At 43.7% G+C, this 57,671-nt stretch carries 51 protein-coding genes and 4 pseudogenes (2 of these 55 cut by a window edge); 34 read left to right on the top strand and 21 right to left on the bottom strand.

The annotated features are described in order from the left end of the window. The 5 genes from M886_RS04815 to M886_RS04805 form a co-directional block, all read left to right on the top strand. Nucleotides 1-335, top strand: partial view of a helix-turn-helix transcriptional regulator gene (locus tag M886_RS04815; protein WP_011033430.1) — the final stretch only. 463 nt of this gene lie to the left of the window's left edge; 335 of the gene's 798 nt are visible here — the last part of the coding sequence; the start codon falls outside the window, past its left edge; its stop codon occupies nucleotides 333-335. Nucleotides 336-571: 236 nt separating this feature from the next. Next, complete coding sequence (locus M886_RS17675; RefSeq protein ID WP_080925801.1) at nucleotides 572-739, top strand: hypothetical protein; 168 nt, start codon at nucleotides 572-574, stop codon at nucleotides 737-739. Nucleotide 740: 1 nt separating this feature from the next. Further along, on the top strand, nucleotides 741-971 hold the full coding sequence (locus M886_RS17670) for a hypothetical protein (protein ID WP_084685044.1): 231 nt from the start codon (nucleotides 741-743) through the stop codon (nucleotides 969-971). 125 nt (nucleotides 972-1,096) lie between these two features. Next, nucleotides 1,097-1,261 (top strand): hypothetical protein, encoded by a 165-nt coding sequence (locus tag M886_RS18835; RefSeq protein ID WP_164477245.1) that lies wholly within the window; start codon nucleotides 1,097-1,099, stop codon nucleotides 1,259-1,261. Beyond that, nucleotides 1,258-1,518, top strand: coding sequence for a FeoA family protein (locus M886_RS04805; protein ID WP_048050753.1), 261 nt, complete (start codon nucleotides 1,258-1,260; stop codon nucleotides 1,516-1,518). The genes M886_RS18835 and M886_RS04805 overlap by 4 nt, the downstream gene beginning before the upstream one ends. A 60-nt stretch (nucleotides 1,519-1,578) precedes the next feature. Here M886_RS04805 and M886_RS04800 read toward each other — a convergent pair whose 3' ends face one another. Beyond that, complete coding sequence (locus tag M886_RS04800) at nucleotides 1,579-2,517, bottom strand: SWIM zinc finger family protein (protein WP_048050752.1); 939 nt, start codon at nucleotides 2,515-2,517, stop codon at nucleotides 1,579-1,581. Between the two features lies 1 nt (nucleotide 2,518). Further along, complete coding sequence (locus M886_RS04795; protein ID WP_048050751.1) at nucleotides 2,519-5,767, bottom strand: DEAD/DEAH box helicase; 3,249 nt, start codon at nucleotides 5,765-5,767, stop codon at nucleotides 2,519-2,521. Between the two features lie 230 nt (nucleotides 5,768-5,997). On the opposite strand from M886_RS04795, the gene M886_RS04790 reads away from it, so the two are divergent. Then, a complete protein-coding gene (locus M886_RS04790) occupies nucleotides 5,998-6,222 on the top strand; it encodes a tetratricopeptide repeat protein (RefSeq protein ID WP_048050750.1) in 225 nt (74 codons plus the stop codon). Between the two features lie 79 nt (nucleotides 6,223-6,301). Here the strand turns inward: M886_RS04790 and M886_RS04785 are convergent, their stop codons facing one another. Next, a complete protein-coding gene (locus tag M886_RS04785) occupies nucleotides 6,302-6,841 on the bottom strand; it encodes a MogA/MoaB family molybdenum cofactor biosynthesis protein (protein WP_048050749.1) in 540 nt (179 codons plus the stop codon). Nucleotides 6,842-7,083: 242 nt separating this feature from the next. On the opposite strand from M886_RS04785, the gene M886_RS04780 reads away from it, so the two are divergent. From M886_RS04780 to M886_RS04765, 4 genes are all read left to right on the top strand, one after another. Continuing rightward, nucleotides 7,084-8,205 (top strand): DUF1786 domain-containing protein, encoded by a 1,122-nt coding sequence (locus tag M886_RS04780; protein ID WP_048050748.1) that lies wholly within the window; start codon nucleotides 7,084-7,086, stop codon nucleotides 8,203-8,205. A gap of 316 nt (nucleotides 8,206-8,521) precedes the next feature. Next, a complete protein-coding gene (locus tag M886_RS04775) occupies nucleotides 8,522-9,043 on the top strand; it encodes a 50S ribosomal protein L16 (RefSeq protein ID WP_048050747.1) in 522 nt (173 codons plus the stop codon). Nucleotides 9,044-9,081: 38 nt separating this feature from the next. After that, nucleotides 9,082-9,693 carry a translation initiation factor IF-2 subunit beta gene (locus M886_RS04770; RefSeq protein WP_048050746.1) on the top strand — a complete coding sequence of 204 codons (612 nt, stop codon included), beginning with the start codon at nucleotides 9,082-9,084 and terminating at the stop codon, nucleotides 9,691-9,693. Nucleotides 9,694-10,073: 380 nt separating this feature from the next. Beyond that, nucleotides 10,074-11,288 (top strand): radical SAM protein, encoded by a 1,215-nt coding sequence (locus M886_RS04765; protein WP_048050745.1) that lies wholly within the window; start codon nucleotides 10,074-10,076, stop codon nucleotides 11,286-11,288. 45 nt (nucleotides 11,289-11,333) lie between these two features. Here the strand turns inward: M886_RS04765 and M886_RS04760 are convergent, their stop codons facing one another. Beyond that, nucleotides 11,334-11,690, bottom strand: a complete 357-nt coding sequence (locus M886_RS04760; RefSeq protein ID WP_235203870.1) for a nucleotidyltransferase domain-containing protein — start codon at nucleotides 11,688-11,690, stop codon at nucleotides 11,334-11,336. Between the two features lie 157 nt (nucleotides 11,691-11,847). Here M886_RS04760 and M886_RS04755 point away from each other — a divergent pair, with 157 nt between their 5' ends. The 3 genes from M886_RS04755 to M886_RS04745 all read left to right on the top strand — a co-directional run bounded on the left by M886_RS04755 (nucleotide 11,848) and on the right by M886_RS04745 (nucleotide 15,568). After that, nucleotides 11,848-13,335, top strand: a complete 1,488-nt coding sequence (locus M886_RS04755) for a tryptophan--tRNA ligase (protein ID WP_048050743.1) — start codon at nucleotides 11,848-11,850, stop codon at nucleotides 13,333-13,335. 218 nt (nucleotides 13,336-13,553) lie between these two features. Next, the gene (gene pheS / locus M886_RS04750; protein WP_048050742.1) at nucleotides 13,554-15,032 is read left to right on the top strand and encodes a phenylalanine--tRNA ligase subunit alpha; all 1,479 of its coding nucleotides are present in this window, start codon (nucleotides 13,554-13,556) and stop codon (nucleotides 15,030-15,032) included. Between the two features lie 203 nt (nucleotides 15,033-15,235). Continuing rightward, nucleotides 15,236-15,568, top strand: coding sequence for a hypothetical protein (locus M886_RS04745; protein ID WP_048050741.1), 333 nt, complete (start codon nucleotides 15,236-15,238; stop codon nucleotides 15,566-15,568). 49 nt (nucleotides 15,569-15,617) lie between these two features. Here M886_RS04745 and M886_RS04740 read toward each other — a convergent pair whose 3' ends face one another. From M886_RS04740 to M886_RS04715, 5 genes are all read right to left on the bottom strand, one after another. Next, nucleotides 15,618-16,199, bottom strand: coding sequence for a c-type cytochrome (locus tag M886_RS04740; RefSeq protein WP_235203869.1), 582 nt, complete (start codon nucleotides 16,197-16,199; stop codon nucleotides 15,618-15,620). Between the two features lie 242 nt (nucleotides 16,200-16,441). After that, nucleotides 16,442-18,604 carry a heavy metal translocating P-type ATPase gene (locus M886_RS04735; protein ID WP_048050739.1) on the bottom strand — a complete coding sequence of 721 codons (2,163 nt, stop codon included), beginning with the start codon at nucleotides 18,602-18,604 and terminating at the stop codon, nucleotides 16,442-16,444. Between the two features lie 894 nt (nucleotides 18,605-19,498). Further along, complete coding sequence (locus M886_RS04725) at nucleotides 19,499-22,318, bottom strand: cation-translocating P-type ATPase (protein WP_048050737.1); 2,820 nt, start codon at nucleotides 22,316-22,318, stop codon at nucleotides 19,499-19,501. 677 nt (nucleotides 22,319-22,995) lie between these two features. Beyond that, entirely contained in the window at nucleotides 22,996-23,232 is a 237-nt protein-coding gene (locus tag M886_RS04720) for a hypothetical protein (protein ID WP_011033406.1), read from the bottom strand. 318 nt (nucleotides 23,233-23,550) lie between these two features. After that, on the bottom strand, nucleotides 23,551-23,778 hold the full coding sequence (locus tag M886_RS04715; protein ID WP_011033405.1) for a YgaP family membrane protein: 228 nt from the start codon (nucleotides 23,776-23,778) through the stop codon (nucleotides 23,551-23,553). 204 nt (nucleotides 23,779-23,982) lie between these two features. Between M886_RS04715 and M886_RS04710 the strand changes: the two genes are divergently transcribed. The 6 genes from M886_RS04710 to M886_RS04680 all read left to right on the top strand — a co-directional run bounded on the left by M886_RS04710 (nucleotide 23,983) and on the right by M886_RS04680 (nucleotide 29,429). Continuing rightward, nucleotides 23,983-25,257, top strand: coding sequence for a YcaO-related McrA-glycine thioamidation protein (locus tag M886_RS04710; RefSeq protein WP_048050736.1), 1,275 nt, complete (start codon nucleotides 23,983-23,985; stop codon nucleotides 25,255-25,257). A 75-nt stretch (nucleotides 25,258-25,332) separates the two neighbouring features. Further along, nucleotides 25,333-25,998 (top strand): TfuA-related McrA-glycine thioamidation protein, encoded by a 666-nt coding sequence (locus M886_RS04705; RefSeq protein WP_235203868.1) that lies wholly within the window; start codon nucleotides 25,333-25,335, stop codon nucleotides 25,996-25,998. Between the two features lie 726 nt (nucleotides 25,999-26,724). Beyond that, nucleotides 26,725-27,219 (top strand): universal stress protein, encoded by a 495-nt coding sequence (locus M886_RS04700; RefSeq protein ID WP_015411836.1) that lies wholly within the window; start codon nucleotides 26,725-26,727, stop codon nucleotides 27,217-27,219. A gap of 118 nt (nucleotides 27,220-27,337) precedes the next feature. Further along, on the top strand, nucleotides 27,338-27,790 hold the full coding sequence (locus M886_RS04695) for a universal stress protein (RefSeq protein ID WP_048037167.1): 453 nt from the start codon (nucleotides 27,338-27,340) through the stop codon (nucleotides 27,788-27,790). A gap of 176 nt (nucleotides 27,791-27,966) precedes the next feature. After that, nucleotides 27,967-28,929 carry a universal stress protein gene (locus M886_RS19455; RefSeq protein WP_200880713.1) on the top strand — a complete coding sequence of 321 codons (963 nt, stop codon included), beginning with the start codon at nucleotides 27,967-27,969 and terminating at the stop codon, nucleotides 28,927-28,929. Nucleotides 28,930-28,991: 62 nt separating this feature from the next. After that, complete coding sequence (locus tag M886_RS04680; protein ID WP_048037168.1) at nucleotides 28,992-29,429, top strand: universal stress protein; 438 nt, start codon at nucleotides 28,992-28,994, stop codon at nucleotides 29,427-29,429. A gap of 55 nt (nucleotides 29,430-29,484) precedes the next feature. Here the strand turns inward: M886_RS04680 and M886_RS04675 are convergent, their stop codons facing one another. The 3 genes from M886_RS04675 to M886_RS04665 all read right to left on the bottom strand — a co-directional run bounded on the left by M886_RS04675 (nucleotide 29,485) and on the right by M886_RS04665 (nucleotide 31,707). Then, nucleotides 29,485-30,465, bottom strand: coding sequence for a radical SAM protein (locus M886_RS04675; RefSeq protein ID WP_015411833.1), 981 nt, complete (start codon nucleotides 30,463-30,465; stop codon nucleotides 29,485-29,487). Nucleotides 30,466-30,653: 188 nt separating this feature from the next. Further along, complete coding sequence (locus tag M886_RS04670; protein ID WP_048050735.1) at nucleotides 30,654-31,046, bottom strand: DUF5320 domain-containing protein; 393 nt, start codon at nucleotides 31,044-31,046, stop codon at nucleotides 30,654-30,656. 166 nt (nucleotides 31,047-31,212) lie between these two features. Continuing rightward, complete coding sequence (locus M886_RS04665; protein WP_048037188.1) at nucleotides 31,213-31,707, bottom strand: DUF134 domain-containing protein; 495 nt, start codon at nucleotides 31,705-31,707, stop codon at nucleotides 31,213-31,215. Between the two features lie 469 nt (nucleotides 31,708-32,176). Here M886_RS04665 and M886_RS04660 point away from each other — a divergent pair, with 469 nt between their 5' ends. Further along, nucleotides 32,177-32,917, top strand: a complete 741-nt coding sequence (locus tag M886_RS04660; protein ID WP_048050734.1) for a hypothetical protein — start codon at nucleotides 32,177-32,179, stop codon at nucleotides 32,915-32,917. Nucleotides 32,918-33,200: 283 nt separating this feature from the next. Here the strand turns inward: M886_RS04660 and M886_RS04655 are convergent, their stop codons facing one another. Further along, a complete protein-coding gene (locus M886_RS04655) occupies nucleotides 33,201-33,428 on the bottom strand; it encodes a hypothetical protein (RefSeq protein WP_011033392.1) in 228 nt (75 codons plus the stop codon). A gap of 78 nt (nucleotides 33,429-33,506) precedes the next feature. On the opposite strand from M886_RS04655, the gene pylS reads away from it, so the two are divergent. The 5 genes and pseudogenes from pylS to pylD all read left to right on the top strand — a co-directional run bounded on the left by pylS (nucleotide 33,507) and on the right by pylD (nucleotide 39,261). Then, complete coding sequence (gene pylS / locus M886_RS04650) at nucleotides 33,507-34,871, top strand: pyrrolysine--tRNA(Pyl) ligase (protein WP_048050733.1); 1,365 nt, start codon at nucleotides 33,507-33,509, stop codon at nucleotides 34,869-34,871. Between the two features lie 235 nt (nucleotides 34,872-35,106). Beyond that, nucleotides 35,107-36,156, top strand: coding sequence for a methylornithine synthase PylB (gene pylB / locus M886_RS04645; protein WP_048050732.1), 1,050 nt, complete (start codon nucleotides 35,107-35,109; stop codon nucleotides 36,154-36,156). Beyond that, nucleotides 36,134-37,213, top strand: a complete 1,080-nt coding sequence (pylC, locus tag M886_RS04640) for a 3-methylornithine--L-lysine ligase PylC (protein WP_048050731.1) — start codon at nucleotides 36,134-36,136, stop codon at nucleotides 37,211-37,213. Before pylB ends, pylC begins: the two co-directional genes overlap by 23 nt. Before the next feature lie 47 nt (nucleotides 37,214-37,260). After that, a pseudogene (locus tag M886_RS17665) lies at nucleotides 37,261-38,357 on the top strand (IS630-like element ISMma8 family transposase). A 109-nt stretch (nucleotides 38,358-38,466) separates the two neighbouring features. After that, on the top strand, nucleotides 38,467-39,261 hold the full coding sequence (gene pylD / locus M886_RS04625; protein WP_048050730.1) for a 3-methylornithyl-N6-L-lysine dehydrogenase PylD: 795 nt from the start codon (nucleotides 38,467-38,469) through the stop codon (nucleotides 39,259-39,261). 140 nt (nucleotides 39,262-39,401) lie between these two features. On the opposite strand, the gene M886_RS04620 is transcribed toward pylD, so the two are convergent. Both M886_RS04620 and M886_RS04615 read right to left on the bottom strand, forming a co-directional pair. Next, complete coding sequence (locus M886_RS04620) at nucleotides 39,402-39,911, bottom strand: inorganic diphosphatase (protein ID WP_015411829.1); 510 nt, start codon at nucleotides 39,909-39,911, stop codon at nucleotides 39,402-39,404. A 335-nt stretch (nucleotides 39,912-40,246) separates the two neighbouring features. After that, entirely contained in the window at nucleotides 40,247-41,869 is a 1,623-nt protein-coding gene (locus M886_RS04615) for a methylamine methyltransferase corrinoid protein reductive activase (RefSeq protein WP_048044826.1), read from the bottom strand. A 447-nt stretch (nucleotides 41,870-42,316) separates the two neighbouring features. Between M886_RS04615 and mtbA the strand changes: the two genes are divergently transcribed. From mtbA to M886_RS04570, 9 genes and pseudogenes are all read left to right on the top strand, one after another. Beyond that, nucleotides 42,317-43,336 carry a methylcobamide:CoM methyltransferase MtbA gene (gene mtbA / locus M886_RS04610; protein ID WP_048039091.1) on the top strand — a complete coding sequence of 340 codons (1,020 nt, stop codon included), beginning with the start codon at nucleotides 42,317-42,319 and terminating at the stop codon, nucleotides 43,334-43,336. A 951-nt stretch (nucleotides 43,337-44,287) separates the two neighbouring features. After that, on the top strand, nucleotides 44,288-44,944 hold the full coding sequence (locus tag M886_RS04605) for a methyltransferase cognate corrinoid protein (RefSeq protein WP_048037606.1): 657 nt from the start codon (nucleotides 44,288-44,290) through the stop codon (nucleotides 44,942-44,944). Nucleotides 44,945-44,963: 19 nt separating this feature from the next. Further along, a pseudogene (locus M886_RS17660) lies at nucleotides 44,964-46,340 on the top strand (monomethylamine:corrinoid methyltransferase). A 291-nt stretch (nucleotides 46,341-46,631) separates the two neighbouring features. After that, nucleotides 46,632-48,038 (top strand): APC family permease, encoded by a 1,407-nt coding sequence (locus M886_RS04590; protein ID WP_011033381.1) that lies wholly within the window; start codon nucleotides 46,632-46,634, stop codon nucleotides 48,036-48,038. Continuing rightward, nucleotides 48,025-48,294, top strand: coding sequence for a hypothetical protein (locus tag M886_RS04585; protein WP_011033380.1), 270 nt, complete (start codon nucleotides 48,025-48,027; stop codon nucleotides 48,292-48,294). Before M886_RS04590 ends, M886_RS04585 begins: the two co-directional genes overlap by 14 nt. Before the next feature lie 12 nt (nucleotides 48,295-48,306). Beyond that, nucleotides 48,307-48,543, top strand: a complete 237-nt coding sequence (locus M886_RS04580; protein WP_011033379.1) for an efflux RND transporter permease subunit — start codon at nucleotides 48,307-48,309, stop codon at nucleotides 48,541-48,543. 751 nt (nucleotides 48,544-49,294) lie between these two features. Further along, nucleotides 49,295-49,743 (top strand): annotated as a pseudogene (locus M886_RS19055) (IS5/IS1182 family transposase); the annotation flags it as partial. 250 nt (nucleotides 49,744-49,993) lie between these two features. After that, a pseudogene (locus M886_RS04575) lies at nucleotides 49,994-51,240 on the top strand (IS110-like element ISMma5 family transposase). Beyond that, nucleotides 51,194-51,703, top strand: coding sequence for a transposase (locus M886_RS04570; protein ID WP_080929445.1), 510 nt, complete (start codon nucleotides 51,194-51,196; stop codon nucleotides 51,701-51,703). The pseudogene M886_RS04575 and the gene M886_RS04570 overlap by 47 nt, the downstream one beginning before the upstream one ends. A 193-nt stretch (nucleotides 51,704-51,896) precedes the next feature. Here the strand turns inward: M886_RS04570 and M886_RS19490 are convergent, their stop codons facing one another. The 6 genes from M886_RS19490 to M886_RS04545 all read right to left on the bottom strand — a co-directional run. Then, a complete protein-coding gene (locus M886_RS19490; protein WP_369324010.1) occupies nucleotides 51,897-52,079 on the bottom strand; it encodes a UPF0228 family protein in 183 nt (60 codons plus the stop codon). A 6-nt stretch (nucleotides 52,080-52,085) separates the two neighbouring features. Further along, nucleotides 52,086-52,661, bottom strand: a complete 576-nt coding sequence (locus M886_RS04565; protein WP_011033374.1) for a UPF0228 family protein — start codon at nucleotides 52,659-52,661, stop codon at nucleotides 52,086-52,088. 30 nt (nucleotides 52,662-52,691) lie between these two features. Next, nucleotides 52,692-53,930, bottom strand: coding sequence for a C39 family peptidase (locus tag M886_RS04560; protein ID WP_048037422.1), 1,239 nt, complete (start codon nucleotides 53,928-53,930; stop codon nucleotides 52,692-52,694). Nucleotides 53,931-54,339: 409 nt separating this feature from the next. After that, nucleotides 54,340-55,365 carry an AAA family ATPase gene (locus M886_RS04555; protein ID WP_015411819.1) on the bottom strand — a complete coding sequence of 342 codons (1,026 nt, stop codon included), beginning with the start codon at nucleotides 55,363-55,365 and terminating at the stop codon, nucleotides 54,340-54,342. Between the two features lie 62 nt (nucleotides 55,366-55,427). Continuing rightward, nucleotides 55,428-57,128: a preprotein translocase subunit SecD gene (locus tag M886_RS04550; RefSeq protein ID WP_048039312.1), complete on the bottom strand. Its 1,701-nt coding sequence runs from the start codon at nucleotides 57,126-57,128 to the stop codon at nucleotides 55,428-55,430. After that, nucleotides 57,125-57,671, bottom strand: the 3' portion of a protein-coding gene (locus M886_RS04545; RefSeq protein ID WP_048050729.1) for a protein translocase subunit SecF. It continues 359 nt past the right edge of the window; only the last 547 of its 906 coding nucleotides appear in the window; its start codon lies beyond the right edge, outside the window; its stop codon occupies nucleotides 57,125-57,127. Before M886_RS04545 ends, M886_RS04550 begins: the two co-directional genes overlap by 4 nt.

Genomic DNA, 57,671 nt, shown 5'->3' with positions numbered 1-57,671 from the left:
CCTTCTTCCTTGATCTTGCCAGAAGAGGCACTGAAATTTCCCTTGTCCTGAGTGAATCCGTATACGCCAGGCTCGAAGAGGATTTCAAAAAAGAAGAAAAGGAACTCCTCAAAATGGAGAATACAGGTCTCTTTATTCTGGACGAAAAGGAAGTGGAAATCCCTGCAGTTGTTGTATCTTCCGATAAAATAATGCTTATGGGGCTGTTTAACGAAAGTGGAAGGTTTGACAGGCAGTATATAATCAGTTTTGAAGCAGGAGCAATAGAATGGGGAAAAGAGCTGTTCGAATACTTCAGGGATATGAGCAGGGAAATTAAAAATGAAGAAAAATAAGGGTTTTTTGAGCCTGCTGTCAGAACCTCAAATTAAAGCTCTAAAGTCACGAGTATCCTGCTTAATTTATCATGAACCTCAAATTAAAGCTATTTTTGATACTTCTGAGTATGAAGTTTTCAGGCAAATCCCTTAAATGAAAATTTTTAGATAAGCCGTTTTTAAATGACTCTGTTTTTACTGAATTTGTCTAAAAACCCCTGGAGGACTGGTCACCTGGGCGGGCATAATAGTGCTTGAGCTTATATTTAGGATACCTGGCTGCCAGTGTTCTGCCGGGAGAAGCCCCTACCTTCATACTTGAAATGCCTCCGCTCAGGGTTCCAAAGCTTTCAAACATAGCCGTTAAGACCTACGGTACTTCCTTGAAGTCCTGCCCCTCTTTGTGCTGGCAAGCATGCTGATATGGATAGACAGGCTGACCGGGATCTTTGCCTTTGCCCTGAAAATTATGGAATAACCTACAGTATGGATCGGGCTGCCTTCCCAGACTGCTGTGTTTTCCTCTTCGGCTTCTTCAGGAGGGACTTCGGGGCAGCAGGGCTCTACGGAATGCATGACGCCGGCTTACTGACAGGTGTACAACTTGTGGTTGCAGCAATTACCCTGACCCTCTTTATGCCCTGCATTGCCTAGTTTATGATGACAGTAAAGGAGAGAGGATTTAAAATGGCACTTGCAATCTCGGGGTTCATTTTCCCCTCTGTCCTCCTTGCAGGCTTTATCGTAAATACCCTGATGACAGCTCTGAGGGTGAAACTATGAATTGCCCCCTCTGCGGAAGCGAATTTGAAAAAGCAGATGAATCGAAATTCACCGGCTGTGGAAGACTGCACAACTGCAACAGGCAGTGCTGCCCTTCCTGCGGGTACGAACTTGTAAAAGAAGCAAAGGTAACACAGATTATGAGGAGTCTCTTTAAATGATATCGAAAAAACCAGAATGCCTGAATGCCTCTCTAAAAACTGTCACACTTTCCGCAATGGAGCCCAGGAAAAAAGGAAAGATCTCCCATCCGGATACAAAAAACAACGGGATTTTACAGAAACTAATATCAATGGGCAGCCTGCCCGGAATGCCTGTCACCCTGCTCAGGCGTTCCCCGTCGTATCTTTTTGAGGTAGATCAGACCAGGTATGCCGTGGACAGGGAAATTGCAAATCATATCTACGTCAGCTACTGATTTGCCTCCAATAAAAGGCAAAAAATTTTATTTATCTTGAAGAAAAATATGCAAAGGCATTCATTTACGTTCTCCAAGGAAAACCATCATCCCTGCAGGTGAAGCTTCTTTGTAGATTTCCTCCAGCACTTCAAGCAAATCTTCTTCGCCACGCCAGAAAGGGAATTTTCCAAGCCTTTTTGGAAGGGAGGCTTGAACCTGAGGGATATGAGCCTCAAAGGAGGGGCTTTTTTCCTCTCCAGTACTTTCAGGGAACCTTCCCCAGAAAGCTTCAGGGTTAAGGGGCAGAGGTTCAGGAGAAACAGGAGAGATTTCAGCTTCGAGTACTGTTCCGGTTTTATCATCAGTCCTTTCTATAAGAGCCTCCGCTTCTGCTACCCGATCCGCAGTTTCCGGAACAAATCCCTTTCCGAGAATGGACATAAAATCATCCATGTCCACGCCCCTTAGCTTAAAAATAAGGAAGGGATCCCTATCGAATTCTTCCCCGAGCAGGTAGTAGACGGCTGCAATGTGCTTGCAGGGGTTTGACCAGTCAGGGCAGGAGCAGTCTGTTTCAAGATCGTCGAGTGTTTCAGGGAAGAGGGAGAGGCCTATTTCCTTAAATGCGGAGTCGATGTCTTCCGGCATCTCACCTGCGAGGAGCTTTGCCGCAAAGATAGGTTTCAGAGCAAGTTTTTCTGCAAGGAGATCCCATTCGGAACCTGTAAGGGTCCGAACTTTGATCGTTACCGAATAGGGTCTGGGGTCTGAACCCTGGACTTTAGCCCTTACAAGCCCTGTCTCTATTTTTATAGAGATTACCTGACCTTTACGGGCATAACTTTTTCCACGGCTTAACCTGGCTCCCAAATTAAAGCTTTCAAGGGTTTTTATCCAGCGTTTTGCCCACCAGCTCTGGACAAAACTTCCACGTTTGGACTTTGCCTTGATGCCTCCTTTGACCTCAATTGGTTTTATGGGCTCATAATAACCATAGCCGTCCCAGTAAGCTGCCATTTTATTCACCTACCGCTTCTTCTCTAAGAGCAAGAATATCCTTCAGTTCATCGTTGGAAAGCTCTGTCAGCCAGTCTTCACCTGTCCCAACAACGTTCTCTGCGACCTGCACTTTGCGTTCGATAATCTCATCGATTTTTTCTTCAAGCGTACCTGCGCAGATGAATTTATGGACCTCAACGTTTTTCGTCTGGCCTATACGGAATGCCCTGTCCGTAGCCTGGTTTTCAACAGCCGGGTTCCACCAGCGGTCAAAGTGGAAAACGTGGTTTGCCCCTGTGAGGTTAAGCCCCGTGCCGCCGGCTTTAAGGGAGAGGACAAAAATAGGGAGGTATTCTTTTCCTTCCTGGAACCTCTCAAGCATCCGGTCTCTCTGCTTCCTGGGGACCCCGCCGTGCAGGAAAAGGACTTCACAGCCAAAGCTTGCCTGCAGGTGTTCTTTCACCATTTTGCCCATCTCCGCAAACTGGGTAAAAACAAGGGCTTTTTCCCCGTTTTCCAGGACTACATCCAGCATTTCGGTAAGCCTTGCGAGTTTTCCGGACCTGCCGGGGATAGTGGAGTTGTCCTTCAAAAACTGCGCAGGGTGGTTGCAGACCTGCTTGAGCCTGGAAAGGGCAGACAGGATTATACCTTTTCTCTGGATGCCTTCTTCGGCTCCTTCAATCGCTTCTCTGATGTCTTCAAGGACTGCAGCATAGAGGGAGGCCTGTTCTTTTGTCAGCGTACAATAGGTCTTCATCTCCATTTTTTCCGGCAGGTCGGAGATAATCGAAGTGTCAGTCTTCAAACGGCGAAGGATGAAGGGACCTGTAATTTCTTTCAGCCTCCTTGCAGCCTCCTGATCCCTTTCTGCCTGAATGGGGATAAAGAAATTCCGCTTGAAACCCGCCTGACTTCCGAGGAAGCCGGGGTTTAAAAACTCCATTATGGACCAGAGGTCTCCCACGTTATTTTCAACCGGAGTCCCTGTAAGAGCTAAGCGGTAATCGGATTCAAGAGCCCTGGCTGCCTTTGCCTGTTTGGTTTCCGGGTTTTTGATGTTCTGGGCTTCGTCAAGTACAACTCCTGCCCAATGAACCCCTTTTAAAAATTTAAGATCCCGCTGCACAAGGCCATAGCTTGAGATAACAATAGCATGACTCATGGCTTCCTTCTTGAATTCCTCTTCCTTTTTCCGGCTGGTCCCGTGGTGGACCATTACCGAAAGTTCTGGCGTAAAGCGGGAAGCCTCTTTTTTCCAGTTGTTGATAACAGAGGTAGGACAGACCAGAAGAACAGGTTTTGGGGCCTTACGTCCGTCAACTTTTTCTTCAATCTTTTCTTCAGCCGGTTCTTCAATCTTTTCTTCAGCTTTCTCTTTAGCCTGTTCCAGGTCGTGCTGAATAAGAGCAAGAGTCTGGACGGTTTTACCAAGCCCCATATCGTCTGCAAGGCAGGCTCCTATACCCCACTGCCTCAGAAAAGCCAGCCAGGAGTAACCTCTGAACTGATACGGCCGAAGGGTGCCTGAAAAACCGTTGGGAGCAGGAAGTTCTTCAAACCCGGTTTTGTCTTTTAAGCGGCTGATTAATTCTCCAATCCATCCGGCTGCATTGAGCCCTTCAACGTTCACACCATCGGCTTTTTCGGAAACTCCCACTGCCAGTTTTAGAACTTCACGCAGACTTGCTTCGCCGTTGGGATTTTTCTTCCAGAACTCAAGGGCAGCCCTGATTTCCGCATCGTTTACCTCAACCCACTGCCCGCGGAATTTCACAAGCGGAGCTTTAAGCTTTGCAAGAGCCTGCAGTTCTCTGACTGTCAGTACCCTGTCTCCAAGGGCGATTTCCCAGTCAAAGCTGACGATTTCGTCAAGTGTAAGCCCGTTTCCGGCCTGTAACTTCTTCTTGCCCTTAACATTAGCCTGGGCTTTTAAGTGTGTCTTTGTACCTTTACGGGTCCACCAGCCAGGGAGAAGTACCCCGAAACCGGCCTGACTTAAATTCGCTGCACTTTCAGTCAGGAAGCGGTAAGCCTCTTTCGTATCAAGCGAATATCCGGAAGGGGTGGAGGCTTCAAGACTGGAAGCAATTCCTGCACTTATACTGGAAGCCTGTCCAAGGGAAGATAACAGGAATTGGCGAATGTTTTTCACATCGTATTTTTTCAACGGGCTGCCTTTTTTTGGCTTCCAGGATTCTTTTACAGGGATCAGAAGGCTCGGGTCTTCGTATGACTGAAGCATGTAGCGGACGTACCAGAGCCCTTCGGGAACTTCTATGTCAGCTATCCCTTTGCCTTTCATAGTATCTCTTTTCCCGGCTTCAGTTTCTTCGGTTTCTTCGATCTCTTCTTCTAAAGCCGGTTCTTCAAGACGGAAACAGAACCTGAAAGGAGAAGTGGTAAGGATGGTAAGGGGGCGCTGCCATTCACGGGTCCGGACAGAAAGCTGCAGGAGTTCTTTTTCGTCTCCATAGATCAGCCCGTCAGGGCTTTTAAGAGCGGAAACCCAGGCATCATGAATGCTATCAAAGGATTTTCTTTTGCGTGTCTCTTTTGCAAGCTTTTTTTCCCCGATCTCGGACCGGACTATCCAATCGAGAGAGTCTTCAATAAACTGCTTTGCCGCTAAAGCAGCAGGCATTTCCGGCGGCATGGAAGAGGCTTCAGGAGCAAGAGCCCTTGCAGCAGGAGGCATTTGCTTTGCAAGTTTTGCCAGCTCTTCCGCATCTTCTCCGGAAAATACGGGTTCCCAGAAAGCCCTGTACTCTCCTTCTCCGCCCCTGACGCCAGGTAAATATTTCTGCCCTGCTATCAGCGAGCCTGCAAATTTCAGGGCATCTGCCCACCAGAGAAGGTCATTTCCCGCGATGATACCGGGAGCCAGAACCTTTTTTTCCATACAGGTGCAGAGGAGAACAATAGCTTCTTCAGCTTCCAGAGGATATGCGTGAACAGTACAGGGAGACAGTACAGGTTCTGCTTTCGAATCAGGAATTTCAGCAACAAGAAGACTGGAAGGGACAGGATTCCCTCCGATAGTTGGGGTCCAGACGTTGATTTTCTCCGCCTTATTACGACCACCACTGCCCAGCAGCAACTCAAGGGCAGAAGACAGGTTTTCAACGCCGGAATCATAAGGATAAGGCTTTACAATAGGATTTTTAGGCTTTCTCCCGCGCCGAACAACCGGAGTTTCATTTTCGGCCGGGCTTTCACCCCATAAGAAGAACTGTTTTCCAACTCTTCCTGCATGAAGAATTATCATATAATTGGATAAAGAAGTAAGATATATTAAAAATGATAGGGGGAAGCTGTTTTAAAGCTCCATTGATTCTACAATAGATATTCCGGAAAAGTTCCGGCTTATTATTGGTGGGTCTCTTTTGTCTGATTTTTGAAATTGGAAGATTTCAGCAGTGTAATATAGGACAAGTTGAAAATACTTCAATAGGTCAGAACTTTAAGCTGACCAAGAACTGAGTGTCGAGGATTTGAGTGTCAGTTTGTCCTACAAATTTTGATGAAAAAGTAGAATGCCCGTTCGTTGACAGGAAAGAGTTCATCGAAGCTTATGAAAAAGCACTCCCGCTTTATCGAAGAGCACCGGAAATAGCCGAAAAAAAGTTGGGACAAAGTCATCCCACTACAATAGAAATAAAAAGTAATTATAGCAGGCTTGTTTCAGAGATGAATGAAAAAATGAAGAGAAATGATTTTTGAGATTTCGCAGTCAGTATTTAGATCGCTATTTTTTCAAGCTCATTTCTTTACAAAATCCTATCATCTTCACTTATCAGTTTTATTCTCTAACATGCCTGACAATATGCCCGGCTTCGGGAATGATAATTTTAGAAAGGGCAAGCTTCACAGCATTTGGCGACCCCGGCAGGCAGAATACAGCTTTTCCTTTAATCACACCTGCTGACGCCCTTGTAAGGATTACGGAAGTGCCAATTTCTTCAAGGCTTTTGTACCTGAAAAGTTCCCCGAAACCAGGGATTTCTTTTTCAAAAAGAGGGTCTATGGACTCGATTGTAAGGTCTTTCGGAGCAAGTCCCGTGCCTCCGCTTGTTATAACAATGTCAGCAGGACTGTCAAGAGCGGCAAAAAAAGAAGCCAGAAGTGAATCTTTTTCGTCAGGGACAAGCCTGTAGAAAGAGACTCTGTTTCCTGCCGCCTCAATAAGTTCTTTCATAACTTTTCCCGAAAGATCTTCTGCATCATCAGGAGAAGCCGGATTTCCGTACTTCTCGTACCTTGAAGTCGAAATTGTGATTAAAGCGAAAGAAAAAGATTTTTTGGCATCTTTTTTGTGAATTTCGGGTGTAGATTCTTTCATGAAAACGGCACTCTCCGATATATTAAGATTATTCTCTTCCTCTGAGTTTTCTGTTAAGTTCCTACGATATTATATTTATATTACAGTTTTCGTGTAATTTTATTCATTCTAATTCTTACTCTTTCCAATGTTTACTCTTACTAATTCTTACATTTTAATGCTTACTTTTCCTCTGTATATTCTGACCAGTAAAATTACTTGCCTGCCCATATTTTAATAATCTATCAGTCCAATCCCCGGTTATGCGTATAATTGCGGCTGACGTAGGGACAGGTACGCAGGACATCCTGCTCTTTGATTCTGGAAAAGAGGTAGAAAACAGCCTTATAATGGTAATGCCTGCTCCCACACAGGTGGTTGCGGAAAGAATTCATAGAGTAACGAAAGCAGGAAAGGCGCTTGTGCTTACCGGAACCATAATGGGAGGGGGACCTTCGGCATGGGCGGTCCGCAAACACCTGAAAGCAGGGCTTCCCGCATATGCTACCGAAGCGGCTGCTCTGACCATCCACGATAATCTTGAGAGGGTGAAAGCTTTCGGAGTCCAGATTGTTACGGAAGAAGAGGCAAAAAGACTTGCAGATTCGGGAGAGGCTCTGAAAATTGTAATGCAGGACTTTGACCTGTATGCGGTTTCATGTGCACTTTCGAATTTTGAGGTCAGGATGCCGGAAAACTATGCTGTGGCAGTGCAGGACCACGGGAACGCTCCGGATAAGAGCAACAGGGTCTACAGGTTTGAGCTTTTAAAGGAACTGATTGAGGAGGGAGGAAAACTCGAAAACTTTGTGTACCGGCCCGATGAGATCCCGGAGCCGTTTACCCGAATGAAAGCTCAGGCAGATTCGCTTCTTAAAGCAACCGCAGACATTAATACGCGGGCAGTTTTTATGGACACAGGACCAGCAGCGGTATTTGGGGCCCTTACCGATCCGGCAGCAGTCCAGCCCTCTATTGTGGTAAATATAGGGAACGGGCATACTCTGGGGGCACTTGTGGATGAGAACAGGATAACGGCTGTTTTCGAGCACCACAGTTCCAGCATGGACCCGGAAAAGCTTCAGGACTACATTATCAGGCTTGCTGACGGGAAACTTGATTTTGATGAAGTTTTTGAGGACGGAGGGCACGGTGCATATATAAAGGAAGTCCCCGGGTTTGGACAGGTTCGCTCGATAATGGTTACAGGTCCCAAAAGGGAGATGCTTGAAAAGCTTTCATCCCCGGAAATAAGGCAGGAAATCTCAAAGAAACTGCACTTTGCCGCACCTTTCGGAAGTATGATGCTTTCAGGCTGTTTTGGGCTTCTTGCGGGATTCCTTGAAAAATACCCGGAAACATCAATAAAACTTATAAACCACTAAGTAGTAGGGAGTAAGTCACCTAAGCCCGGGATATATAAAATTTAAGGGATTGTAAAATTTCAGGTATGAAATTCCCTATCGGAGAACCGGGCGATGCAGAAGTTTCCTGCCAGAACCTGCACGGGCAGGTTTACAGATAAATGTAAATACAGGCAGGTATCTCTATATGCACATATCTCCATACTCAATGGTTTGCAAGACAGTTTTTTACGAACTTGAGGCAAACGTTTATAAATGGTTATAAGTGGAAAATAAGTGGAAAAAGCTTCCACGCAAGGTTTTATCAAAATCATCACTTTTCAGGAGAATCAGATTAATGGTACGAAAGCCAGGAAGTATGTACAGAAACGTGAGGCAGCGCTCATTTACCAGAAGAAAATACATGGGCGGTGTCCCCGGAAGCCAGGTCATTCACTATGATATGGGGGACAAAGCAAACACAACCTTCCCTGTAAAAATTTCTCTGGTTGCAGAGGAGAAATGCCAGATCAGGCATGTTGCACTTGAAGCAGCCCGTATTACAGCAAACAGGCACCTTGTTGCAGACGCAGGAAAGATGGGCTTTTACATGAAGCTCCGTGTTTACCCCCACGAAGTACTCAGGGAAAACAAGCAGGCAACAGGCGCTGGTGCTGACCGTGTATCCAGTGGGATGCGCAGGGCTTTTGGAAAGAACGTCGGTACCGCAGCAAGAGTAGACTCGATGCAGAAGCTCTTTACAGTAGCTGTTGAGAAGCAGAACTTCCCGGCTGCAAAGAAAGCTCTCTGGCACGCAGGACAGAAGCTGCCTACACCCGTCAGAATCGTTATCGATGAAGGCGCAGAACTCGTACAGTAAGCGGAAAGGAGCCGTAAAATTACAAGGGAGTCTAAAGAATGTATGATTACGAAGAGCTTTTGAACCGTGCAATGTCAAAGATGCCGGACACAGAGACTACTGACGCTCGATTCGTAATCCCTGAACCCAAACTCTTTTCCGAAGGCAAAACCACAATTCTGGATAACTTCGGAAATATTGCAGACACCCTTAACCGGGACCCTGACCACCTGATGAAATACCTCACCAGGGAACTGGGGACTGCAGGGAAGATAGAAGGCACACGTGCAGTCTTCCAGGGCAGGTTTACGAGAGCTCAGATTACAGATAATATTCAGGCATATGTTGACGAATACGTTATGTGTTCGGAATGCGAACGCCCTGATACCCAGCTTGTCAGGGTAGACAGAGTGCTTATCCTGAAATGTTCTGCTTGCGGGGCTCACAGACCTGTCAAAAAGAGAAAGGTAAGCAACGTGGTTGTCAGGGATGCTATCGAAGAAGGCGGAACCTACGAACTCCGGATAGATGCCGTTGGGTCCAAAGGCGACGGGATAGCAAAAATCGATAAATACACTGTCTTCGTGCCCGGTGCCGGAAAAGGCGACGTGGTCAAAGTGAAGATAAAGAAAATCAGCGGAAACCTCGCCTTCTCAGAAAGGGCGGCATGAGGTTCAAGCTTTTTTAATAATTAAAGAGGCAGTCCGGACCGACTACTAATTTTGTCCTCGCGTCCGGACAGCCCAGGTTCTTATTTTCAACCGCCTGATATTCTCATACTGAGATTCTCAGATTCAACATCATTTCGTTTTCAGTATTACATTCAGGCATTGCCTATTTTTAAAGAATTCACTGTTCTCTGGCGCTGGTTTGAAGTATATTTTTTGAATAAAGCATATTTTTTGAATAAAGCATATTTTTTGAATAAAGAATATCTCCGTTTAGCTCGGAAAAAACAGGAATGATTTAAACGAGCGGTTTAAACCAGAGACGGTTTTAAATATTTCCCGGTTAAATCAGGAACCCATCAGAAAATTACCTGTGAGGAAAAATGACTTCTGAAAAAAAGAATGTGCCGGACTTTTCTGCAAGAGGCAGAAATATAGAACTTTTCTCCATGCCAGGGCTGTCTGTAAACCTTCAGCAGCATGAAGGAATGGCCGTAAAACTTACGGCACAGGGGACTCTGAAATCCGCCTGTATCCCTGTACTGAAAAAGATGAACTCACGCTTGCAGGAAGAGAAACCGGCACTTGTACAGGAAGACAGCTTCATTCCCTCAGCCTGGCTTCCTCCCATACCCGGACCTGCTTTTAAACGGCTTATTTTCGCAGAAGTCCAGATAGCTCTGGGAAAATATATTCCTGAAACCGTTACCATTGAAATTACCCGCCAGAACAGTTCAAGGTACCCCCCAGGAGCGGTCGCTGACGAACTGGATACAGACACAATTAAAAGAGTAATAGATGAAGCGCTGGACCTTGGCACATTAATTATCAGTTTTACCGAGAATGACCCCCTGCTGAGGGAAGAGGTCTTTGAACTTATTGAATATGTGGACAAAAAACGCGCTATAGTTAACTGTTCTACATGGGGTACGGACTTCACAAAAGAAACTGCTCTCCGTTTGAAAAAAGCCGGACTTCACTCCCTCATGGTCGGCGTTTATTCGACTGACCCCCAGAAGCATGATGCGGTCCGAAAATCCGAAGGCTCGTACGATCGGGCAATCTCAACCATAAAACTGGCTCTTGAAGCAGGGCTTCTGGTTGTTATGACAACTCACGCCTCTCCTTCAAACATGAAAGAGCTTCCCGCTCTCTATGCACTTGCATCGGAACTCGGGGTTCATGAATTTTCAGTCTGGGAATCAATGCCGAAAAGAAGAGGAGAGTCCGTAATTACCGATAGAGACAGGAAGACAATTCTTGAAATGTATCACAGGATTAATTCTGCCCCGGAAGGCCCTCGAATGTTTTCAAATACTTATTTCGAAGGGCAGATGATGGGTGCGATGGCAGGCAGGCGCTGGATGCATGTGACCGTAGACGGAGACGTAAAACCAAGCCCTTATCCCCCATTCAGGTTCGGAAATGTTAAAGAAGTACCCTTAAAAGAAATCTGGCAGAGGATCAGAAGCTATCCTTATTTCCAGAGGCAGAAGAACCTCAGTCCCATGCACGACCCTGAGTTTATGGAATTTGTCGATAAAATTCCAGAGGAGGCAAAACTGCCCTATCCTTTTGAAAAGATTTGCGAGAAATAACTTCAATAAAGTCTGAATTCTCTGAGATGGGAGAACCTTCTCATCTCAGGACCACTCCAGGAATTCTTTATCCATCAAATCATACATGTACTTCAGGTCCAGACAAGCCGGGATCACCTCAGATTCAAAGTCTATCCTGCTTGATTCGTCCCTGGAGAAGATGATATGTCCTTTTTTGATGACCTCAAAATGAAGTTTTATAGGGGAATTATTTAGTATTTTTACATTAAACTCAAATCTTGGCTTGATATGTCTTCCCAGTTCATCTACAGCTTTTAAAGAGGATTTAAGGCTGGAATAAGGGTCTAAACTTTCAGACAGGAGCAGAGATGCATCGGTATCATTAAAATCTTTTTTTATTAAGGAATGAACCGAAGAATAGGCTGTATTTACTTCTTTCAACCCGGCTAAAATCTTGCTGCTGCCAGAAGATAAACATTTACATATGAGCAGGTATTTTTAAAGAGCGATTTAACCGGAACAAAATTTACACTTTATTTATGCTACCCTTATTTAGCAAGAAAAAGCTGCCTGCAGTGTTTTCCGGGAACGGCAGCCCATGAGGGACATTATGGATAATAAACTTGACCCGTGGAGTTCAAGCAATATCACTGACTACTCCAAGTTATTCGAAGAATTCGGGATTTCTCCTTTTGAAAATATACTTCCGGAAATTCCGTCCCCGCATAAGTACATGCGGAGGAGAATCATCTTCGGGCACCGTGATTATGAACAGATTGCAGAGGCCATGCGGACAGGTGCCCCTTTTTCAGTTATGGACGGCTTTATGCCATCAGGAAAAGTCCATCTGGGGCACAAAATGGTAATGGACCAGATCGTCTGGCACCAGGAGAAGGGAGCTTCAGCCTTTGTCGGGATTGCGGACAGGGAAGCCTTTTCAGTGCGCGGCTTTTCCTGGCAGAAATGCAGGGAAATAGGGGTAGAAGAATATATATTGAGCCTCATTGCCCTCGGTTTCAAGCCTGAAGGTCTCATTTACTTCCAGTCGGGATGCGGAAGTGTTAAAGACCTGGCATTCGAACTGGGAGCAAAAGTCAATTTCTCGGAACTGAGCGCTATCTATGGCTTTTCAGGCGAAACAAGCCTCTCCCACATGCTCAGCGTAGCAACCCAGGCTGCAGACATCCTCCAGCCCCAGCTAGAGGAATTCGGAGGATCAAAACCCGTTGTTGTTCCCGTGGGCCCCGACCAGGACCCTCACCTCCGCCTTACAAGAGGACTCGCAGGCAAAATGAATATGTTCAGGATAGAGGAAAGGGAAACAGCAGAAGGCGGAAAGTACCTCAGCGTCCGGGGAAAAGGAGCTCCCAGGGAAGCTTTACAGGAACTTAAAAAACGCATTCCAGGGAAAGTAAAACTCTATGAAGAACACATTGATGTGCTCCAGACTCCTGACTATGCATTCCTTGAAAGGTTTGTTTTACAGATAAACCAGCCTGAGAGAAGGAATTATTTCATGACCCAGATTCAGGAAATCGCCACATTTGCCAATGCGGCTAAACCACCTGAATTTTCGGAGTATGAAAAATACTTCGTTTTTAAAAGGGTCTGGAAAATCACAGGGAAAATCCTCGAAGAAGTCGTGGCAGAAGTTGCAGCCGAGTTCGAAGGCTACGCTTTCATTCCCCCAGCATCAACTTACCACCGCTTCATGAGCGGGCTGCAGGGAGGAAAGATGTCGAGCAGCATCCCTGACAGCCATATAGCCCTCACAGATGACCCTAAGGAAGGGGCAAAAAAGGTAAAGAGGGCAAAGACCGGAGGCTGCATAACCCTTGAAGAGCAGAAAAAATTGGGTGGGAAACCTGATGAATGCTCTGTCTTTGAACTGATGCTCTTCCACCTGATAGAAGATGATGAGGAACTGCTGGAAATCAGAGAGGAATGCGTCTGCGGAACCAGGATGTGCGGCTCATGCAAGCAGCTCGCAGCCGAAAAGATGCAGGAGTTCCTTAAAGATCACCAGGAGAAGAGGGAACTTGCAAGAGAACAGCTCGATGAATACAGAATCATCTACAAAAAATAAATCACTCATCAGGTCATGAATCTTTAGTAAATTATGTATCTTCATTAGATCCATGAACCTTCAGTAAATATTTATCTCCAGTAGACCCATGAATCTTTAGTAAACTATGAATCTACAATAAATTCATCAAATACGAGTGCCAAACTTATATCAAAATCTTAGTATCAAAGTCTTAAATTTTCAGGACTCACAGGATATGGTTCACAGGATTGACAGTTATGAGTATTCAGGACAACCTCACAATTAACGAAAAAAAAGTCTTGCTCGCCCTTGAGGAACTCAGATCGGCAGTTCCGGATAAACTGGAAGAGAAGTCAGGGCTGCAGATAGATGCGGCGATGCAGGCTGCTTTCATGCTTCAGGAAAAAGAGCTTGCTTCTGTTTCCGAAAAAGTTCTCGAGCGCTATTCCCTTACAAAGGAAGGAGAAGAATACAAAAAAACAGGGCTTCCAGAGCGCCAGATTATTGATGCCCTGAAAAACCCTGTCTCCCTTGAGGAGCTCAGGAGCCGTTTCTCCCCCCAGACCGTGGGAATTGCAACGGGCTGGCTCGTAAAAAAAGGATGGGCAAAGGTTGAAAACGGAATAATGGTTCCTTCCGGAGAAGCTTCTGAAGGTAAGGACGAAAAAGCCCTTTCAGCTTTTGCAGGAAAAGCAAAGACTCTCGAAGAACTTGGAGCCGATGAAGGGACCGTAAAAGACCTTCTCAAACGCAAACTCGTCGTAAAACACGAAGAAAAGTTCAGGACTGTTTCAATAACAGACCCAGGAAGTGAACTTGCATCTCAGGGGCTTGTCCTTGAAGAAGAAATTGCCCAGCTTACTCCCGAACTGCTGAAAAGCGGAGCATGGAAAGAGAAAAAATTCAGGCCCTACAGGCTCGATATTACACCTAAACCACTTTACGGGACAAAAATTCACCCTTACAGGCGCCTGATTGAACAGATGCGCCAGATCTTTCTGGAAATGGGCTTTACAGAGATAAAAGGCGGTATAATCCAGAGTTCTTTCTGGAACTTCGACGCCCTCTTCCAGCCCCAGGACCACCCTGCCAGGGATATGCAGGACACATTCCACCTCGGCAGCACCTGTCAGATCCCGGCTGAATATTCGGGAAAAGTGGCAGCAATGCATGAGAACGGAGGAGATATTGACTCCTGCGGCTGGGGAGGAATATGGGACAGAGAACTTGCCGGGCGCAACGTTCTCAGGACTCACACCACCTCTGTAACCATAAAGTACCTTGCGGATAACCCGGAGCCGCCGGTAAAAGCTTTCTGCATTGACAGGGCTTACCGCAGGGAAACAATTGACCCGACCCACACACCTGAGTTCGAGCAGCTTGAAGGCGTGGTTATGGATAAGGGTATGTCTTTTGCAGACCTTCTCGGCCTCCTTGCAGAGTTCTACCACAGGATGGGGTTCGAAGAAGTCCGCTTCCGCCCGGGATATTTCCCATACACCGAACCGAGTGTGGAACCTGAGGTTTACGTGGAAGGGCTCGGCTGGGTCGAACTTGGTGGTGCGGGCGTTTTCAGGAAAGAAGTCACAGAACCATTGGGGATCAAAGAACCCGTCCTCGCCTGGGGGCTTGGAGTAAGCCGGCTTGCCATGCTGAAACTGGGGCTTAAAGACCTGAGGCTCCTTTACCAGTCCGACATCGACTGGCTCAGGAAAAGCGAAATTTGCAAGATTTAAACTTGAAATAAAAATGGGCTGTAAAAGCTGCCTGTTCCAGCCCACAGGCAATTTCTTTTTTTAGATTTTTTGACCTTCCAATGCAAGATGATTGGGGATTTGATTCTCAGCCTTACTGGCACAATTTAAGATTTCATATTAACTTGTCCCGGGTGGTCTACGGGCTCAGTTGCGTCTGAAATGCAACAAAACAGGAGAAAATTATGAGCACAAAAAAATATCGAAAAACTGCTAAAGCAGACTGGTATAGAACAGCTCTCGTGCTCTTTCTGTTTATTACAGTAATGGTTTTCTCTTCTATATTTTTACGTCCTGGCTGCTGGTATCTCTTGATACTGATAATTATCACAGGAACTCTACTGCTGGTGAACTGGCACACAAAAAACTTCGCTTACCTGTGTCCCATATGCGGTAGAGTTTTCGAAGTTTCAACTCTGGAAAACTTTCTGGGACCTGATAGAGTAAATAAAAAATTCCTGAAATGCCCGAAATGCGGGAAACGGAGCTGGGCTCAGATACTCAGGATTGAAAAATGAACCGCTCCGGGGTGAAGTCTCTCTTCATATCCAGAAAATGAGGTTATCCTCAAAGCGTTTTAAGATATTCGACAACATCATCCACGTCTTTATCAATCATTTTCCACCTGGGCATGGTCAGGTCAAGAGGTTCGCCTGCAGGGTCGATACCATCACGGATTGCTCTTTTTATAGTTTCTTTCGTAAATGGAAGGTGTTCATCATCCACTTCATCTACTTCGTGCTCTCCAGAAACAAGGCTTTCATACCTTATATCCGGAGGAATTTCAGAACTCATCATTACCCGATAGCCTCCTCTCCCGTCAGCCCCGTGACAGTCAACACAGCTCCCTCCATGAACATACAGCCAGCGAGGACCATACTCTATCTCAATAATCTCCCCACTTTCGTTAAACCCGGTATAATAGATCATTTCTCCGTTTGACTCAAAATCAGATATGTTATATGAAACAGAAGTCCTTTCTGGATATATCCCGCCAGCCGGATACATTTCCCTGCCCGGATACATTCCTCTACCCGGATAAGTCCTGTTTTCCGAATAGTTATCCGACCTGTCATATGGCACATCTCCGGAATGAGAGAAACCCCACATTGCTCCGAAAATAAAAATAAGGACAACCAGCCCTGCCACTAACAGAACCAGCAAGAGAATCAGGAACGGACTGCTTTTTCTCCCCTCATCTGCGATACTTTTGCCCCCTTTACCATTTAAATTATGCCTGAATTCCCCGATTAAAGGGTCAGGCCTAAGTTTAGAATTTTTTTATTTTTCTTATTTTCTTTGTATGTTTTGAGATAAATCTGGCTGCTGCGAGCACTGAGGCTGCCAGAACCAGAATTTTTTTCAATCTGAAAATTATCCCGAACATCAAATCACCCCATCTTTAAAGCTCTTGCATTTATAGCTACAATTATGGTACTCAGGCTCATAAGAACCGCACCTGCGGCAGGGCTCAGTAAAATGCCGTATCCATAAAGTACTCCTGCTGCAAGCGGGATCGCGAAAACATTGTATCCGGTTGCCCAGAGAAGGTTCTGGTACATTTTGGAGTATGTCCTTCTTGAAAGCTCGATAATATACAGCACATCCCGGGGGTCGTTTTTAACCAGCACGATGTCTGCGGTTTCGATTGCAACTTCCGTGCCTGCCCCAATTGCTATTCCAACATCAGCCTGGGCAAGGGCAGGAGCATCATTGACCCCATCACCGACCATTCCGGTAACGTACTGCTTCTGGACTTCCTTTACCTTTGCCGCCTTTTCATGCGGGAGAACTTCTGCAAAGTAGTCATCAAGTTCCAGTTCCCGGGACACCCAGGCAGCAACAAACCGGTTGTCTCCGGTAAGCATAAGGCACTTTATACCCATCTCTTTGAGCTTTGAAATTGCTTCCTTTGACTCCTTTCGGACGATATCGGCAAGTGCAAGGGCTCCAAGCACTCTTTCCCCTTCAAGAAGAAAAACAACGGTCTTTCCCTGAGCCTTGATCTCTTCAATTTTCTCGTCTATTTTCTCGTCTTCGCTTTTCCTGCCTTTCAGGTTGATTCCGGCTTCTTCAAGGTAACCGGGGCTTACTACATAGTATTTCTTTCCTTCGATTACACCTTCAATCCCCTTTCCGGGAATGGAACTGAAGCTTTCGACAGGTACAGGCTTTATCCCTTTTTCCCTCGCACTCTCCAGAATTCCTCTTGCAATAGGATGCTCCGAAATCGATTCAAGAGAAGCTGCAAGCATGAGAACCTTTTCATCATTAATTTCGTCGTTTGTGCGGCTATCTTCGTCTGAGAAAGAAATTATATCCGTCACTCCAAACCTGCCTTCAGTAAGAGTTCCTGTTTTATCGAAAATTACAGCCTCAAGGCTGCGGGCTTTTTCAAATGCCTGCCTGTCCCTGATGAGAAGCCCGGATTTCGCAGCCATGGACGTTGAAACTGCGACCACAAGGGGAATTGCAAGCCCGAGGGCGTGCGGGCAGGTTATAACCATTACAGTAACTGCTCTTTCAAGGGCAAAAACAAGTTCCTGCCCGAAGAGAGTCCAGAGGGTAAAGGTGAGTGTCCCTACAGTCAGAGCTATGATCGTGAGATACAGTGCTGCCCTGTTTGCCAGGTCCTGAGTTTTTGACTTGCTTTCCTGGGCTGTCCTGACAAGTTCGACGACCTGATTGAGGTAGGTGTCCTTTCCTGTTTTCTTAACTTCAACAACAAAAGCCGCTTCCCCGTTAATCGAACCTCCAATGACCTCACTTCCCTCAGTTTTCGTGACAGGCTCAGACTCCCCCGTAAGCATGGATTCATTTACACTGCTCGCCCCTTCTACAACAGTCCCGTCAACAGGCACCTTTTCCCCAGGCTTGACCAGAACCTTGTCTCCTATTTTCAGCTGCTCAACACCAACATCAACGATCTCACCGTTTTGTCTCAGATGAGCAACTGAGGGCATTATCTTAACCAGCTCTTCAAGAGCCCTTGAAGCCCCCATTACAGAACGCATTTCAAGCCAGTGCCCGAGCAGCATGACATCTATAAGGGTCACCAGTTCCCAGAAAAATACCTCTCCGTGAAGCCCGAAAACTACAGCAGAACTGTAAAAATAAGCCACACTGATTGCAATGGCTATAAGGGTCATCATTCCTGGAGATTTTTCAGCAAGCTCCTGCTTTATTCCCTTGAGGAAAGGATAGCCGCCGTAAAAATAAACAACGGAAGAGATCAGGAAAACGATAAAATCTGCACCAGGAAAACTAATTTCAAAGTTAAAAAAGTCCTGAATAGTCGGGGAAAGAAGCAAAACAGGGAACGTCAGTATAAGAGAAACGATAAATCTTCTTCTGAAATCTTCAAGCATATGGGTATGATGGTTCCCATGGTCTTTTCTCCCGGATGGCGAATGTCCCTCATGCCCCATTCCTTCGTGCTGTTCATATTTCATTTCCTCAGGTTGTTCGTGATCCACATCCGGGTATTGCTCGTGCTTCATTTCTTCATGCTGCCCATAGTCAAGCGATTCCTCTTCGGCATGCATATCCCCCATTCCCCGAAATTAAATATTATTTAAAATATTATAGTTCTTTAATATTATTTTAAAATAAGGGAATCAAATATACTGCATCCAAGAAAACAGCGGATTTAAAATTACGCACTCCAGGAGAATACTAAAACAAAAAAACTGCAGTATAGTTCAAATAATTAAATAAATTAATCACCTTTTGAAAATGTTTAAATACATATCAGCCGTTAATTTTATAGAGGCTGAGAGATGTCAGGCCAGTATAAAGAAATCGAATGTGAACTGCTCGAAATATATAATAAAAATCTGGACCGATTTTTTTCACTGATAAAATTTATATTTTTAATATTTGGAGTTTATATTCTGACATTATCCAGTATATACGGCAAATTTGACATACACGCATTCGAGAACGCAGAAACGATTTCATTTTACTCTCTTCTTGCATCTTTATTATTTGTCAGCATAGCACTTATTGTTCCGTTTTCACAGCTATTGATACCAAGGGAACGAAGGTTTAAACAGACTGAAAACGCGATTCAATTTCGGAACGAAGAAGAGGCAAAAATATACAATAAAAAATTATATATGGTAGTGAAGCAGCAGGAAAACTATTATGTAACGTCGTTTTTGCTTGTTTTGCTTTCTTTCATTTTCTTCTGCGGCCATTTTGTATCATTTGCGATTTGCATTTCCATTCCAGTCCTTATAATTTCTGTTTTTCACTATCTTACATTTACCGACTGGATAAAAAAAGAAAATAAAGAGATCAGGATATTACATCATGAAGGGTAAAAATGTATTAAACCTGAAATGACAGAAATAAAAGAGTTTTCAAAACCCAGGTCTGTGTAAGAAACGAGTTTTCAAAATCGAAGTCCGTGTAATTCAGGTCTCTCCAGAAAATAGATCTTTTTATCACGTGAGATCTCTTTTTGTTTTATCCTCCATCGCGCGTACAAATATTTTGCTTAATTCACGCAGCCACAGCACGGAACTTGCCACTACTGCGCAGAGCAGCCAGTCTCCAGGGCTCAAGCTCACGGTTGAAAATGCCTGTTGCAGGAACGGGATATAGACGACCATCACCTGCAGTAAAATGGACAGAAAAACAGCTCCCCAAAGCCATTTGTTTGACAACATCCCGATGAAAGCGCTCTGTTTGTCCGAACGTGCGTTGAAAACAACAAACAGTGAAAAGAAGACCACCGTGGTAAAAGCCATTGTCTGAGCATAACGCAGGCTGCCTGAGCCTTCAATCAAACCCCCGGGTAAACTGGCATCCAGTACGAGCAGGGTCCCGATAGCCATGATTACACCGGTAAAGAGGTTGCCAGCCCACATGCTTCGAGTTATTACCCCTTCTTCCCGCGGGCGCGGCGGTTCTTTCATTATTCCCGGGTCCGCAGGATCAACGCCTAGAGCGAGCGCAGGTGGACCGTCTGAAATAAGATTTATCCACAGGATCTGTGTTGCCAGCAGCGGCAGCACTAACCCGTTATCACCTGCCTCAGTCAGCCCGATCACATCTGCCAGCAGCAGGCCGAAGAACATTATCATTACTTCCCCGAGGTTTGAGGAGAGCAGGTAGCGCAGGAACTTACGAATATTGGAAAAGATCGCACGCCCTTCTTCGACAGCCGAGACAATGGTAGCGAAATTATCGTCTGCGAGGACTATATCTGAGGCTTCTTTGGAGACATCTGTCCCGGTAATACCCATTGCCACGCCTATGTCGGCAGTTTTCAAAGCGGGAGCATCATTGACTCCGTCACCGGTCATTGCAACAATTGCCCCGCCGCGCTGCAGTGATTTCACAATCCGAAGTTTGTGTTCGGGATTGACGCGCGCATACACCGAAACTTCCTGAACCGTCCGGTCAAGCTTATCCTCGGGCATTTTCTCAAGCTCCGCGCCCGTGACAGCTTCTCCATGGATGGGGATCCCGAGTTCTGCAGCAATAACAGTGGCGGTTTTAGGGTGATCACCTGTAATCATAATAGGGCGAACGCCTGCAGCCATTGCCCGTGCAACTGCTTCTTTTGCCTCCATGCGCGGAGGGTCAATCATGCCGATCAATCCCAGAAAAACGAGATCCTTCTCTACATCCTCGTCAAAATCTTCCTGCTTTATCGCCTTCTTCGGAAATACGCGGAAAGAGACCCCAAGTGTCCTCAGGGCTTCGCCTGCGAGTTTTTCATTCCTTGTCAAAATTTCTGAACGGCGCTCCTCAGTGAGAGACCTGATCTCGTCTCCTACAAGCTCATGTGTACAGCGGGCAAGCAATACATCAGGTGCGCCTTTGGTAAAGGCAAGAATACGTTCCTTTTGTTCGGTATCATTATGAACCGTACTCATCAGTTTGCGTTCCGAAGAAAAAGGAATCTCTGCTATGCGTTCCAGCCGTGCATTGAGTACCTCAGCTTCCAGCCCGGCTTTTCGCGCCGCAACAATCAACGCCCCTTCAGTCGGGTCTCCGTGTACCACCCAGCGCCCGCCGCGTTCTTGCAGCACAGCGTTGCTTGCCCGGTCAGCTGCTGCAAGTGCGCGTACAAACTCAAACTGGAGATCTCCATCAATTTTTTCTCCGCCTTCCTTATGGACCTCGCCTTCGGGAGCGTAACCCGTACCTTCCAGATTGACACGCCCGCTGGCTGTGATGACCGCAAGTACAGTCATCTCGTTCCTGGTTAGCGTGCCCGTCTTATCGGAAGCAACAACATTCGCCGAGCCAAGAGTTTCTACAGCCGCTAAATGGCGCACGATAGCATTTTTCCTTGCCATGCGCTGAACACCGAGAGAGAGGACAACTGTCACAACCGCAGGCAAACTCTCAGGAACAGCCGCAACCGCAAGTGCCACACCTAAAATGAGCACGTCAAAAAGGGCTGAAAAGCCGTGCACGTCCTCAACTAAAAGTATTGTTGCAATTATCACGACTGCAATGGCGACAACAATGATCCCGAGCATTTTGCCAACGCGCTGAAGTTCCTTCTGGAGCGGCGTGGTCTCTACAGGCGTTTCTTTAAGCATCCCGGCAATGCGTCCCATCTCGGTCTGCATCCCGGTTGCTGTGACCACTGCACGCCCATGCCCATAAACAGCTATAGTGCCGCTAAAGATCATATTATCGCGGTCGCCCAGTCCGACTTCTTCCGTAATCTGGAGATCATCCTTCAAAACTGGCAGGCTTTCACCTGTCAGTGCCGCTTCGGCTGTTTGGAGCGCAGTTGATTGAAGCACACGGGCATCTGCAGGGATAGTGTTGCCTTCTTCAATGACAATAATATCACCGGGCACGATCTCAGTAGCCGGAATGTTCTGCCGCTTACCGTCCCGAACAACACTTGCCTGTGCTGCCGTCATCTGACGCAGAGCTGCCATTGCTTCCTCAGCTCGTGCCTGCTGAACATAGCCCATAATAGCATTGAGGAGTACGACAGCAAAGATCGCAATCGCCTCGTAAGGAAGTGCAGAATCACGCTCATAAAGCCACATGCCTGCCGATATAAGGGTTGCAACAAGCAGCAGGATGACAAGTACGTCATGGAACTGAGCCAGGAATTTCCTCCACGCAGGCACAGGCTTCTCTGCCATCAGTTCGTTCTTGCCGTATTTTTTAAGGCGTTCCCCAGCCTCTCCTACGCTCAGACCGTTCCGCGCATCTGTATCAAGTGAGGATATTACTTCCTTAGCCGTCTGCCGATACGGGATAATATGATCCAGCTGAACCGTCATATTATCACATCTTATCCTTTTTCACTTGCCTTTGAGGTTTCATAAGCGCGGTTTTTAGCGAATGTATGGTCATACAATTCTCCTGTCTACAGCCCTGGCACATCGTGTAACTTTAATGCATAAATGTAACTTTAATGCACAAATGTTGCTTTCACCCAACTATCAGCGATAAAAATTTGTTTTCCAGTCTGTATTAATCTTTCATGTCAGGAATTTGAGATGGGATTGTTCTTAAAAACTCCTTTTTTGCTTCTAGAATCTGTTTTTATAATCCTTATAATTGTCCTTACATAAATTAGTGATTTTTATAAATATTATTTATACTAACGAGATAAGAAAATTTAATGAATTGTCAATTCTCTGAATTTTAGCTTTTCTGATTCATGCATAGTGAAGGAATTTCATTGAAAATAGTATTAAAGGAAAAAAGAAACAAAAACACAAAGAAACAAAAACACAAAGAAACAAAAACACAAAGACATGAAACTGATTGAAATATTTTCAATTAGTGAATTATTGAGAAAAATGAAATATTTGCTGAAAAATTGGTTTTCCATAACCAATTGAATCAGCTGTGAGAAGCTGAAGATGATAAAGGGGTTGCCAGGCAATCCAGTTAAAATTAAAGAAAATTTATCATTTAAAGGTCCATTTTTTTGAGAGGATATTTATAAAGATTAGAAATTATATATACACCTGGTTTCTCGGATAACTTTACCAGTATTATCTTTTTCTAAGAATCTCATGATTTCTTTGTCGTGAGAAATCATTGTCTTACAGTACGGGCATGGTTCTGCATTTTTGTACGTTATAGCACGCCTGAATGTTTCTGCATCTTCAAATTGAGCAATTTTTGAGCTGAACCACTTTCTACAGTTTGGGCACCTAACTTCACAGATTTTTATCTCGCTCATTTTCCCATCGTCTTTACACTTAATTTTACATTGTATAAAGAATTATCAAACTTATATATAAAGTAAGGTGGCAAAGATTAGTCTGATTATAACACTAAAAGGATAGACAATTCCAATCTATTTTATATATATTCATAAAAGAAATAACTGTTAGAGAATATAGTCTGATTATTGAAGAAAAAGAAATATCCATCATAGTAAAAATTATTGATAGTAGATAGAAAGTTCAAATAGATGAAAGAAAATAAACAGAGCTTAAAAATCAATAGACACACTTTTCAAAAATGTAGGGTCAGATTAAATTCTTTACATATGCATTTATTTTTTCTCTGCTGTGCTGATTCCAAGAATAGCATAGGGAGTACAGTGTCTGAGGATTGAACTGTAAAGGCCCATAAAAGCTATCAGCGCAACAATCCATTTCCAGGGCGACCTTTTCACAAGACCTGTTGCCAGCGCGAGAATCGCAAGTATCCCGTATATCGTCCTGAACAGGAGATCAAAGCCCCCTACATTCTCTTCCAGAAACAATTTTTTAAGGTTCATCAGACAAAACCCCTTATAATCCCTCTTACATACTTATAGACCCCTCAATATATAGCGTTATTCTGTTTGTATTCTATACATTTCCGTTTGTTATTCCGTTTATCAGGATAAATCCCCCAGCAACATATATGAAAAACCTTTTGAAAAGATCCATAATCCTGAAAAATCACAAAATATATAACAAAAAATGAGAAGGTTTTAATCATGCCCGAGATAAAAATTGACAGGTCTCTTTCATACATCGAAGGCACGCAGCGCGTGTACGATGAAGCCACCACTCTCGAAAACACAAAAAACCAGATAAAAAAGATAGGAGTTACCCGAATCGCAGATATCACAAACCTGGACAGGTTAGGGGTCCCAATATTTTCTTCTATTCGCCCCAGTGCAGCTCCGGGAGCGATAAGCATCTACTCAGGCAAAGGTTCAACCGAACAGAGAGCCCGAATTTCAGCAATAATGGAAAGTTTTGAGCGCTGCCTGGCAGAAAGGCCCGGCCTGAACGCAAACATTGCAGGCGATATTTCAGCTCCTGCTCTTGTTGAATCTTACCTGAACGCCAGGGAAAACTATGTTACTCTTGACCCGGGCTCCCTTCTCCTTTCCCAACCTTATAACCCGAGTTCTCTTCTTGAGTGGGTAGGAGCATACGACCTCCTGAATAAAGAAGAAGTCTTTGTGAGCGCAAACGCGGTATACCACCCGTATGATTCTCCGGGGCAGTGCCAGAAACTTTTCCTGAGTAATACCAACGGGCTGGCTTCAGGAAATGTACTTGAGGAAGCTATCCTCCACGGGCTGCTTGAAGTTATAGAAAGGGATGCAATCAGTACAGCTCAGTTTACCCGTGACCTTGGAAAAGAGATCGTGCTTACCGAAGAAGACGGATACCTGTACGAGCTTTCCAGAAAATTCAAAGACTCAGGAATAGACCTCAAAATCTGGCTTGTCCCGACAGACACAGGAATTCCTACAATTATTGCGGCAACTGATGATGTAAAACTGAAAGATCCGGCCCTGCTTGTCATGGGGGCAGGCTCCCACCTTAAGCCCGAGATAGCGGTTGCAAGAGCGATAACCGAAGCTGCGCAGTCAAGGGTTGTCCAGATTCAGGGCGCAAGAGAAGATACTGATAGAGAAGGATTTATCCGCAGTGTAGGCTACGACCGCATGAAGCGCCTTAACTGGTTCTGGTTCGAGGAAGGAGAAAAGATTTCCCTCTCCGAAGTTCAGGACATCTCTAAAAGGAGCCCTGCAGAAAACATTGGCGTGATCCTTGAAAAGCTGAAGGGCCTTACGGAAAAAGTGCTCGTTGTTGATCTTTCAAGAGAAGAAGTCGCAGTGCCTGTAGTAAGAGTAATCATTCCGGGCTTTGAGCTCTTCACAATAGACCGTGACCGCAAAGGAAAAAGGCTTGCTGCCGGAAAGAAGAAAGAAATTCCAAGAAACAAAAACGATAAGCCCTGGAAAAGAAGATAAAGCCTCTGAAAAGGAAATAAAACTGTAAAAAGGAAGATAAATCCCTGAAAAGAAGATAAAGCTGTGGAAAATGAAATGGAAGAAAAAGCAGTCATTTTTACCGGAAACAGCATAAGCCATGAGGACGCAAAAAAAATTCTCCTGGCTAATTACCAGCCCCCTGTGCGCAGGTTCCAGCTTGAAAAATTTATCCAGCAGGGGTATAAGGTCATGGGAATTATAGATGGAATTTTCTTTGACCGGGCTGCAGTAGGGCACAGAGAAATAATTTCTGCCCTTAACGCAGGAGTGAGGGTTGTGGGTGGTGCAAGCATGGGGGCACTCAGGGCTTCTGAACTTGATACACACGGGATGATCGGCGTAGGAAAGGTCTATGAATGGTACAGGGACGGTGTAATTGAATCTGATGACGAGGTTGCCGTCAGCACCAACCCTGAAACCTTTGAACCCATTTCCGTGCCGCTGGTAAACATAAGAGAGACCCTTAAAGCTGCTCTGGGTGCCGGAATTTTAAGCGAAAAAGAATATGAGGATCTTCTTGAGCTTGCAATCAGTACCTATTACCCTGACCGCAGCTATCTCGGGCTTACGAAAGAAGGGGCTAAAAAAGGTCTCATCTCTGAAGAAAAAAGGAAACTACTACTTGACTTTTGCATTAACAGTGAAGTCGATGTAAAAAAACGGGATGCAGTTCTTGTGATTGAGACTGTAAAAAGGCTTGTCGAAGAGACTGAGGTTTAAAACCTGCTAAAGCTTCCCCAAATTAGCGTCCTCAAATTAGCGGTTTACCCTTCCAGACCCCGGTTACCTTGTGGAGGAATAGAGCTGTAAGGTTGTCACAGATATGAGCAGCGTGGCAATAACAAAAATCCCTTCCTGAAGATTTCTCCGATGTCTGGTACTTAGATGATCTGGCACTTTTACCTATCAGACATTACGCAGTTTAAAGAGAAATCAACAGCTCTAGCCCCCTAACTGTCTGAAATTCGTGTTTAACTGAATAGACAGTCTTAAAAGCAAAAAAATAATAAAAAATAATAAAAATAGGTTTTTTAAGAGTAATATTTAAACCTTTTTCTTCATTTAAACCTTTTTCTTCTCCAATTATCTCAACGTCTATTCTACACTTTATTTGTTATGTTCTACACTTTATTTATTATATTCTACACTTTATTTGTTATGTTCTACACTTTATTTATTATATTCTTAGACATATACTTTTTACCGTTATAGACGCTTCTTCTTTCCTTAAGAAATTAGATGAAAATTATTAATATGAACACATCAATAATCAGATAGGGAATAAAATGCGGTAGTCAGAGCATAGAGAGTAAGCTTGAAGAATTCTGATCGTGACCTGTGGCTCTGAAATTACTGGGAAAAAACATAGGCCTGTAAAGAGGATGAAAATCCGGGATACAGGAGCACAAATTTAGAAACAATAAATCAAGAACATGAGGAGTAAGCATGGAAGGAAACATTGAGATGAAATCCAGACCGCGAAGACAGATACTGATCGCTACCGACGGTTCAGAGACCGCAAACGAAGCCGCAGATTTCGGGATAGAAATGGTTGGGTGCAGCGGGGCAAAAATATTTGCCCTGTATGTTATTGATGTAACACCCTACCGCTCAGTTTCGCTGGATAAAATCTGGTCAAAAGAAACTCTTGATGAATTCGAGAAAGCGGGGCATGAAGCAACCGCTTATATAGAGAAAATTGGAAAAGCTGCCGGAGTGGAAGTCGAAACCAGGGTGCTTAAAGGACATCCGGCTGAAAAGATTATAAGTTTTGCAGAGGACAACAATATCGATATGATCATAGTTGGTTCTCTTGGAAAAGGCGGATATGAGCGCGTTGTGCTCGGAAGCGTGTCTGAAAAAATTGTAAGGCACTCAAAAGTCCCGGTTCTGGTTGTCCGGGAAAAGCACAAAAGAGACAAAAAGTTGATACAGGCATAATAGGAACCTGAACAGATAAAAGAGGCAGCCTGATACTTTTCAGAAAAAACCTGTTTAAGATCAGGTTGCTTAATTAAATAATCGGTTTAATTTGGGGTAAACCGGGAGGAAGAGGGGTATGGAGAGAGATCTTTACAAAAAGATCCTGATTGCTACTGACGGTTCGGAGAACGGGGCGCAGGCAATAAACGCAGGAATGGAAATTGCAAGGCTGAGCCAGGGTAAAGTCTACGCTCTTTATGTTATTGATAACACATGTTATCCAGCCGAAAGAAGTGACCCGAGATGGAAAACAGCTATGGAAGAGCAGTTTAAGACATTCGGGCTTGAACTGACAGCAATGGTCGAAGAAGCTGCAAAAGTAGCAGGCGTAGATGTCGAATTCGTAACCAGGGAAGGACATCCTGCCGAAAAGATCCTCGATTTTGCAGAAAAAAAGTCAGTTGATATGATTGTCGTTGGTTCTCTGGGAAAAACCGATGTCGAACGCTTTCTTCTTGGCAGCGTATCCGAAAAGGTCGTCAGGAATGCAAAAGTTCCGGTACTTGTCGTGCATGGGAAAAGGAATTGAAAGGCGCGGAAATTCCCGGGCAGCAGGAAAAGAGCTCAAGAAACTGATGTTTTGAATGTAGCTTTTAAGCGATTAACCTGGTTTCCGGTTATAAAAGCAATTATAATAATCCGAATTGGATAAGAAGCAGGGGTCTGGTACCAGCCCGAATAAAAATCCAGAATGGGGGGATTAGTATGGATGGAGATAATGAGGAATTTAAACCACAAAGAAAAATCCTGATCGCTACAGACGGTTCGGAAGCCTCTGAAAAAGCGGCGGACTTCGGGATAGAAACCCTGAGATCCGGGGGAGCAAAGGTCTATGCCGTATATGTGATCGATACAGGTTCTTATGGCCCGGTTACGGCAGACGACAAGCGGTCAAAAAAAATCGAGCGCCTTGAGGGGATAGGGAATAAAGCAACCTCTTATATTGAGGAAAAAGCAAAAGCTGCCGGATTGGAAGCCGAATCCGCAGTGCTCAGCGGGAAACCTGCTGAAGAAATAGTGAACTTTGCAGACGAGCAAAAAGTTGACATGATCATCGTGGGCTCACTTGGAAAAGGCGGAATTAAGCGTTTTATGCTTGGAAGCGTATCCGAAAAAGTTGTGAGGCGCGCAAAAATTCCGGTCCTTGTTGTCAGGAAACACAAAGGAGAAAAACCGCACAGGCAGATTCTGATCGCTACAGACGGCTCAAAAATTACTGAAAAAGCAGTAGACTGCGGGATAGAAATTGCAAAGCTGAATGGGTCAAAGGTCTATGCCGCGTATGTTATCGATACAACTTCCTGTGACCCTAATTTAATGGACGAAGATTGGGCGCAGAAGATATATGAGCAGTTTGAAAAAACCGGGTATGGAGCAGTTTCTTATGCTGTAGAGAAAGCAAAAGCTGCCGGATTGGAAGCTGAGTCCGTAATGCTTAGAGGAAATCCGGCTGAACAAATAGTGGATTTTGCAGAAAAGCAGAAGGTTGGCATGATTGTCGTGGGCTCGCTTGGAAAAAGTGGATCTGAGCAGTTCTCGATTGGAAGCATATCTGCAAAAGTCTTAAGGAACGCCAGCGTCCCAGTACTTGTCGTACGCGATATTTATGAGTTCGTTGAGGTTTTCCACCGCTGTCAGAAGAGTCCCGAAGTCCTGGCACCGCAGTAAGATAAAAAGAACAGTGAAAAAAAGGGACCCGAAATCAGGAGAGTTCTCTAAGGGGATACAATATGAAACGAAATCCTTATAGGAAAATTCTACTTGCAATAGACGGCTCGGAAAACTCAAAAAGCGCAGCCTGTTCAGGGCTTGAAATTGCAAAAAGTACCGGAGCAGAGATCTATGCCGTATATGTAGCAGGTGTTTCCTGCTGTTCTCCTATTATGCCTGAAAGTTATGACTGGGAGATAGGAAAAGAGGGAAGTGAAGCCGTTGCCGAGATAGAAGAACTGGGAAAAGAAATAAATGTAAAGGTAAACCCTGTCCTTCTGCAGGGGTATCCTGCTCAGGAAATTCTGGAATTTGCAGAAAAAAATGATATTGATATGATTGTCATGGGGACACAGGGAAAAACCGGAATTGACCGGTTCCTCCTTGGAGGTGTTACGGAAAAAGTTGTAAGAAATTCAAAAGCGGAAGTGCTGGTCGTACGCTCTCCCTGCCCCTGAAAAATAGATAAATTTTCTTAATGGAAAAATTTCCTTTTTTGTTTCCGTACTTAATTCATTTTGCCCTGTAATATTCCCTGTTTTTGGAACCTATTTCCTCTATTTTGCCTTCATCAAGCAATTTTTCGAGGGCAGGGCGGAGACTTTCAGGGTCTGTGTTCAGTCCCTGCCATGTCTGTTCAAAGGTACAGGGCCTCCTGAGGAGAAGGGCATAGACTTCCTCTTCCAGGTCCCGGTGTAAAACTTTTGCCTTTTTCTTTTTGCCCTTTAAAACCAGCCTTACTTTTTCAGCTCCAAACTCTGATATAAAGCGGTCAGCAATTTTCCTTAACCTTTCCTCTGATACAGGGTTTACCCATTTTTCTGCAGGAGGGCGGCTGATAGTCAGGACTTCGATCTCATCAGGGCATATGTACCTGATTGTTTTTATCAAGCTCTCGACCTCTTCATCAGTGCTGTTTAGAGGCTCCCCTGTTTCACTCTCAAGGAACATAACCTCAAGTGCAAGCTTTTTTTCATCACCGGCTTTTGCAAGTTCCCTTAAGCCCTCAATTATTTCCTGAAAATTTATGCAGGGAGCAGGTCTGTGTATCTTTCTCCAGGTTTTTTCGATTCCTGAAACTAGGGTAGCAACAACCAGGTCTGCCTGAGACAGATTCTTCCGTACATCCTCTCTTCCCATAAGGGAAGAATTCGTTATCACACAGACAGGAACTCCGCTTATTTCCCTTATACTCTGGATCATCTCTCCCAGAGAAAGGTTAAGAGAAGGTTCGCAGGTCCCTGAAAAAGTGATATAGTCAAGTCCCTCAACATCTTTATAGAACTTCTCGAAGCTTTCAGAGACTTCTTTCGGGGTTACTGCTTCTTTAACATCTTCAGGACTTCCGAGTTTTAACTCAACGTGTCCGAGCTGGCAGTAAATGCAGTCATAATTACAGTTTTTTTTCGAAACTGTGTTCTTTATTACATCTATTCCCAGGGATCTGCCAAGCCTTCTGGAAAGAATTGGTCCGTAAACGATTCTTGATTTCATTTTTTACTCTTCCTTTCAAAAAAATCTGGGCCCAAAAATCAGAAAATCTGGAAAGAGAATAGCGGCAAATCAGCAGGAAACCCTTCCATTTTCCAGTCCGAAATTCATTTTTTCAAACTCATTTATGAATTCAGAACCCACCGGTAACCATCGAGTTAATGAACTCATTCCTGAATTTATACATTAATTTATTTCTTTTCATCGATTTTCGGGGGCTGCTGGGTTTTCAAACTTTCTATAAACGCCTCAAATTCCTGTTTCAGAGCCCTGATCCTGTTCTCAAAGAATTCGATATTTGATTCCGTGCTGGACTGAGAAGTTTCTGGATAATAGTATCCCGGGTGTTCATTCCTGGAAAAAAAACCTCGACCTCTTTCGAGACCAGAATTTCTCCTGCACCGGAAACCACGGCCTGTTCCTCGTCCCATACTGCGTCCGCCGGCTCCACGGCTAAACATCCGGCCTGTACCCGCCTGACCTCCTGTAGTATAACCCGGACTGTCACTGCCTGAGCAGTGTCCCATAGCCCGTCCTGTCTTTGATCCCTGTCCCATCGGACCTGTTCTGTCTCCGTGTGGCATTATTTTCAACTCCTTTCATTGTAATGTTAATATACCATAAATATTTAGCAAGTCGTGGTTGTCTGGTAAAAATCTTTAAATGATTCTGAAAACGATTTAAAATAGAGCAACAGAAAAACAATGTCTGTGCCTTTCTCCCACTCTATTTTCCAGACCACCTTTTAATTCATTTCCTGACCATAGGGCTTCCGCATTTCTCACACTTCACCTGGCTGCAGCTGACTCCCGGAGTATGGGGAGTTTCATATCCGCAGGCGGGACATATGCAGTTTCCTTCGGGTCCGCCGAACCGGCCTCCCCGACCTTTTCCCTGCCCGCGACCTCTTCCGCCGCCAGCCGGACCCTGCCTTGCAGGACCTGTTCCGTCTCCTCTTGGCATTCTATAATCTCCTCCTTCAATTCTGATCGCTTTTCCATGTACAAGCGCATCAGTTACTTTTTCAAGTGCTTTTTTCAGAGCCCTCTGAAAAGTGGACTGGTGAATCTCCATACGAGCCGCAGCCTCGGTCTGGGAAAGGTTTTCCAGAAAGCTGAGCCTCATGGCCTCGAGTTCGTCGATAGTCAACAGAATCTCTTCGGAAATTTCACTTTCGGAACTGAAAGGCCTGAATTGCCTTTCCGGATGTTCGAAATCCACCATTCGTCTTTTTCTGGGGCGCATAGTTATGCATAATAATGCAAAATATATATAGTTTTCCATCCATTCAGGCTTCAGCTTAAAATGAGTTTCGAAAGAAAAAAGCGAAACATGCCAGTTAAGACACATAAAAACACATAAAACCCAGATCATAGAGATGTAAGCAACTTTTTCCAGGTGCTCTTTTAAGTGTACTTTGAAAGCAGGCTGATAAACACCCATAAAGGCTTCAGCCTCAGTCGAGACAGATTTTTCAGAAAACTGAACTTCATGGTTTAAGTTCACCTTCTTTGAGGGTGTCCGGAAGGGGAACTCTCTTCTAGATTTTCAGATCTGAAATGTCTCAGCTGGTGTTCAAAATTTACCGTCTTTCTCCGGATGTATTATTATGCATTATTATGCAAAAATCCTACATATAATTTACCCCGGTGTCTTCTTCTAATAAGATAGGCAAGAAACAGAATCAAAAAATCATGAGGTCAGGTATTAATAGATGAAGCCTGAAAAGCACCGTAAAATGTTAAGCAATCTGGAACTCAATATCGTAAAAAATGGCTTCTCATGGCTTTCTTCCCGGCAAATTGAACCAGTAAAGGAACTTGCAAGCACAGTGACGGCTCATGCGTTATGGGAGCTCAAAAACCCGTATGTTACCCGCCTGATCCTTAAAAAAGAATGTGATTCCTGGGATTCTTCGATACGGGATACGGCAAGAGCATGTTCAGCCCTTTCAACTGAAGGGATCGTATTCAGGGCATCGGAGAAGTGGCTTCTTTCCAGAAAAAAAGGAAGCTCGTGGAACGAAGATGTCTACGATACTGCTTATAGCCTTGGAGCCCTTGCTGATATGGAGGTTCCTGACATTGAAGGCTGTAACTGGCTATATGAAAATTACGGTCCCGCATGGGAACAGGCAGGCACCACATCCCTTATAATCTCAGCCCTTAAAAAACAGGAGAAACTGACAGGAAACAGGGAATTTGAAAAGTTTATCCGCGAAAGGGCTGAATGGGTCCTTTCAAAAAGAGGGCAGGACGGAGGCTGGGAACATATCTCTACAAGCAACCTGGCAATTCAGGCACTTATCCTTGCTGGCTTCAAAAAAGAACTTGAAATCTCTATCCGCTGGCTTCTTGGAAAAGTCCATGAAAGCGGAGCCTGGGGAAACAAAGAAGACGACATAAATGCGACAGCCCTTACCCTGAGCACGCTCGGGATGTATGAAAAGACTTGAACAGGAAAACTTGATTTATTTTTCTGTCCATTTTATTTTTTATCCGGAGATTTTATTCGCCTCCTTCATCCGAATTTTTCGAGAGAACCTGTAAAATGGCTTCACGGTTAAATTTTTATAAATATCTGCCGACGTGAAACTGTTTTCCAAAAACTATAAATTGAAAGAGGAAATTTTGGTAAGTTTTTACCAATAAACATATATACTAAATAATATCATTTTATCATATCAATTAAGATTGCTATAGAGAAAAAAACAACCAAGGGATCATTATTCTATTTTATCAAGGAGGAAACCTGATCATGTAGATCGAATGGACTCTAAATCCGTTCAGCCGGGTTAGATTCCCGGGGTTTCCGCCACGTTTCTGAATCCCGGAATGGCACTTGCATAACATTCCACTGAGATTTTTTATAGAATCAGGAAGGGTTTTCCAGAGTCTATAAACTGTTTTTATCTCCTGGGGTATCCACCTCTTTTCCGGGTAGCTGTCAGCAATTGCTGGCTCCACGCTTATGTTCCGTAAGCCGGGGTTCTGAATACTGTTCTTGGAAATTATCCGGGTTTTAGTTCACCGAGGGGTAACACTATGGATAAAAAACCACTAGACACTCTGATATCTGCAACCGGGCTCTGGATGTCCAGGACCGGAACAATTCATAAAATAAAACACCACGAAGTCTCTCGAAGCAAAATCTATATTGAAATGGCATGCGGAGACCACCTTGTTGTAAACAACTCCAGGAGCAGCAGGACTGCAAGAGCGCTCAGGCACCACAAATACAGGAAGACCTGCAAACGCTGCAGGGTTTCGGATGAGGATCTCAATAAGTTCCTCACAAAGGCAAACGAAGACCAGACAAGCGTAAAAGTCAAGGTCGTTTCTGCCCCTACCAGAACGAAAAAGGCAATGCCAAAATCCGTTGCGAGAGCCCCGAAACCTCTTGAGAATACAGAAGCGGCACAGGCTCAACCTTCTGGATCTAAATTTTTACCTGCGATACCGGTTTCCACCCAGGAGTCAGTTTCTGTCCCGGCATCTGTTTCTGCATCAATATCAAGCATTTCTACAGGAGCAACTGCATCCGCACTGGTAAAAGGGAATACGAACCCCATTACATCCATGTCTGCCCCTGTTCAGGCAAGTGCTCCCGCACTTACGAAGAGCCAGACTGACAGGCTTGAAGGCCTGTTAAACCCAAAAGATGAGATTTCCCTGAATTCCGGAAAGCCTTTCAGGGAGCTTGAGTCCGAATTGCTCTTTCGCAGAAAAAAAGACTTGCAGCAGATCTACGCGGAAGAAAGGGAGAATTATCTGGGGAAACTCGAGCGTGAAATTACCAGGTTCTTTGTGGACAGGGGTTTTCTGGAAATAAAATCCCCGATCCTGATCCCTCTTGAGTATATCGAAAGGATGGGCATTGATAATGATACCGAACTTTCAAAACAGATCTTCAGGGTTGACAAGAACTTCTGCCTGAGGCCCATGCTTGCTCCAAACCTTTACAACTACCTGCGCAAGCTTGACAGGGTCCTGCCTGATCCAATAAAAATTTTTGAAATAGGCCCATGCTACAGGAAAGAGTCCGACGGCAAAGAACACCTCGAAGAGTTTACTATGCTGAACTTCTGCCAGATGGGATCGGGATGCACACGGGAAAATCTTGAAAGCATAATTACGGACTTCCTGAACCACCTGGGAATTGATTTCAAGATCGTAGGCGATTCCTGCATGGTCTATGGGGATACCCTTGATGTAATGCACGGAGACCTGGAACTTTCCTCTGCAGTAGTCGGGCCCATACCACTTGACCGGGAATGGGGTATTGATAAACCCTGGATAGGGGCAGGTTTCGGGCTCGAACGCCTTCTAAAGGTTAAACACGACTTTAAAAATATCAAGCGAGCTGCAAGGTCCGAGTCTTACTATAACGGGATTTCTACCAACCTGTAATAATCCTGGACCATGTAAGACACATCTAAAGATTCTCTGAAAAGCTGGAAGTATCAGAAGAAAAGTACCAGACCGGCAAAAATGGCGATAAATGATGATATAACTGGAAATAATCAAAAACCTTAATTCCGGGACTTAAAATGGCAAAAAGGTCCGGATGGGGCTGACGCGAAAGGAATTTGAAAGTAAGGTTATAAGGATAAAAAAAATTGTAAATCTATGAGAGGGTGAAAGTTTGATCCAGAAAATGGCAACCGAAGAACTTGACAGGTTCGGGGAGAAAATTATTGAAGGTTTTAAATTGTCTGATGATGACCTCAGGGCTCTTCTTTCTCTTGAATTCGAAGAAGAGCTGGAAAAGCTTTACTATGTAGCTCGAAAGGTCAGAAACTATTATTTCGGCAACAGGGTGTTTCTTAACTGTTTTATTTATTTCTCAACTTATTGTAAAAACCAGTGCTCTTTTTGCTACTATAACTGTAAAAACGAAATTAACCGCTACCGCCTGACCGGTGAAGAGGTTAAAGAGATGTGCAAATCCCTGAAAGGCGCAGGCTTTCACATGATCGACCTGACAATGGGAGAGGATCCCTATTACTATGATGACCCTGACCGCTTCGTTGAACTTGTCAGGACAGTAAAAGAAGAACTCGGGCTTCCAATAATGATTTCTCCAGGAGTCATGGATAACGGCACCCTCCTGAAAGCCAGGGAAAAAGGAGCAAATTTCTTTGCCCTTTATCAGGAGACTTATGACCGCGAACTTTATGGAAAGCTGAGGGTAGGTCAGTCCTTCGAAGGAAGGTTTAATGCCCGCAGGTTCGCAAAAGAACAGGGGTACTGTATAGAAGACGGCATTCTTACCGGCGTAGGAAATGATATCGAATCAACTCTTATATCCCTGAAGGGGATGAAAGCAAACAATCCTGATATGGTGAGGGTAATGACTTTTCTGCCTCAGGAAGGAACTCCGCTTGAAGGTTTCAGCGATAGTTCAAAGCTTTCGGAGCTGAAAATCATAGCGATTCTCAGGCTCATGTTTCCTGAATGCCTGATACCGGCTTCTCTTGACCTTGAAGGCATAGACGGCATGGTGCACCGTTTAAATGCCGGAGCAAATATTGTAACCTCCATCCTCCCCGATTCACGCCTGGAAGGGGTTGCCAATTACGACCGCGGCATGGAAGAGAGGGACAGGGACGTTACAAGCGTTGTCAAAAGGCTGAAGGTTATGGGAATGGAACCTGCGCCGCAGGCTGAGTTTGAGAGAGTCCTGGGGTGCTAGCCTGAAAACAATATGCCTTATAGGCGGGAAGCTGCAGGGCTTCGAGGCTGCATACCTATCTAAGAAAGCCGGAATGAAAGTGCTTGTAATAGACAAAAACCCGCAGGCGCTTATAAGGAATTATGCGGATGAGTTCCAGTGTTTCAACATAACGGAAGAGCCGGAAAAACTCGTCGCGATATCAAAAAATGTTGATGCCATACTGCCGGTAAATGAAAACCTTGAATGTATAGAATTTCTAAATTCTATAAAAGAAAAATTCTCCTGCCCGGTACTTTTCGATTTTGAAGCTTACAGGATCAGCAGGGATAAGAGAAAATCAAAAGAATACTTCGCATCCATAGGAACCCCGACCCCTCAGGACAAACCGTCTGAACCACCTTATTTTGTAAAGCCTCCCTGCGAAAGCAGCAGTGTGGGAGCGAGAATAATCTATGACGGGAAAGAGCTTAAAGAGCTTGAGCCCGGGATGCTCATAGAAGAATACGTTGAAGGGGAAGTGGTCTCACTTGAGGTCATAGGGGATGGAAATAATTTTGCTGTGGTAAAGGAAACCCTTGTACATATCGATGACACCTATGACTGCCATATGGTGACCCCTCTCCCTCTAGACCCTTCCTTCAGGGAACTATCCTACTCCCTTGCAGCAAACCTGCCCTTAAAAGGAATTATGGACGTGGAAGCGATTTCCGGCCCCCTGGGGTTAAAAGTTATTGAGATAGATGCCCGTTTCCCGAGCCAGACTCCGACTGCGGTCTATTATTCTTCCGGGATCAACCTCATAGAACTCCTGTTCCGAGCTTTTAATGGAGGCATAGAAGAGATCAAAACTCTCCCTGAAGACAGGTACTGCATTTACGAACATCTCATGCTTGCAGAAAATGGAGTACTTATCCCTGTGGGAGAACAGGTTCTGTCCATGGGAAATGATTACGGCAATTATTATGAAGAACCCGGAATAGAGATTTTCCTGTGCAAAGGAGAGAACCCTGTATTCACCCTGGTTTTCTGGGGCAGAGACAGGGAAGAAGCTGAAGCTAGTGTCATGGCAACTTAATTTTGAGTCATTATTATAAACTTTGAATCCCATCTGTATCTTCATTCATGGCAAAAATAAAACTTGAAGAAGATGAGGTGCAGTACCTCATAGACTTTGTTAAAAAGGGACAGAAAAGTGCACGAGAACTAACAAGAGCACGAATCCTGTTACTTGCCAACAAGAATAAAAAGAACACCGAGATCGTAGAGATATTGAATGTTAGTAGGAATACTGTTGGGCGAATCAAGAAAAGGTACTTGGATGAAGGTCTCCAAAGCGCTCTTGAAGATAAAACAAGAACTGGCCAGCCTATAAAATACACCGAAAAGCACACGGCTGAAATCATAGCGCAAGCATGTACCAAACCTCCTGATGGAAGAAAAAAGTGGACACTTGTACTGCTTACTGAAGAACTGAAGATGAGAGAAGGGTTTGAAACAATAAACAAGGAGAGCATCCGGCTTATTCTAAAAAAAGCAAAACTAAACCTTGGTTAAGACGGATGTGGTGCATTCAAAAGATAAATGCCGAGTATAGAGAAAGAATGTACAACATTCTCAACCTCTATGAAGAAAAATATGACCCGAAAAAACCTCTCATATGCCTTGACGAGAAACCAAAACAACTTCTTGGAGATAAGAGGAAAGCTATCCCAATGAAACCTGGAAGTCCAGAAAAATATGATTACGAATATGTCAGGAATGGAACCGCAAATGTATTCGTGGCAGTAGAATTTAAAGCAGGAAAAAGGGTGACTCAAGTCACCGAAAGAAGAACTATGAAGGATTTTGCACAATTCGTGAAAATTCTCCTTACTGAAAAATATTCTGAAGCTGAAGTCATCCGACTGGTTACGGATAATCTCAATATCCATAAAGAAAAGTCATTCTACGAAACATTCAGCGAAGAGGAAGCAAAAAAGATTCTGGACAAGATAGAATTCCATTACACACCAAAACATGCAAGTTGGCTTAATGCTGCAGAAATAGAGATCAATGTAATGGATATTGAATGTACAGACAGAAGGATCGGAGATATGCAGACACTTACCCACGAAGTGGGTGCATGGACAAAGAGAAGAAATGAACATGAAAGTAAGATCAACTGGAAGTTTACGAGAAAAGTTGCTGATGAGAAAATGTCCAAGCATTATGCACCATAATTAAGTTGCTAAGACACTAGAAAAAACAAAGGGCTTTCGATTCTAAAAAGCCGTTTCGGAGCTGCTGCATGAAGCAGGAAGAATTTTTAGAATAAAAAGAGGTAAAAAAATGGCACTTTTAACCCCAGAAGACCTGGAAAATATTAACAAACAGCTTCAAGAAGCTGATTCTACTGTCCGTAGAGTTACAGGGCTTGATATAAAAGGGATCTGTAAAGATTTCTACGGCACAACCCCATGCTGTGAAAAAGTAGGTATCGTGCCTGTGACCTCAGGGAACGGGATCATAGGGAGCTTTTCCGAATCCCTGAATGCAATTGCCGGGTATTTCGGGTTTGACAGTTTTATTACTGATATGCCTGACGTCAGCGGATATTACGAGGCAGTAAAGAACGGAGCCCGGATCATACTTATGGCAGATGACAATACTTTCCTTGCCCATAACCTGAAAAATGGAAAAATCGCTAATAACCAGCCTTGTACAGGCATAATTTATGCTGAAATAGCTTCAAGATACCTGAAAGCCGATTCTAAAGAAGTGCTTGCCGTGGGTCTTGGGAAGGTTGGATTTCCGGGAGCAGCCCATCTCGCACAGAAAGGCTTCAAGGTTTACGGGTATGATGCTGACAGAACCCTTCTAGAAAAAAGCGTTTCCAGCCTCGGAATTATACCTTTCAATCCCGTCAGCCCCGAAGGCGACGGGCAAAGGAAGTTTTCCATTATTTTCGAAGCAACCCCCTGTGCAGACACGATTCCGGAATCCGTAATTTCGGAAAACTGTGTGATTTCTACCCCGGGGATACCCTGTGCAATCTCAAAGGAGCTGCAAAAAAAGTGTGGAGTTGAACTTGTAATGGAACCACTGGGGATAGGTACAGCATCAATGCTGTATTCTATACTCTAAACAGGAGAAAATCAATATCCTGAACAAGAATGAACCAGAGAAAAAAATGTAGAATAACACAGAGCAGGGGGCAGCTCGCCCCTCTGTTGTGAACTGGTGGTGTGAAATAACGTCGAATCAGGAATAAAAACTGTAGTTCTTCACTGATTAGATAATTTTTTTTGTTCAGTATATCGATCCTTAGCTTCCTGGATTACCTTGCGTGCTGTTTCCAGATCTCTCCACCCGTGAACCACCACATCTTTTCGTTCCAAATTTTTATAAGTTTCAAAGAAATGTGTAATTTCTTTCAGTAAATGAGGAGGAACCTGTTCAATTGTTTTGATATAGTTCCATAGTGGGTCTCTCTGAGGGACACAGAGTATCTTTTCATCTCTTCCCTTATCATCTTCCATATCAAGCATTGCAACGGGATGTACATCTATTACACATCCAGGAAATGTAGGCTCCCACATCAATACCATGGCATCCAGAGGGTCACCGTCAAGTGCCAGGGTATCCGGGAAAAAGCCGTAATCACATGGGTATACGATTGACGAAAAAAGCATTCTGTCGAATCTAATGACTTTCCTTTCCTTATCATACTCATACTTATTCCGACTTCCCTGCGGAATTTCTATAAGTACACATTCAACCTGTCTTTCAGTCATGTCAATACTTCCTGCCTGTTGAACGCATCCCAAAATCGACTTAATTTTATTTTTGCCTCTAAACTTTTCGCTTGAAGGTTAATAAATATTTTGAGAGGGTTCTCTGGCAATTTCCGGATAATTTCCAGATAATAACGCTTCTACGAATAGAAACAAAATATATAAATCATTGACATGGGACCAGAGAGATAATGAATATTAAATTTTAAAGATATAGTGAAAGACCATCGTCCTTTTCGCCCCGAATTGCGCCTCGGGAGCACGCGGTCCTTTTCGCTTCGCTCAAGAGGACTGGTTGAGGCAAAAAAAGTGGGAGATAATAAGTCCCACAGGTCTTATTTTGCTTTAATTCTCAGTTTTGTTATGTCAATTGCATTTTCGGGGCAGACACTGACACAGCGGCGGCAGCTTGTTCCAAGGCATTTCTGGCTGTCGTATTTTGCGGTTCTTATCCCATCGGTCTCGGTGATTTCCAGAGCGTTTTCAGGGCATTCTTCCATGCATTTCTGGCAGTAGATACATTTCTCTACGGGGACTTCAAGGATAATGCCTATTTCTTTCAGTATGGCAAGACCGCCGACTCCTACCTGCTCTATATCCTTACTTACCCGTTTTTCTATACTAACGTGTTCAAGAGTTTCAGGGAGTTTGGGTAGACCGTAAAGCTCAAGCATCTGGTTGTACACTTCAAGCGGCATCCCCATTGTCCAGTAAGATAGCTCACATAGATAAAAATTGTTGAAAGTATTGCTTGTCGCCATCATCAGGTGGTCAGCAGTGATCTTTTTTGCGATTTTGATGACATCATCAAGCCTGGACCTGTCAAGCACAAGTTCCCGCGCAAGGGCGAGAGAGGTGTTTCCGAACTGGACTATTTTTTTTGCATAACCCGGAACTGCACCAAGCCTGCGGGCATCTTCGGCGTCTACATAAGCTCCTGATGCCCCTGACATGTATGCGTATTCAAGATCTTCGTATTTAATTCCGGACTCCACTATGAGAGTCATGTGAGCGGCACGGATCGCACCTATTGCTTTTCCGGCTTCTTCGACATCCTTTTCAGTAATTTCAATCCCGGGACCTAGAATCAGTTTCCCATTGGGGAGTTTTGGAGGCTTTTCAACCAGCCCGCTTCTCAGAGCCAGGGCAAAAGCCGAGATTACCCCCGTCCCTGTAATGCCTGCAGCTTTATATCCGTTCGTTTCTTTCATTTCGCCGGTTACAGGGTTAATAAGGTAAGCGTCCTGTTTTTCCATCTCATTATCGAGGACCATGACTTTCCAGTATTCGCCTTCAGGCTTTACGTCACAGATTGCCCCGGGGCTTGCAAGCATTCCCGAACTTATGCCCTGCCCCTCGATCGCAGGACCTGCCGCAGCACTTGCAGTTATTATCCTGTCGCCAACTTTGAGAGCCATTTCCGCATTTGTTCCATAATCCGTCACCAGTGCAGGTTCGGTCTGGATCAGAAAATCGGTTTCCAGCATCATGGCAAGGGCATCAGCTCCTATCTCATGTTTGATTGCCGGGGGTACGATGATTTCACAGCCGCGAAAAAAATCATCCCCGAAAATGTCCGAAGCCGGAAATACACGGGAATCTCGTGTTACATTCTGGACTCCGAGCATTTTCTGTTTGTTTTCTCCGGCATATGCAAGGTCCCTTATTTCGATGTTCTGAAAAAGAGAAAGCTGGATAGGGTTCCCACAGACTGCGAGCCTTTCCACTTTTGAAAGGTCTGCATCGAATTTCAGAAACATCCTCCTGATGGTTTCAATAATCACTCCATGAGCCACGTCTTCCCCTGTTGTGATAGCAAAGTCCAGGTGGTCCATAACATTTCCTCCTGGCAGAGGGTGACCCATGGTAATGACTGTTTTTAAGGTCTCATTTGTTTCAAGGTCGATAAGCTGGGCTCTAAAACCGCTGGTACCCAGGTCAAGTGCAATTCCGTACATTTTTTACATCCTCCGGAAATATGGTATCGAGGCATCCCGGCACCATGGACTGCCCCGCAAAAGAATCGGATATGGTGAGTTACTTATTCTAATTCAACAAAGGGAAAAGGATACAATATTTTTATAACTTATGCAGTATATAAGTTAGTCCTCTCGATTTTCCTTAAATCTACTATTGTTTAAACCGGGAGAAGAATTCAGACATAATAAGACTCTGGAGAAATTAACCTTAGTTAAACGCCGGGCCTTTATATACATTAAAGTTTCCCCAGAAAAATGTTTGTAAAACAACTTTGCTTGTTTTAAGCGGATTTTCAACCGTTTCCGAATGAATAATTAGTGATTTTTTATAATAAAATCTTTAATTAAGGAATAATAATACATATTTATTTATAGTATGGGTTTTTGAAATTAGGGCTGTCTATAGAACTTAGAGAGGGATTATAGATGACAGAATATACACCAAAAGAAAGATTATACCGTGCACTTAGAAAACAGCCAGTGGACAGAATGCCTGCTGTTTGTTTCACACAGACCGGAACCGTCGAACAGATGGAAGCCTCAGGAGCCTTCTGGCCTGAAGCCCATGCAGACGCAGAGAAAATGGCAACACTTGCGGAAGCTGGACATACAGTAATTGGTTTTGAGGCAGTAAGGGTTCCTTTTGACATTACGGCTGAAGCAGAACTTTTTGGCTGCGGGATAAAGGCTGGCGACCTGAAGCAGCAGCCGTCTGTTATAAAGCACAGCGTAAAGAACCTTGAAGATCTGGATAAGATCAAAAATTACAGCCTGGATACAGGCAGAATAGGCACAATCCTGAAAGCTGTAAAGATCCTTTCAGAAAAGTATGGAAAAGAACTTCCTGTTATTGGGTCCATGATAGGTCCTTTCTCCCTTGCCCAGCACATCAACGGAGATGCCTGGTTTGGAAACCTTTTCACAGGCGAGGACATTGTCCCTGCACTTCTGGACTTCTGCGCAGACTTCAACATAGCATATGCAAAAGCAATGGTTGAGAACGGAGCAGACACAATAGCCATTATCGACCCCACAGCAAGCTATGAGCTCATCGGCGGGGAGTTCTATGAGAAATATGCCCTTCCCTACCAGAAAAAGATCGTTGACGCCATGAAGGAGCTCGATGTCGCTACAGTCCTCCATATCTGCGGAAACACAACCAATGGCCTTGCAATTATGGACAGGGCAGGAGTAAATGCTATCAGTGTGGACCAGAGAGTGGATATCAAGACCGCAACAGGCAATGTGGAAAATGCTATTATCGTCGGAAACCTCGACCCTGTAGCCGTACTCTGGAATGGAACTCCTGAGGATGTTGAGGCAGCCTCAAAGAAGGTGCTCGATGCAGGTGTCGGAATACTTACAGTTGGTTGCGGGATTGTAAGCATGACACCCAGTGCCAACCTTCAGAAAATGGTTGAGTGCGCTAAAAATTACAGGTACTGAGAGACGTACCGCCAGATATTTCAAATCCTGAAAACTTTAAACCAAAATGCCGGCTTCAAGCCGGCTTATTTTTAGTTTCAATTTTTCGATAATTTTCCTGATTTAACCTGTTTTCCTGAACTCAATCTGAAAAAATCACATTACCTGAAAAAATGATATTTTACCTGTCAGTCCATGATTTTTCCACAGGGTCTGCTCTCTTCCTCTACAGTTCAATTGGGGGGATTGGGTCCAGTATTTAATATTTTCCTTTAAAATAAAATATAGATAAATGGATTTGAAAGCCAAAGATGCTTTGTATTTAAGAAAGTCAGGAAAATTTCAACATCCAATATATATATTTTTCTCTCGTCAGCCATGATGTGGGCATTTCTGGAAAAGAAGAGAGGAAAAAATACAATTTTTAGGCGACACAATCTGAAAAATCAGCATTTCAAATTATTTGTTATAATATATAATAATGAAATATAGTGTTCGTTTATATAGTATGATTTCTATTTTCTTTTTAGGAATTGACTCTGAATATTCAGGACAATTCCAGGCAGTTCCAGCAGGCTTACTGTTGGGAAATTTGGGATATGAGTGCTAATTCGACTGGGAAATAAATTGCAGTCTCCAGCAAGATTCCCCGGTAGCAATGTTAGGAGAAAAGAAATTATTCACAAGAACCCGAAATCCGGGTAAGAAATGGCAAATGGCAGTGGATAATTTCCGATATAGACAATCCAGAATACTGTGAAGGCTTTCCCGCGTTAAATGGCTGAATGAAAGCGCAGGACCTGCACATGAACAAAGAACCCCATGCGAACGCTTTTTTACCTAGCGGAGCTTGGGCTTGTGTCCAGCATAAACCTTTGCAATCTATTGTCTATTGAAGCTCTGAGTACATTGTACTGCCCAACGATACTGCAAAGAAAAGCCGTTTTCGACAGAAACGGAGGTTTAGTAAAAATGGCAAACCAAGAGATTTTTGACAAGTTAACCAATGCGATCGTAACTCAGGACATCGCAGGCTGCGCAAAGCTGACTCAGGAAGCCCTGGATGCAGGAATTTCCCCTCTTGATATTATCACAAAGGGCCTTTCCCCAGGAATGAAGATTATCGGTGACAAATTTGAGGCTGCAGAAGTTTTCCTGCCTCAGATCATGATGTCCGGAAAAGCCATGAGCAGTGCAATGGAAATCCTCACCCCCGAACTTGAAAAGACCAAAGTAGAAGGAGAGGAAGGAACCGGGCTTGCAATCACCTTTGTTGCAGAAGGAGACATCCACGATATCGGTCACCGCCTTGTTACAACCATGCTCGGAGCAAACGGGTTTGATATCCTTGACCTTGGAGTAGACGTCCTTAACGAGACTGTTATTGAAGAGGCTGCAAAGCGCAAGGGGCAGAAAATCATTCTTGTTGGCTCAGCCCTTATGACCACCTCCATGCTCGGCCAGAAAGACCTCATGGACAGGCTCAGGGAAGAAAACCTCAGGGACAGCGTAAAATGCATGTTCGGAGGAGCACCTGTATCCGACAAATGGATTGATGAAATCGGTGCGGACGCAACCGCAGAAAACGCTGCAGAAGCTGCAAAAGTTGCACTTAACATTATGAAATAAACCTGGGAGGCAAAAGCACATGACATTCAGAAAATCATTTGATTGCTACGACTTCTACGACAGGGCAAAAGTAGGAGAGAAGTGCACCCAGGACGACTGGGACCTTATGAAGATCCCTATGAAAGCAATGGAGCTCAAGCAGAAGTACGGGCTTGACTTCAAAGGAGAGTTTGTCCCAACAGACAAGGACATGATGGAGAAGCTCTTCCAGGCAGGATTTGAGATGCTCCTTGAGTGTGGTATCTACTGTACGGACACTCACAGGATCGTAAAGTATACCGAAGACGAAATCTGGGACGCAATCAACAACGTCCAGAAAGAATTCACACTCGGTACTGGCAGGGACGCAGTAAACGTAAGGAAGAGAAGTGTTGGCGACAAGAGGAAGCCAATCGTTCAGGGCGGTCCTACCGGGTCTCCAATCTCTGAAGAAGTTTTCATGCCAGTACACATGAGCTACGCTCTTGAGAGAGAAGTGGACACAATCGTAGACGGTGTAATGACATCAGTACGTGGAAAAGCTCCGATTCCAGGAAGCCCCTACGAAGTCCTCGCAGCAAAGACAGAAACACGCCTTATAAAGCAGGCATGCGCTATGGCAGGACGCCCGGGAATGGGCATATAGGGACCAGAGACTTCCCTGTCAGCTCAGGGAAATATATCCTCTGACTGCATGGGAGGCCAGATCTCATCAGACAGCCACGAAGTGTCACAGCTCAACGAACTCAAGATCGACCTTGATGCCATTGCAGTAATCGCACACTACAAAGGAAACAGCGACATTATCATGGACGAACAGATGCCGATCTTCGGAGGATACGCAGGCGGCATTGAAGAAACAACAATTGTTGACATTGCAACACACATCAACGCTTTTGTTATGAGCAGTGCAAGCTGGCACCTTGACGGGCCTGTCCACATCCGCTGGGGATCGACCAACACAAGGGAAACCCTGACCATTGCAGGATGGGCATGTGCAACTATTTCAGAGTTTACGGATATGCTCTCAGGAAACCAGTACTACCCGTGCGCAGGTCCGTGTACTGAGATGTGTCTCCTCGAAGCTTCAGCACAGTCTATTACAGACACGGCATCTGGAAGGGAAATACTTTCAGGTGTTGCATCCGCAAAGGGTGTAGTGACTGACAAGACAACAGGTATGGAAGCAAGGATGATGGGAGAAGTAGCAAGGGCAACTGCAGGTATGGAAATCTCAGAAGTTAACAAGGTCCTCAATGCTCTTGTGCCACTTTATGAGAAGAATTACGCAACTGCACCAGCAGGAAAGACTTTCCAGGAATGCTACGACGTAAAGACAATTACCCCAACTGAAGAATACATGCAGGTATATGACGGAGCAAGGAAGAAGCTCGAAGACCTGGGACTTGTATTCTAAGCCGAATTTAAGCCTGAAATAATATTAAACTGATAAAAAGCCAGCAGATAGTCGCTGGCTGATTTTTTTTTGAAAAAATTCAGGCGAAACAATTATAAATATATATTTCGAGTTGTGTGGAAAATTTTTCACGAATAGTTGGACGAATACAAAAATTCGGAATAAAAAAGAGGGGAAAAAATGGATATCTGGACTGTTATAAACGGACTGATATATCTTCTGGCTTTCGGGCTGATGGCCTGGGTTCTACTTGATGCCAGCAGGGTTTCAAAAAGAAGGGGTTGATACGGCATGTCTGAACACAACGAAGCCGCCAACCTGGTAAAAACTCTGCGGCCTTTCCATATATGGGCTCTTGGAGTAGGAATTGTTCTGGTCGGAGAGTATATGGGCTGGAACTTTACTGTTGCAAAAGGAGGAATTCTTGGTTCTCTGCTTGCCATGCTGGTTGCAGGAACAATGTATGTAATAATTGCCCTCTGTGCCAGTGAACTCGGATCAGCAACCAAACTTGCAGGAGGACCTTATGATTGGGCGAGATTGTTCGTCGGACCCGGAGCAGCTGCCAGTGTAGGGCTTGCAGTATATATGGAATATATAGCCCTTGAAGCGGCGGATGCTATTGTTGTCGCATTTATTGCACAGAGCATCTTTCCGGAACTGCAGGTTTTTCCTGTAACATTGCTTGTAATCGCACTTCTTACCTTCATTAACTACCGTGGCGTTGTTGCGGCACTGACCCTTAACTTTGTCCTGACGATGATCGCTTTCATTGCAATAGTGGTCTTCTTCTTCGCAACTGCCTTTGGAGGAGTGAACATCCACCCTGAATATCTTTTCCAGGGAGCACTTCCAAACGGTATGATAGGACTCTTTGCAGCCCTGCAGTTTGGGCCCTGGTTCTATCTGGGAATAGAAGGAGCAGCAATGTGCGCTGAGGAATGTAAACACCCATCAAGGGCAGTACCTCTCGGACAGCAGGCCGGGATGATCACACTGCTTGTAGGAGCGGCAATGACACTCTATTTATGTTCCGTGCTGATCCCGACTGACCTTCTGGGAGTTTCCGTATATCCACTCTTTGAGGCTGCACAGAACAGCGGCATATTTATATTCATCGCCCTGCTCGGGCTCGGGACATTCCTGACATGTGTTGCCAGTGCAAACGGATGTGTCTGTGACTCTTCACGCTCCTGGTTTGCCCTTTCCAGAGATAAATATGTGTCTTCCTGGTTCTCGGCGGTGCACCCGAGGTATAATACCCCATACAGGGCAGTGATTTTCACAATGCCCGTTGCGATAGGCTTTGCATTCAGCGGTTTCCTTGACCAGGTAATTACTTTCTCCATTGTCTCGGGTCTTCTCTGCTATGTACTGATTCCTTTCTCCCTGATACGTTTCAGGAATCTCTTCCCGCAGACTACAAGCAAGGTCAGGCCTTTTGCAGGTCCTCTTCAGCCGTATATTGCTTACTTTGCAATAGCAATCGCAATTACCATTCTTTCAACGCTGTTCTGGGGCTATAAATACAACCTGATCTTTGCCTTTGTGTTCTACGGCATTGCGTACTTCTACTTCAGCCACAGGCACAAGAATTCGAACATCGAAAACAACTGGGCTGAAATGGGCTGGCCATTACCCAATGGTTCGGAAAATGGAAGGATAGGAAAGGAGGCGGTAGGTTTTGGAGACGAATAACCGGGAACTTGAAAGCAAATATCACAGCAAACTCAATGGAGATACGCTCCTTGTCATTGGCATGCTTGCTTTGCTAGTGGGCGTGGAAGGGTTCATAATATACAGGATTCTTTCCGAGACCTGGGAAATTGCTTCCGGTTTCTTTTACCTCTACGTAATCTTCATAGGTCTGATCGTTTCGATCGAGGCTATCGGATGCCTGAGGGTAAGAGAGTCTATCAAAGCCCACATGTTCGAGTTCAAATACTACGATTGAGGATGAGAAGACATGACACAAAAGAATGTTATTACAGAGGTCTTTGATATCGTGTTTATCTTTGTCCTCGCCTTCGCCTGTGTGGTTATTCCCACAGTACTCCAGGGAGCTGTGCTCGTTTCCTGGGAAGAAGGAGGAGCAGGGATAGGATTTGTCTGGGACCCGGTAGGCTTCTTCAGTTTCTTGCTTGTGATAGTCGCTTTCTTTGCAGTGATCCTGTATCACTCAGTAAAACATTACAGGTATTGAGAGACTGAAAAAATTAAAAGAAAATAAAAAATAAAATATTGCAAAAAACCGAAATATTGAAAGAATACTGGAAACTTTAGCTGAAAGTCTGCCTGATGGGGAGATCAGGCAGACGACACCTTTTTTGCATTGGAGAACGGCAGAAATCCCGTTTTTGAGCGTATTTAATCCTGCCGCATAAGCATGTCTCCCTGAAAAGAGGGAATTATTCAGGGAGCGATGGAGGGATTTTTTTGTGGATTTTCTTTGGAAGACCCGAACTGGCTTCTACTTAAAGGAGTACAGGCTTTTAACCTTCTTCAGAAAGCACAGCCACCATTCAGGTGTCTCCTGAGGTCCAGGTCTGCACCTCCTTTGAGAAGTATAGTTAAGCTCCTTAACTCCTGAGAAACACAAGTTTCCGGTCGTTTACAATAGAAGATTTAAACTAATAGTATATAAAATTTGTGTCAATGAAATTGATTAAATGAAAATAGTATATATATTTTTCTATTTGAGCGAAATAGTCAACGGAAGTACTTATATAAGATGCCTGATCAACTCTCAAAAAGAGGGAAAGGTATAAAAAGAAGAAGCACACATCCAAAATAAATTTAAAAAAGGAAAAGAACGTCGAGAAAATATAGAAGCTATTCAGTTTTGGGCTCTGTAGAAATCCTCTAGATACTATTTTACCCAAAGATTTATAAAAATAAAATCGTAAAAATGCTCCTTATTTTTTGTCCCCACAAAAAACGAGGAGCGATCCCTATTGTCATCAAATAAGTATATTAAATTTATTGATCTAAGTCTTAAGACGGTTCAGTCTTCTAGACTGAACCTCTATTCTTGCAAATACTCAAAATGTGTTTATACTCAACATCAGCTTCTTGTTCTTGTTTTGCTGAAAGAGTATATAACTACAGACTATCGTGATTTTGTAGAACTTATTGACCTTATGAGTAATATAAAAGAAAACTTGATCTTGATAAGGGTCCTCATTACACTACTCTTCAAAAGTTTGTATCCAGAATTCCTTCCTCATTACTTAACCTAATTTTATCAAAAACTCTAAAACTATTTTATTCACATGGAGAAAATGCTTCTATTACAGCAATTGATGCAACTGGGTTTACGAGTTCTTATGCAAGTCATTACTACTCTCGAAGAACAGGGAGACTCCGAAGGAGCTTCCTGAAAACTTCAATAGCAGTAGATACAGATAAAAAACGCACATGATATTCTTGGAATAACATGCCCAAAAAATGAAAGTCCTTTTCACTTAGCTTTTTTGATAATAGAACTCCATCATTACCTTTGGACAGGAAGGTTGTTTTTACTTTGGTTCTCCGAAGCCGTCAAAAAACTAACCATTGAATTGCCATCGAAGGCCCAGATGTGACCTTGATAACGGATGCCAAATTGCCTTTGAAGCAATTCTACTGTCCTGGAAATGATAGAGTAATGTAAATTGGACGGAGAAATAAACAAATCTTGTGGTTTAGACATTCACAAACGTTTTGTTATTGCTACTACACTCAGTAGATCCGGTGAAAAACAACAACATCGTTTTGCCAGAGATGATGATGGGATTTTAGATCTTAAAAATTTGGTAACCTCTGAAAAATGTGATGTTGTTGCCTGTGAATCAACAAGTGATTTCTGGGTTCCGATTTATGAGGCATTGATAGATCATTTGCCTGTTATAGTTGGAAATGCTCGAGATATGAAAGCATTTACACATAAAAAAACAGATAAAATAGATTCCGAAGTAATTGCAAAACTTGCATTGAATAAGATGGTTCAACCATCAAGAGTTTTTCCGAAGAAACATAGAGAATTCAGGTCATACGTCAGGCTTCGCCTAACTCTTGTAAGAAAAAGAACGGACATTAAAAATGAAGCTCATGCAATTCTTTCCTCCGAAATGTTACATCTGGGTGATGTTCTGACTGACATTTTTGGAAAAAATGGTAGAGCAATTCTAGCAGGAATCTCTTCAGGTAAAAATATTGATCAAATTATAGAGTCGCTTTCTCCAAATGTTCGGAAAAAGAGTGTTCAGATAAGGGAAATTCTGGATAGAGAAGTATCACAGAGTGCTGCAATAAGGCTTCAGATATGTCTGAAATCCTTATAAAACATTTAGATGAAGAAATTGAAGTTCTTGAAAGAGAAATTTTCAATTATGCTTATCAAAAGCATAAAAGGGAAATGGAAATTTTGATGTCAGTTCCAGGTATTGGAGAGCTTGGTGCGGCAACTCTAATTGCTGAAATAGGAGATTTCAGGGATTTTCCAACGGGAGATAAACTTGCTTCATGGCTTGGAATAGTTCCTAATGTGTATCAATCTGCAGATAAATACCATAACGGAAGAATCACTAAGAGAGGATCAAAAGTAGCAAGGTGGATTCTAACTCAGATTGCTCAAGCAGCAGCAAGAAAGAAAAATAGCAGATTAAAGGAGTTTTTTAACAGGAAAAAGAAGACAATTGGATATGCTAAGGCAATTATTGCCTTAGCAAGGAAAATTGCAACAATAATATGGCATTTGATCACAAACGATGAGATGTACGAAGATGAAACAGGATACCAAAAGGGAGAAGTTAAAAAGAGAAAGATTGTTGAGGCAGACATATTCTCGGTTGATGAAAGGATAACAATAATTAGTGGAATTATCGCAATTATGGGAAAAAAGGAAGGAGAGAGTACGTGATGAGTTTTCTCATCATGGACTTTCATGCCAAGTAATATTAGGATGGAAAATCAGTCAAAAACGGATCATGATGTCAAACATGCAAAAGCTCTATGCAAAAGCTCTGCTAAGACAATCAAACAAGTTAAGGAAATCAGAATGTTACGTGATGGATAAAGGATATGATTCTGAAAAAATTCATGAATTAATTAGAGGAGAAATAAAAGCAGACTCAATTATACATTTAAGAGTAAGAAAAAGGGAGAGAATAAAAGGAAAATATAGAAGACAGCTACATTTAACCTTTGATAAAATCAGATACAACAAACGGAATATAGCAGAAGCGACATTTTCTGTTGTCAAAAGAAAGTTTGGAGAAGTACTCAGGGCAAGAAAATACTTTAATCAGGTCAAGGAAATAAAAATTAAACTGATAGTGTATAACATAAATAAAAAAGTTGTAGAAATAATTTACATCAAATAGGATTTCTACAGAGCCTCTCATTGTAATCTATTTAGATAACGATGGATTTTTGAGATATTTGTCTACACTTATGGCGACATCTGTGTAGATAAAGTTCTCTAGGATAAATGAATCAATACCATTAGGTCTTTTACCGTCGACAGAGTTCCATTTGCCTGTATGTATTTTTCGCTAGACCCGAATCATCACATTTTTATCCTTCAATATAAACAATGCCTACTGTCAAAACCTTTTCATTCGCTTCAAGATCATTTTTTACTCTAGTTGCATCACTCTTTGAAATCCAACTCCTTTGTTTACTCGGATCAGATGACCCATTTACAAAATAGACAAAACACAAGACAGAATTTTTCACCCGAAGATCATTTTTTTCTATTATTTCTTAATAACAAATATACTCAGGCATTACAATTAAAACATTCTCATTCATTTCAAGCTCATTTGTTATTCTATTTGCATCTTTCTCCGTAATACAGTTCTTTCCTAGAACATCATACCTGGTTGAATTATCTCTGTAACTAACTAAGCACCAGACGAAAGTTTTCACCTGAATGTTATGTCTTTTCAGTATCTCAAGAAAATTTTTATCATGGATGGCTTGTTCTGTTACCGGATATATAACATAATCTCCCTTTGTAAAAGAAGGGGAACCAGAATCAGTCCAGTTTTTATCTTTTTTCAATCCGTCTTTTACTACATCAGGCATATCATCTTTGTCCACCTTTATATAGTATTTATAACCCCCATTATCACTATTGCAATCTATGCTATAGTTTAATGTCATATTGTAGTTTTCAAGAATGGCTTTAACTTCCGGCTCAGTTGTTCCATTTTCAAATTGAATAAGAAAACTGTCTATTTTCACCTCTCGATTCGTGGGTGCTTGCATATACCCATAAACTACTACAAGAACCAGAAAAACGGTAAAAACAGCTATTTTCCCATTGATCTTACTCATATTCTTTACCTCTAAAAAAGATGAGGAGTCTTAACTCCTCACATATATACGGTGAGTGTCCTCCCCAAATGCTTCCCAATAAGCATGACCAACTGGCCAGGGATCATTGATGCGCAAATAAGATGTCAGAAAACCATTATCTTGGTACCCACAACAAACTCGAGCATGAGTAGGTGTCCCGCTCATGAATGGTCCATGATCTTCAATTTCATTAACAACCGTATCCCAATATATAACAGTAGTCGTCTTAACGGAGTTAGGTTTATTCATTCCGCTACTTGACTTGTAATAAAGTAATGCATTAGTATCAGTAACTCCATTAGGGGCTACCCCATTCATCATAGCATATATAACATTTTGGGTAGGTCTTACATCGTTATAGTATTTGGTAAGCATTTGAGCACTTGCTGGCTGACAGTAGTAAGTGGTAGCTTGGGTATATGTAGGAACAGTGAGAATTGTTTCAGCAAAATATGCAGGAATAGCTATCGCTTTTTGAACAGTTGTTGACGCTATCGTTGTATTGCCACTGAGTTTTTTAATATTCTCTTCAGTGACTGGCAGATTAATGTTAATCCCATTATTATTTGCTTCTTGCTCTATAGATTTAGTCAGTTCATCACTATTTTGCCATTTTTTTAGATTTTCATCTATTTCCTTCTTAGATATTTTTTCATACATTGACAAAACTCCAGGCTCTGTTTCAGTTGCAGGTTTATCTTCTACTTTTTCAAGAGTGTATGCATCTACAAATATCCGATGTTCAACTCCTGTAGTCTTGTCTTTTACTACGGTCATTGCCCCTATTTCAGGATAGGCATATACAACTATCGTAGTTGATTTAATTTTTCCATCTGGAGATTCATTTTTGGCGATTTCTATTGACTTATTCATGGCTTCAGCCACTTTAAAAGGAATAGGATCAGTTTCGACGAGTCGCACTGATTGCCCAAGTGTTTTATTGGCACCAATGTCGATTCTACCTATTAGGTTGGTATTTTTATACACCGAAAATTGATAAAATAATTTCTGACCGTTTATATCATAAAGCTCAACCGGTTTGGAATCAATAGATGCCCCTGTCCAGTTTTCAAAGCCTTGTGGGTTAGTTGCGATAAAGTGTATCATGTTTGCATTAGCATGCTTTAAGGCTTCTTCAGCAGTTACAGAATAATCTTTTTCTTCCTGTGCACTTACGGCTGGTATTAACGCCACACCAACCAGCATTACCAAAAGAAGTATTCCTATTGTAATTTTGTTCTTAACCATATTTTTTCTCCTGTTTAGCACCCAGGAGGCAGAATCAGGCAAGCTTAAATATTCGCACAGCTAACGTAATCACTGCCTTTTAGGGCATCTTTTATGGAGTTCGGATGATAGCTGGAAAATACTTTTGAACTCCATAAACTCCTTTTTACTAAATCCTTTATAAGTTTTCTGTGTAAATTCTCAAATAATTCGATTTTCGAACTGATTTTGAATCTGAAACTAGTCCTTGACCATTATCTGTTGGATGATTTGGCTAGAAACTTTATATATGGGTACTTGATTGAGGTCATATTCGATGTTATTATATAATCAAAAGTAGCACAAAATAAAAAGTTGTAGAAATAATTTACATCAAATAGGATTTCTACAGAGCCCAGTTTTGAAAAGGTTATTTAATTTTTGAAAAAATTCAGGAGAATGTGGAAATCAGCTTTTCGAGCTGGATTCTCTCACTGGTGGCATCTGTAAGCCTTGAATCGGCATCTGATATTTCTATAATAAGACGTGCGACATCCTTATCGCGTTCTCCAGAATCGATAAGGGCTTCGGAAAGTCCTTCGAGGATATCAGTCCCTGAAAACCCTTTTTCAATTATCATTTCATCTATGAGCTGGCGCCCTCTGGGGAAGTCGCCTGCAAGTGCAGCCTCAAGCAACGAATCTACAGTTTCGTCCCTGCCTTTCATGGTAGCTTCAAAGACGATCTCTTCCGTAATTTCAACGCTTTCAGCTTTAAGGGCAGCGAGCTGCAGAGTCTGAACAGCGCTTGCAATATTTCCCTTAGAAAGATAAAGGATCGCATCAAACGCTCCACCTGAAAGCTCCAGGTCCTCGGAAAGGGCGATCCTCTCGAGATGGGGCTTCAGGAGAGAATCCGAAACATAGGCAAAAAAGACCTGAAGGCCTCTTGAGCGGAGAGGAGAAATGAGTTTTGAAGGTCTTGTGGTGGAAAGGATAAACCTGCAGGTTGCACTGTACTTTTCCATGATTCGCCTTAGAGCGTGCTGTGCATCCGAACTAAGAGATTCCGCATTATCGATATAAATAAGCTTATAATCAGCGTCAAGAGGCGCCATTCCGGCATACTCGTTAATGATTTCCTTAAAAATATCGATCACGCTTTTGTATATTTTTTTCGGGTCATCAGTCCCTATAAAACGGACAAAACGCCTGTCCCGCACAAGATAACGTTTTCCCTGATTGAAAAAATCCGAAGCGTTAAAATATGCAAAGTTGTTTTTCCATGTATCTCCATAGAGCTGCCTGGCAAGAGCAAGAGCAGCAGTTGTTTTTCCCGAATTTTCAGGGCCGTAAAAAATGAGATGGGGCAGGGTCCTGGACTGGACCAGTTCGGAAAGCGTTTTCACGGCATGTTCGTTACCGAGCAGCCTTTCAAGAGTGTCTGCCCTGTATTTTAGAGTCCAGAGATCCTGCATTGATTCCACCTATTTTTCCCGCATTTAAATGTTACTTCAGTGTCTTTATTTTTTCTCAATATTTACTCGGTTATGCTTCCGTTTCCATTTTCATCTGCATGAAGGAATTCCTTGATTACTACACCATATACAGGTCTTGCAAAGACCACACCAATAAAGACACCGATGATAGTGGTAATTGCAAAGCCTTTCAGGGACCCAAAGCCCATTACAACAAGGGGAGACAGTGCGATAATATTTGTGGCAGCTGCTCCTAAAATGATTGCAAAAGCTTTTCCTATCCTCGAAAGGAAGACCTTTGTTGGCGGAAGCTTGCCCTCGTAAAGCACTTCGTCCGTGATGATTACAAGGTGGTCAATACCCGTCCCGATTGCGGCAATAACACCTGCAATTGCTGCAAGGTCAAGTTGCCAGCCAATAGCTGCTGCTACTCCGAGGATCATAATAACTTCACTGGTAGAAGTCCCGACCATGGGTATAAGGATTTCAGGTCTCCTGTACCTGTAGTAAACAACTGCAGCAACTGCCAGCAGGGAAACAAATCCTGCGATCACTGCTTCGATTTTGAACTGTGATCCGAGGCCTGCGTCCACATGCCCTGAACCTACAAGCTCTACATTGACAGGCAGGGCCCCGGCCCGCAGATGGACCTGAAGTGCAGTAGCCTGAACTTTGGCATCTTCATCAGTCCCGGTGGAAGCTTCCCAGGAGTATATAGGTCCTTCCCGAAGCTTTGCTGCTGCAGAGTAGCTTAAAGGAGCTCCATAGATTTCCTCTCCATCAAGGTACATTATCAGATAATGGGCATCCGGATTATCAACTGCCCCGGTTTCCAGTGCAACTTTCTGAAGAGCCCTGGCTCCATCTTCTTTCAGGGTAAAAGGAGTGTGCCACTGTTCATCGTGGTATGTCGGAATTCCCACACTTTGAATGGAATCGCCGTAAAGGACATGCTGTGTTTCATTCCCTGTCGTCTGAATCCTGATCTCAAATTTTCCGGGCTTTTCAGCTATTTCCTTGGCAGTTGCCAGGTCGATGCCTGCAAAATCAATAAGAATATATTCGTCCCCTACAGTTCTTACAGGAATATCTTTGAGGCCCATAGAGTTGAGTTTATCGTTAAGGATGTCCCTTGTGAGGTCTCTGGTTTCAGTGCTGACTCCTTCCTTATAAGTTGAGGTTCCATCTTCATTCTTGCGGATTGATCCCCCAACATCTTCCAGTAAAGCCTCAAGCTGTTCTTCAGGGACTGCAGTCCTTATTTCGTAGACGGTCCCGTCCTGAGAACCCATGGCAACTACTTCTGCATCAACGGCTTTTGCAAGATAAGCCTGGAGAAGTGCTTCCTTGCTGGTTTCAGAGATAGTTACCTGAGTCGTGTTTCCGTTAAGTTTGTCCACGCTTACCGTACCCAGAGAATCAAGCTGGGAGGCACTGACCTGAGCAGATGTCGTAAAGGTGACGGAACCGCCGGCAGAACCTCCGACGTCAAGGCTATTTTTTGTAATCTCAATCGGAGCTCCAATTATAGGCTCGACAATTCCGCTGACCAGTTCTCCGGAATCTGCATCAACCTGGACAAGTACACCCTGGAGTTGTATCTGGAGCCAGGACCCGCCTTCCAGGTCAAGCCCAAAGTTGAGGTTGGTTGATATCCCTTCACCGGGTGTATAGCTTGGGTGAATGGCTATTAAAGAGCCAAGGAGGATCAGAATGAAGATAATGACTCTTGGATTTTTAAGAAGTCCTTTTTTATCGCTCATCTATTATACCTCCCTCTGAATTCGGGTTTCAGGGCATACCACCTTAGAATTCCCGTATTCAGCAGCCAGGTATTCATCATGTCTGCAAAAAGTCCCGCAATCAACACTATTGAAATCTGCGAAAGCAGAGTGATCTGTGTGAATGAGGGAACGACCAGGTAGGCAAAAGTTGAGACTATGAACATTGCAGTGAGCGCTGCAAGAGTTGTGGTAGTCATTGTGATACCTGTGTGCATAGCCCTGGAAATTTTCTCTTCTACCGGTCCCCTGCGTTTAATTACTCTATTCGTGAGCAGAATGTCACTATCTACAGAATAACCGATAAGCATAAGCAGAGCCGCAAGTGTTCCCAGGGACAATTCGATCCCTGCAACCCTCATGAAAGCAGCCGCAATCGCAATATCAGAAAAGGCAGAGAGTATAACCGCAGCAGAAGGGATAAGGGTCCTGAAGATCAAAAACACAATTATTGCCATCCCTATAAAAGAAATAGCAAGGGCCTGTAAAGCCTGCACCTGAAGTTCCTGACCATAAACAGGTCCA

The sequence above is a fragment of the Methanosarcina soligelidi genome, assembly GCF_000744315.1.
GTDB lineage: Archaea > Halobacteriota > Methanosarcinia > Methanosarcinales > Methanosarcinaceae > Methanosarcina > Methanosarcina mazei.
This window is presented reverse-complemented; position numbering and strand designations above follow the sequence as displayed.

Bases quoted from the DNA above. Each gene is read 5' to 3' on its own strand.
- M886_RS17670 (WP_084685044.1), top strand. From the start codon at position 741: ATGGATAGACAGGCTGACCGGGATCTTTGCCTTTGCCCTGAAAATTAT.
- M886_RS18835 (WP_164477245.1), top strand. From the start codon at position 1,097: ATGAATTGCCCCCTCTGCGGAAGCGAATTTGAAAAAGCAGATGAATCG.
- M886_RS04805 (WP_048050753.1), top strand. From the start codon at position 1,258: ATGATATCGAAAAAACCAGAATGCCTGAATGCCTCTCTAAAAACTGTC.
- M886_RS04800 (WP_048050752.1), bottom strand. From the start codon at position 2,517: ATGGCAGCTTACTGGGACGGCTATGGTTATTATGAGCCCATAAAACCA.
- M886_RS04795 (WP_048050751.1), bottom strand. From the start codon at position 5,767: ATGATAATTCTTCATGCAGGAAGAGTTGGAAAACAGTTCTTCTTATGG.
- M886_RS04785 (WP_048050749.1), bottom strand. From the start codon at position 6,841: ATGAAAGAATCTACACCCGAAATTCACAAAAAAGATGCCAAAAAATCT.
- M886_RS04780 (WP_048050748.1), top strand. From the start codon at position 7,084: ATGCGTATAATTGCGGCTGACGTAGGGACAGGTACGCAGGACATCCTG.
- M886_RS04775 (WP_048050747.1), top strand. From the start codon at position 8,522: ATGGTACGAAAGCCAGGAAGTATGTACAGAAACGTGAGGCAGCGCTCA.
- M886_RS04770 (WP_048050746.1), top strand. From the start codon at position 9,082: ATGTATGATTACGAAGAGCTTTTGAACCGTGCAATGTCAAAGATGCCG.
- M886_RS04765 (WP_048050745.1), top strand. From the start codon at position 10,074: ATGACTTCTGAAAAAAAGAATGTGCCGGACTTTTCTGCAAGAGGCAGA.
- M886_RS04755 (WP_048050743.1), top strand. From the start codon at position 11,848: ATGAGGGACATTATGGATAATAAACTTGACCCGTGGAGTTCAAGCAAT.
- pheS (WP_048050742.1), top strand. From the start codon at position 13,554: ATGAGTATTCAGGACAACCTCACAATTAACGAAAAAAAAGTCTTGCTC.
- M886_RS04745 (WP_048050741.1), top strand. From the start codon at position 15,236: ATGAGCACAAAAAAATATCGAAAAACTGCTAAAGCAGACTGGTATAGA.
- M886_RS04735 (WP_048050739.1), bottom strand. From the start codon at position 18,604: ATGGGGGATATGCATGCCGAAGAGGAATCGCTTGACTATGGGCAGCAT.
- M886_RS04725 (WP_048050737.1), bottom strand. From the start codon at position 22,318: ATGACGGTTCAGCTGGATCATATTATCCCGTATCGGCAGACGGCTAAG.
- M886_RS04720 (WP_011033406.1), bottom strand. From the start codon at position 23,232: ATGAGCGAGATAAAAATCTGTGAAGTTAGGTGCCCAAACTGTAGAAAG.
- M886_RS04715 (WP_011033405.1), bottom strand. From the start codon at position 23,778: ATGAACCTTAAAAAATTGTTTCTGGAAGAGAATGTAGGGGGCTTTGAT.
- M886_RS04710 (WP_048050736.1), top strand. From the start codon at position 23,983: ATGCCCGAGATAAAAATTGACAGGTCTCTTTCATACATCGAAGGCACG.
- M886_RS04705 (WP_235203868.1), top strand. From the start codon at position 25,333: ATGGAAGAAAAAGCAGTCATTTTTACCGGAAACAGCATAAGCCATGAG.
- M886_RS04700 (WP_015411836.1), top strand. From the start codon at position 26,725: ATGGAAGGAAACATTGAGATGAAATCCAGACCGCGAAGACAGATACTG.
- M886_RS04695 (WP_048037167.1), top strand. From the start codon at position 27,338: ATGGAGAGAGATCTTTACAAAAAGATCCTGATTGCTACTGACGGTTCG.
- M886_RS19455 (WP_200880713.1), top strand. From the start codon at position 27,967: ATGGATGGAGATAATGAGGAATTTAAACCACAAAGAAAAATCCTGATC.
- M886_RS04680 (WP_048037168.1), top strand. From the start codon at position 28,992: ATGAAACGAAATCCTTATAGGAAAATTCTACTTGCAATAGACGGCTCG.
- M886_RS04675 (WP_015411833.1), bottom strand. From the start codon at position 30,465: ATGAAATCAAGAATCGTTTACGGACCAATTCTTTCCAGAAGGCTTGGC.
- M886_RS04670 (WP_048050735.1), bottom strand. From the start codon at position 31,046: ATGCCACACGGAGACAGAACAGGTCCGATGGGACAGGGATCAAAGACA.
- M886_RS04665 (WP_048037188.1), bottom strand. From the start codon at position 31,707: ATGCGCCCCAGAAAAAGACGAATGGTGGATTTCGAACATCCGGAAAGG.
- M886_RS04660 (WP_048050734.1), top strand. From the start codon at position 32,177: ATGAAGCCTGAAAAGCACCGTAAAATGTTAAGCAATCTGGAACTCAAT.
- pylS (WP_048050733.1), top strand. From the start codon at position 33,507: ATGGATAAAAAACCACTAGACACTCTGATATCTGCAACCGGGCTCTGG.
- pylD (WP_048050730.1), top strand. From the start codon at position 38,467: ATGGCACTTTTAACCCCAGAAGACCTGGAAAATATTAACAAACAGCTT.
- M886_RS04620 (WP_015411829.1), bottom strand. From the start codon at position 39,911: ATGACTGAAAGACAGGTTGAATGTGTACTTATAGAAATTCCGCAGGGA.
- M886_RS04615 (WP_048044826.1), bottom strand. From the start codon at position 41,869: ATGTACGGAATTGCACTTGACCTGGGTACCAGCGGTTTTAGAGCCCAG.
- mtbA (WP_048039091.1), top strand. From the start codon at position 42,317: ATGACAGAATATACACCAAAAGAAAGATTATACCGTGCACTTAGAAAA.
- M886_RS04605 (WP_048037606.1), top strand. From the start codon at position 44,288: ATGGCAAACCAAGAGATTTTTGACAAGTTAACCAATGCGATCGTAACT.
- M886_RS04590 (WP_011033381.1), top strand. From the start codon at position 46,632: ATGTCTGAACACAACGAAGCCGCCAACCTGGTAAAAACTCTGCGGCCT.
- M886_RS04580 (WP_011033379.1), top strand. From the start codon at position 48,307: ATGACACAAAAGAATGTTATTACAGAGGTCTTTGATATCGTGTTTATC.
- M886_RS04565 (WP_011033374.1), bottom strand. From the start codon at position 52,661: ATGAGTAAGATCAATGGGAAAATAGCTGTTTTTACCGTTTTTCTGGTT.
- M886_RS04560 (WP_048037422.1), bottom strand. From the start codon at position 53,930: ATGGTTAAGAACAAAATTACAATAGGAATACTTCTTTTGGTAATGCTG.
- M886_RS04555 (WP_015411819.1), bottom strand. From the start codon at position 55,365: ATGCAGGATCTCTGGACTCTAAAATACAGGGCAGACACTCTTGAAAGG.
- M886_RS04550 (WP_048039312.1), bottom strand. From the start codon at position 57,128: ATGAGCGATAAAAAAGGACTTCTTAAAAATCCAAGAGTCATTATCTTC.